34 protein-coding genes (1 of these 34 running past the window's edge) are annotated in these 56,857 nt (G+C 48.0%); 10 read left to right on the top strand and 24 right to left on the bottom strand.

What is annotated here, in order from left to right:
* The 14 genes from H6G21_RS17945 to H6G21_RS17880 all read right to left on the bottom strand — a co-directional run.
* Positions 1-2,253 (bottom strand): tetratricopeptide repeat protein (locus H6G21_RS17945; protein ID WP_199307294.1); only part of this gene is annotated, 2,253 nt, incomplete at its 3' end.
* 121 nt (positions 2,254-2,374) lie between these two features.
* Positions 2,375-4,981: a CHAT domain-containing tetratricopeptide repeat protein gene (locus tag H6G21_RS17940; protein WP_190574779.1), complete on the bottom strand. Its 2,607-nt coding sequence runs from the start codon at positions 4,979-4,981 to the stop codon at positions 2,375-2,377.
* Positions 4,982-5,001: 20 nt separating this feature from the next.
* Positions 5,002-6,003: a DUF928 domain-containing protein gene (locus tag H6G21_RS17935; protein ID WP_190574778.1), complete on the bottom strand. Its 1,002-nt coding sequence runs from the start codon at positions 6,001-6,003 to the stop codon at positions 5,002-5,004.
* Between the two features lie 21 nt (positions 6,004-6,024).
* Positions 6,025-8,430 (bottom strand): CHASE2 domain-containing protein, encoded by a 2,406-nt coding sequence (locus H6G21_RS17930; RefSeq protein WP_190574777.1) that lies wholly within the window; start codon positions 8,428-8,430, stop codon positions 6,025-6,027.
* A 25-nt stretch (positions 8,431-8,455) separates the two neighbouring features.
* A complete protein-coding gene (locus tag H6G21_RS17925) occupies positions 8,456-9,757 on the bottom strand; it encodes a DUF1822 family protein (protein WP_190574776.1) in 1,302 nt (433 codons plus the stop codon).
* Positions 9,754-11,157: a sigma-70 family RNA polymerase sigma factor gene (locus H6G21_RS17920; protein ID WP_190574775.1), complete on the bottom strand. Its 1,404-nt coding sequence runs from the start codon at positions 11,155-11,157 to the stop codon at positions 9,754-9,756. Before H6G21_RS17920 ends, H6G21_RS17925 begins: the two co-directional genes overlap by 4 nt.
* Positions 11,158-11,324: 167 nt before the next feature.
* Positions 11,325-14,018 (bottom strand): S-layer family protein, encoded by a 2,694-nt coding sequence (locus tag H6G21_RS17915; protein WP_190574774.1) that lies wholly within the window; start codon positions 14,016-14,018, stop codon positions 11,325-11,327.
* Positions 14,019-14,165: 147 nt separating this feature from the next.
* A complete protein-coding gene (locus H6G21_RS17910; RefSeq protein WP_190574773.1) occupies positions 14,166-14,597 on the bottom strand; it encodes a hypothetical protein in 432 nt (143 codons plus the stop codon).
* Between the two features lie 223 nt (positions 14,598-14,820).
* A complete protein-coding gene (locus tag H6G21_RS17905; RefSeq protein WP_190574772.1) occupies positions 14,821-17,154 on the bottom strand; it encodes a peptidase domain-containing ABC transporter in 2,334 nt (777 codons plus the stop codon).
* Between the two features lie 222 nt (positions 17,155-17,376).
* Positions 17,377-20,736 carry a type 2 lanthipeptide synthetase LanM family protein gene (locus H6G21_RS17900; protein WP_190574771.1) on the bottom strand — a complete coding sequence of 1,120 codons (3,360 nt, stop codon included), beginning with the start codon at positions 20,734-20,736 and terminating at the stop codon, positions 17,377-17,379.
* Between the two features lie 376 nt (positions 20,737-21,112).
* On the bottom strand, positions 21,113-21,316 hold the full coding sequence (locus tag H6G21_RS17895; RefSeq protein WP_190574770.1) for a mersacidin/lichenicidin family type 2 lantibiotic: 204 nt from the start codon (positions 21,314-21,316) through the stop codon (positions 21,113-21,115).
* A 116-nt stretch (positions 21,317-21,432) separates the two neighbouring features.
* Positions 21,433-21,648, bottom strand: coding sequence for a mersacidin/lichenicidin family type 2 lantibiotic (locus H6G21_RS17890; RefSeq protein ID WP_190574769.1), 216 nt, complete (start codon positions 21,646-21,648; stop codon positions 21,433-21,435).
* A gap of 121 nt (positions 21,649-21,769) precedes the next feature.
* A complete protein-coding gene (locus H6G21_RS17885) occupies positions 21,770-21,979 on the bottom strand; it encodes a mersacidin/lichenicidin family type 2 lantibiotic (RefSeq protein WP_190574768.1) in 210 nt (69 codons plus the stop codon).
* 176 nt (positions 21,980-22,155) lie between these two features.
* Entirely contained in the window at positions 22,156-22,734 is a 579-nt protein-coding gene (locus H6G21_RS17880) for a LuxR family transcriptional regulator (RefSeq protein WP_190574767.1), read from the bottom strand.
* Between the two features lie 225 nt (positions 22,735-22,959).
* On the opposite strand from H6G21_RS17880, the gene H6G21_RS17875 reads away from it, so the two are divergent.
* On the top strand, positions 22,960-25,647 hold the full coding sequence (locus tag H6G21_RS17875; protein ID WP_190574766.1) for a CHAT domain-containing protein: 2,688 nt from the start codon (positions 22,960-22,962) through the stop codon (positions 25,645-25,647).
* Between the two features lie 106 nt (positions 25,648-25,753).
* Here H6G21_RS17875 and H6G21_RS17870 read toward each other — a convergent pair whose 3' ends face one another.
* The 3 genes from H6G21_RS17870 to H6G21_RS17860 all read right to left on the bottom strand — a co-directional run bounded on the left by H6G21_RS17870 (position 25,754) and on the right by H6G21_RS17860 (position 30,745).
* Complete coding sequence (locus H6G21_RS17870) at positions 25,754-28,687, bottom strand: CHAT domain-containing protein (RefSeq protein WP_190574765.1); 2,934 nt, start codon at positions 28,685-28,687, stop codon at positions 25,754-25,756.
* A 292-nt stretch (positions 28,688-28,979) separates the two neighbouring features.
* The gene (locus tag H6G21_RS17865; protein WP_190574764.1) at positions 28,980-29,561 is read right to left on the bottom strand and encodes a hypothetical protein; all 582 of its coding nucleotides are present in this window, start codon (positions 29,559-29,561) and stop codon (positions 28,980-28,982) included.
* 212 nt (positions 29,562-29,773) lie between these two features.
* Positions 29,774-30,745 (bottom strand): NAD(P)-dependent alcohol dehydrogenase, encoded by a 972-nt coding sequence (locus H6G21_RS17860; protein WP_190574763.1) that lies wholly within the window; start codon positions 30,743-30,745, stop codon positions 29,774-29,776.
* Positions 30,746-30,874: 129 nt separating this feature from the next.
* On the opposite strand from H6G21_RS17860, the gene H6G21_RS17855 reads away from it, so the two are divergent.
* Entirely contained in the window at positions 30,875-31,552 is a 678-nt protein-coding gene (locus tag H6G21_RS17855; protein WP_190574762.1) for a TetR/AcrR family transcriptional regulator C-terminal domain-containing protein, read from the top strand.
* A gap of 22 nt (positions 31,553-31,574) precedes the next feature.
* Here the strand turns inward: H6G21_RS17855 and H6G21_RS17850 are convergent, their stop codons facing one another.
* The 4 genes from H6G21_RS17850 to H6G21_RS17835 all read right to left on the bottom strand — a co-directional run bounded on the left by H6G21_RS17850 (position 31,575) and on the right by H6G21_RS17835 (position 37,182).
* Positions 31,575-34,121, bottom strand: coding sequence for a carbamoyltransferase HypF (locus tag H6G21_RS17850; RefSeq protein WP_190574761.1), 2,547 nt, complete (start codon positions 34,119-34,121; stop codon positions 31,575-31,577).
* A 158-nt stretch (positions 34,122-34,279) separates the two neighbouring features.
* Positions 34,280-35,800: a cryptochrome/photolyase family protein gene (locus H6G21_RS17845; RefSeq protein WP_190574760.1), complete on the bottom strand. Its 1,521-nt coding sequence runs from the start codon at positions 35,798-35,800 to the stop codon at positions 34,280-34,282.
* Positions 35,801-35,884: 84 nt separating this feature from the next.
* Positions 35,885-36,532: a CatB-related O-acetyltransferase gene (locus tag H6G21_RS17840; RefSeq protein ID WP_190574759.1), complete on the bottom strand. Its 648-nt coding sequence runs from the start codon at positions 36,530-36,532 to the stop codon at positions 35,885-35,887.
* 497 nt (positions 36,533-37,029) lie between these two features.
* On the bottom strand, positions 37,030-37,182 hold the full coding sequence (locus H6G21_RS17835) for a hypothetical protein (RefSeq protein WP_190574758.1): 153 nt from the start codon (positions 37,180-37,182) through the stop codon (positions 37,030-37,032).
* Between the two features lie 75 nt (positions 37,183-37,257).
* On the opposite strand from H6G21_RS17835, the gene H6G21_RS17830 reads away from it, so the two are divergent.
* The 3 genes from H6G21_RS17830 (at position 37,258) to H6G21_RS17820 (ending at position 44,977) form a co-directional block, all read left to right on the top strand.
* Complete coding sequence (locus H6G21_RS17830; RefSeq protein WP_190574757.1) at positions 37,258-38,544, top strand: response regulator; 1,287 nt, start codon at positions 37,258-37,260, stop codon at positions 38,542-38,544.
* Between the two features lie 78 nt (positions 38,545-38,622).
* A complete protein-coding gene (locus H6G21_RS17825; RefSeq protein ID WP_190574756.1) occupies positions 38,623-39,573 on the top strand; it encodes a diguanylate cyclase in 951 nt (316 codons plus the stop codon).
* A gap of 67 nt (positions 39,574-39,640) precedes the next feature.
* Positions 39,641-44,977, top strand: coding sequence for a PAS domain S-box protein (locus H6G21_RS17820; RefSeq protein WP_190574755.1), 5,337 nt, complete (start codon positions 39,641-39,643; stop codon positions 44,975-44,977).
* 675 nt (positions 44,978-45,652) lie between these two features.
* Here H6G21_RS17820 and H6G21_RS17815 read toward each other — a convergent pair.
* From H6G21_RS17815 to H6G21_RS17805, 3 genes are all read right to left on the bottom strand, one after another.
* On the bottom strand, positions 45,653-45,826 hold the full coding sequence (locus H6G21_RS17815; RefSeq protein ID WP_347278039.1) for a DUF2949 domain-containing protein: 174 nt from the start codon (positions 45,824-45,826) through the stop codon (positions 45,653-45,655).
* Between the two features lie 306 nt (positions 45,827-46,132).
* Complete coding sequence (locus H6G21_RS17810) at positions 46,133-46,306, bottom strand: NblA/ycf18 family protein (RefSeq protein WP_190574754.1); 174 nt, start codon at positions 46,304-46,306, stop codon at positions 46,133-46,135.
* A gap of 186 nt (positions 46,307-46,492) precedes the next feature.
* Complete coding sequence (locus H6G21_RS17805; RefSeq protein WP_190574753.1) at positions 46,493-46,759, bottom strand: GlsB/YeaQ/YmgE family stress response membrane protein; 267 nt, start codon at positions 46,757-46,759, stop codon at positions 46,493-46,495.
* Between the two features lie 387 nt (positions 46,760-47,146).
* Here H6G21_RS17805 and H6G21_RS17800 point away from each other — a divergent pair, with 387 nt between their 5' ends.
* The 5 genes from H6G21_RS17800 to H6G21_RS25440 form a co-directional block, all read left to right on the top strand.
* Entirely contained in the window at positions 47,147-47,389 is a 243-nt protein-coding gene (locus tag H6G21_RS17800) for a hypothetical protein (RefSeq protein ID WP_190574752.1), read from the top strand.
* 526 nt (positions 47,390-47,915) lie between these two features.
* A complete protein-coding gene (locus H6G21_RS17795) occupies positions 47,916-48,101 on the top strand; it encodes a hypothetical protein (RefSeq protein ID WP_190574133.1) in 186 nt (61 codons plus the stop codon).
* 306 nt (positions 48,102-48,407) lie between these two features.
* Entirely contained in the window at positions 48,408-53,630 is a 5,223-nt protein-coding gene (locus tag H6G21_RS17790) for a tetratricopeptide repeat protein (RefSeq protein WP_190574751.1), read from the top strand.
* Between the two features lie 139 nt (positions 53,631-53,769).
* The gene (locus tag H6G21_RS17785) at positions 53,770-54,279 is read left to right on the top strand and encodes a hypothetical protein (protein WP_190574750.1); all 510 of its coding nucleotides are present in this window, start codon (positions 53,770-53,772) and stop codon (positions 54,277-54,279) included.
* A 112-nt stretch (positions 54,280-54,391) separates the two neighbouring features.
* On the top strand, positions 54,392-56,857 hold the 5' portion of the coding sequence (locus tag H6G21_RS25440) for a tetratricopeptide repeat protein (protein ID WP_199307293.1). It continues 1,401 nt past the right edge of the window; 2,466 of the gene's 3,867 nt are visible here — the first part of the coding sequence; its start codon is at positions 54,392-54,394; its stop codon lies beyond the right edge, outside the window.

Below are 56,857 nucleotides of genomic sequence, written 5' to 3'. Positions count from 1 at the left end.
CAGGGGTTCATCTTTGTAGATCGGCATGGTGGGGTCACCGACGATGACTGCGCCTCCCTTGTTTTTAGGCCGTTGGGCGAGGGTTTGTGTTAGGGCGAGGGTTTGGATAGAAGGCGCAGTAGAGATTATATGACGTTCGATTAAGGGGCGATTTTGGGCATCGGGTAAGGCGGCAAAGGGAACCAGGAAGAGTTCACCCTGGGGCAGGAAAATGACGCGCTGGTTGGGGCCGGTGGGTAAGTCTTGGGCGATCGGGGCAATCAGGAATTGGTAGAGTTGAGCCAGGGGATCTGTTTGGGACGATGGGGGCGATTGTTGAGAGATCTTGATGCCTGCCCGTCCACGTACCCCTAAATCACTGCGACTATTGCTGACTAATTGTGTCAAAGGTTGAGATGAATCAAGCTGGGTCGATCGGAATGTAATTTCACCCGTGGGTTTAATGACCCAGATATAGAGTTGGTTCCCATAGACGATCGAATATTGCACCAATGTTGCATTTTGTGTTTTAGCAATTTGGCGAATGGTGTTAATATTCGGGGCTTGAATCGTGTTTTGCAAATCAGTTAGTGACTGATTGCTAAAACGGGCAGCCAGTAATTCAACTAGTGCCCGTGCCCGTCCTCTTTCTGCAATTTCTAGGGCTGCTTCCGGTTGTTTCCGAGCAATGAGGACTTGTTGGAGAATCCGGTAGGCATTTTTCTGGGTATCCGCAATGGATATTTTATTACGATCGGTCAATCCCGTTCGAAGGGATTCTTGAATGGCAATGGCAGACCGTAGATTGGATTCTGCTTCGGGCAATCGATTCAGCTTGAGTAAGGTAAGTCCTAAATTATTGAAAGCGGTGCTTTCCCCTTGCCGATCTTTGAGTTCTCGTGCAATCGCTAAACGTTGTTCATGGTATTCAATAGCTTTGGAATAGTTTCCCAGTGAATAATAAGCATTCCCTAGATTGCCTAGACTAGCCCCTGTCCCGGATCTATCTTTTATTTCTTTTGCAATAGCTAAATGTTGAGTATGATATTCAATCGCTTTGGGATAGTTACCTAGTGCATCATAGGCATTTCCCAGATTGCCTAGACTAGCACTTTCCCCTCGTCGGTCTTTGATTTCCCGATCAATGGCTAAACTTTGTTGGTGATATTCAATTGCCTTAAGATTGTTGCCCAGTAAATAATGAGTACTCCCCAGATTTCCTAGCGATTGGCCTTCTCCCTGTCGGTCTTTGATTTCCTTTGAAATAGCTAAACTTTGTTCATAATATGTAATGGCATTAGAATAGTTGCCCAGCGATAAGTAAACATTTCCCAAATTTCTTAGTGCAGTACTTTCCCCCTGTCGATTTTTAATTTCTTTTGAAATGGCTAAATTTTGCTCAGTATATTTGATCGCCTTGGGATAGTTGCCTAATGCATCATAGGCATTTCCCAGATTTCCTAGCGCAGCACCTTCCCCCCGTCGGTCTTTGATTTCCTGCACAATGGCTAGACGTTGTTCCTGATATTCGATCGCTTTCGGATAGTTACCCAACGAAAAGTAAGCATTTCCCAAATTGCCGAATGCTTGTCCTTCTCCTCGTCGGTCTTTGATTTCCTTCGCAATAGCCAAACGTTGTTCCTGATATACAATGGCCTTGGGATAGTCACTCAGTGCACTGTAGACCACGCCTAGGTTACCGAGCGCTTGTCCTTCTCCTTGTCGGTCTTTAAGTTCCCGTGCAATGGCTAAATATTGCTCATGGTATTCAATCGCTTTCGGATAGTTGCCTAGTGCATTGTAAGCGTTTCCCAGATTTCCCAGCGCAGCACCTTCTCCTGATCGATCGTTGATTTCTTTTGCAATGGCTAAGCTTTGTTCCTGAAATTCGATTGCTTTTGAGTAATTACCTAGAGCTTTGTAACTATTCCCCAAATTGACCAGAGATTGACCTTCTCCTCGTCGGTCTTTGATTTCTCTTGTAATGGCTAAACGTTGTTCCTGAAATTCGATCGCTTTAGAGTAGTTGCCCAACACATCATAAATCAGTCCCAGATTGCCCAAAGAGTTGCCTTCTCCTTTTCGATCGTTGATCGATCGATAGAGTATTAATGCCTGTTGCCAGGATTGTAATGCGGCTTCAAATTGACTGATTCGATATTGCTGAATACCTTGCTGGAGTAATCGTTCAGCTTCTGCTTTTGGGGCAGCAGGATTCGTTTGCGCGATCGCGACAGGTATCGGTTCGATCGCAACACCAGGCACGATCGTCATTAATAGCACTCTCAAAACTATGTGATGAAGGTTTGTAGATTTTCTAAGGATTCTTTTTTCCGTAATTTCTTTCTTCATCTCTGTTATTTTAATCATTAACCTTGGAAATTATATTAAACACCTACTGCGCTTCACCCACCAGCGTAAAGGCGGCCCAATGACTGGGATCGGGATAACGCTGTTTGGTGATGAGCATAGCTTGTCTGAGGGCTTGGGCTTTATCAGGTTGCTGCTTGAGTTGTCGATAAAACTCTTGCATTAACTCGCTGGTGGATTGGTCATTCACGGCCCATAAAGAAACGATCACGCTGGGTGCCCCTGCCGCAATGAACGATCGCGATAATCCCACCACGCCATCACCAGTAATTTCACCTCGTCCCGTATCGCAGGCACTCAGAACAACTAAATCCGCATTGAGTTTTAAGTTAAAAATTTCAGCTGCACTTAAGAAGCCATTATCCTGCCCACTGGGCGTTAGGGCGATCGCGCCAGGAATATCGCCTTGCACCGGATCGAGTAAGCCATGGGTGGCAAAGTGGAGTAAACGGGCATTGGGCATTTGTTGCAAGACCGTAGCTTTGGTGGCTTGGGCACCGATGAGTGGTGGAGTGTTGAGTTGTTGGCTAATGGCGATCGCTTCTTGACGGGCCGCAGGTAAGGGTTGCAGGGGTTCATCTTTGTAGATCGGCATGGTGGGGTCACCGACGATGACTGCGCCTCCCTTGTTTTTAGGCCGTTGGGCGAGGGTTTGTGTTAGGGCGAGGGTTTGGATAGAAGGCGCAGTAGAGATTGTATGACGTTCGATTAAGGGGCGATTTTGGGCATCGGGTAAGGCGGCAAAGGGAACCAGGAACAGTTCACCCTGGGGCAGGAAAATGACGCGTTGTTTGGGGTCGGTGGGTAAGTCTTGGGCGATCGGAGCAATTAGGGACTGATAGAGTTTTGCTAAGGGATTGGGTTGGTCAGATGGCGTTGGTTGTCGGGCGATTTGAATGCCTGCCCGTCCGCGCACACCCATCTCACTGCGACTACTGCTGACTAGTTGCGCCAGCGGTTGCGAGGAATCCAGCTGGGTTGATCGGAATGTAATTTCACCGGTTGGCTTAATGACCCAAATGTAGAGTTGCTCACTAGAAACGATCGAATATTGTACCAGCGTTGCATTTTGTGTTTTAGCAATTTGGCGAATGGCATTAATATTGGGAGCCTGAATTGTTTTTTGCAGATCTACCTGAGATTCATAATTAAACCGAGAGGCGAGTAACTCGACTAATGCTCGTGCCCGACCTCTCTCCGCAATTTCCAGAGCTGCTTCCGACTTTTTCTGGGTAATTAAGACTTTCTGGAGATTGATGTAGGCATCTTTCTGGGTATCGGCAATCGAGATTTTATTACGATCAGTGAGTCCTGTGCGTAGAGACTCCTGAATGGCAATGGCAGACCGTAAATTGGATTCTGCTTCGGGTAATCGATTTAGCTTGAGTAAGGTAAGACCTAAATTACTGCGAGAAATGCTTTCCCCTTTTCTGTCTTTGATTTCTCGATTGATTGTTAAACTCTGTTCGTAATATGCAATCGCTTTGGAATAGTTGCCCTGTGTCAAGTAAGCATTGCCCAGACTTCCCAGAGAGACACCTTCCCCCCGTCGGTCTTTGAGTTGCTGTGCAATGGCTAGACTTTGCTCCTGATACTCAATTGCTTTGGAATAGTTGCCTAGTAAATAATAAGTATTGCCCAGATTTCCCAGAGAAATTCCTTCCCCCCGTCGGTCTTTGAGTGCTCGCTTGATGGCTAAACTTTTTTCATGATATTCGATTGCCTTGGGATAGTTGCCCAACGCATTATAAGCATTGCCTAAACTGCCCAGAGCTTGGCTTGCCCCTAGTGGGTCTTTGAGTTGCTGTGCAATGGCTAGACTTTGCTCCTGATATGCGATCGCTTTGGGATAGTTACCCAGCGCATTATACGCATTTCCCAGGCTGCCCAGTGCAGCACCTTCTCCTAGTGGGTCTTTGAGTTGTCGTGCAATGGCTAGACTTTGCTCCTGATATGCGATCGCTTTGGGATAGTTACCTAGCGCATCATAAGCATTACTCAGATTACCCAGTGCAGCACCTTCCCCCCGTCGGTCTTTAAGTTGTCGTGTAATGGCTAGACTTTGCTCCTGATATGCGATCGCTTTAGGATAGTTACCCAGCGCATTATACGCAATTCCCAGATTGCCGAGAAAATTACCTTCTCCCCGTTTGTCTTTAATTTCTCGTGCAATCGCTAAACTTTTTTCATAATATTCGATTGCTTCGGGATAGTCGCCTAGTGAAAGGTAAGCATTTCCCAGATTCCCTAGAATGTTGCCTTCACTGCGTCTACTTTGGTTTTGTTGTGCAATCGCTAAACTTTGTTGATGATATTCGATGGCTTTTGGGTAATTACCCATAACATTGTAAGCGGCTCCCAAATTCCCCAAAGCATCCCCTTCGCCTTGTTGGTCTTTAATTGCTCGGTAAATTGTTAATGCCTTTTGCCAAGATTGTAGTGCCGCTTCAAATTGGCCGGTTTGAAACTGCTGAATGCCTTGCTGGAGAAGTTGTTGAGCTTCTGCTTTTGGGGTAGCAGGATTCGTTTGAGCGATCGCGACAGGTACAGGCCCGATCGCAACACTAGGCCCGATCGTCATTAACAGCACCCCTAAGACCAGCCCTGGAGCCTTGATCCGCTTTCCAACCATCCGTAATTTCCCCTCAACCATCAATCATTGCTAGGTTTCTTCTCAATGGGCTTCTCAGCTAACGCTTCTAGCCCGATCGATCGCAACAAACGTTTCCAATCTTCCGTTAACTGTGGATTGTTAGGATCAGCCAGACGGAGTTCAGCTAATGCATTGAGTGCATCAAACCAGATGCCATTTTGCCGGTAAAGCGTAGCGCGTTGTGGGGGGGTGCCCTGTTGTAATTGCGTCGCCAAGGACGGGTTAGGATCAACTCGTTGAACCCATCCATTAATTTGCTCCTTCACCACTTGGGCAGGGCTTCCAGGCTGACTCGCCTGACATTGCAACCGCGCTTTCAAATACCACTGGTACAACTTGCCAGGGAGCAAACTGGGCACCTGATCCGGTAAAGCAACCCTGACAATCCCCGGAGTTGCAGGCGCAACCACCCGAGTGCGATAGATATCATTGGCAGGATTGGCCTGATCCTGCAACACAAACTCCAGCGACACCCCATCCGCAGCGGCATAGGGCACATAAAACCACAACGTAGGCCGTTCTGCGATCGTCGTGCCCCAGACCTTCGTAATTTCTCCCCCAGAGGACAACGTTTGATGATATTCCGGGACCAACGCCATCAACGTCTGACTCCCCACGCCACAGCCTCGGCCTGCACCTCCACCTCGATTTCCCGGCGCATCCCGATCGGGGGGTGGCGGTGGCGGTGTAAACAGATCGAAGGGGCTCGGCCCAGGACTGTCGGGAGGATGTTCCCGGCGGCCCGCGCCACCCCCCCGACGCCCAGGAGAATCCCGATCGGGTGGCGGGGGCGGCGGCGTAAAGGTGCTCGTTTGACCCAGCGGCCCAGCTTGGGGAGTAGACTGGAGCGTCCCCCCCAGGGATTGCGCCTGCACTGCCCCAGCCCACGATACAGACCAGAGTAAAGAACACAGCGGCAGCACCATCAGACCGATCGTGCAGGGGATGATCGCGTGCTGTGGGCTGCGTTGGGGAGGCGTTTCCGGGGGCTGTCTGGTCATTCTGATACCCTCATGCTTAATTCATGGCAGGATTGATGGAGATTCATGACTGCTTGTATCATGTCTTCTTTCCATCGATCGCACCACTGTTCCGCTTAATATCACTCCCAATACCTCCGGTACCAGGGGAACCCATGCACCCAGTTGAATAAACAGCCCCCAGCAAAGGCTCATCATCAGCGCGATCGTCCCCACCATCGCCAAACCCAGATAGGTCGGCTGACGAATCACCCTCGCCAAAGTTCCGCCCCACAGCACCCAAGTCGCAATCCACAGGCATTCTACCCACAGCGGCCAAGCCCAAATTAACGGTCGCCCATCCAAGACTGCACTCACCAGTTGGCTCGTCATTTGCGCCTGCAACACCACCCCCGGCAGGGCTTGTTGCTCGCCTCGTAGGTTGCGGTAGGGCGTTAACCAATAATCATGGGTGCCTTCCGCGATCGTCCCAATCAGGACAATGCGATCGCGAATTGCCGCTGGATTGACTTCCCCCCGCAACACTTGCCCCAGCGTGACCTGACGAATGCCGCCCTGGGGCGATCGGGCTGCTCGATAGTTCAACAGAATCTGATAACCCCGATCGTCCAGCGTTTGGTAGCCCCCGATCGGCGCTTTCAAGGGATGGAACTTCAGGGAGCCTAACTGCCAAGTCTCAGGATTTGGAAAGCTTAACGCAATGCCTTGGGCATCCAAATATCGCAAGGCTAGTTGAACACTCAACGCATAGGGAGCCACACAGCGGGACGACGGCGCAGGCGTCATACTCAACAAATGGCGACGCACCACCTGATCGGCATCTAACACCAAATCACTAAAGCCAATTTGGGCAGCGGGAAGTTCCGGTGGTGGGGCCACTCCGCTTTCCTGGCGTTCGATTTCTCCCACTTTGCACACCCCCACCCAGCGATCGGTCCGCCGTAGTTGCTTCACCAACGCAGGATACTGGGGATTGACGGCAAAATCTCGGTAGATGTCTAAGCCAATTACCCGAGGTTGATAGGTTGCCAAGCGTTGGAACAGTTGCGCCAGGGTTGCATCGGACAGGGAACCGCGCCGATCGCTGGGTGATTGGGCTTGAACGTCGTCATCGGTCACGAGAATGACGAGTAAGCGCGGATCGGGCGCTTCGTTGGCATGGAGCTGAATCAAGCGATCGAAGGCCGCGATTTCCAACGATTGCAGAAATCCCCAGTGACGCAGTGCTATTATTCCCGCAGCAATGGCTAAATGAATTAGAAAAAAACGCAGTCCAGCTAAAAATCGAGACTGAGTTCTAGGAGTATTAATTGTTACTGATTGAATTGCTGGAGCTAAATCTGGGGAATGTGACTGATATTGCTGTAGTAATGTCTGCCAGGTCAGCGGTATCACCGTTGGATTTTGATAAATCATCGGGAGCCAACTGGCACAGGGATATTGCCCTTCCAGCCCCTGGAGCCGTTCCCGTGCTTCCCGCACCGCCAGATATAACGATTTACCCTGGGAAAAGGCTGTCAGAAAATGTTTCACAAAGTCCTGGGCTACGGCATCGGGCACAGGTTCCCGTAGCAGAATGAGTTGCGGTAGATGCAACCCATCCAACTCATAGGCCAACCCCAAGCCATCACAGGAATTAAAAATTGCCAATTGCAGGCCATGGGCGATCGCGCTGCGTAAACCGTATTTGAGTTCTTCGATCGTCAGGCTTTCCTGGGGATTTAGATGAATGCGTCCTTGGTGGTCCTCCGTTTGGCTATGGCCCGCAAAAAATAAAATATCCCAGCACTGGTTCCACAGAGAATCGGTGATCTGTTGGCGCGATGGTTCGACCAAACACGTCACTTCTGTATCGGGCAAATCGTGCAGAAATTGCTGTTCTGCGCTGGTGTCCAGCCCCTGCCGATCGCCGAGGATCATCAGGAGTTTGATCGCATCGGAATCCAATGATTGCGGCGTGAGTTGTGGGGATTCCAGGCGTCCCGGCATTGCACTAATGGCCAGTTCCGCCTGGGCATACCGCTCAAAAAAATCCCATAAATGCCAGGGCAACCAATGTAACCGTCGATCGGACGATCGCAATAATAATTGCACCGGATCTTGAAGGTTTAAGGACTCGCGCAATTGCCGATCGATGCCATGGAATTCAGGAGCAGCTAACCATTGTTGTAGTTGGGTTTGCAGCAGCTTAGCCGCGCGGCGACAGTCTTCCAGATGGTTCAGACGCCCCATGCGCACGGTAATTTGCTGCAACGTAATCCGCGTTGGATACGCCCCCTGTCGATAGAGCGATCGCCAGCGCTCCAAACTGTCCAGCAAAGCTACTGCTGCCGGGAGAGAACCCGTTGCTTCCATTTCCGGGAGCCGACCGAGTTCTCCAACCTCAAGGGTGGCTTGGAAGCCTTGTTCCAGCGTTCCCTCTAACCGTAGGACAACTCGTTTGACCATGTCCGCCTCTTAGCCTCAATCTTTGCTACACTTCAAACCCCTCAACGAGTCGCTGGTCACCGGAAATCACCTCCACTTGAAAGCCTTCGCCCACCTCTGCTGTAAATTGCAGATGAATCGTTTCCGTCACCGTTGCCCGAGCCTGTCCAATTTCCTGACCAGCCCCATCTAGTAATCTAACCTGAACGGCCTGCGGTAGACACGGATCATCTCCCGTGGGGCAGATCTGAAGCCGAATTTCCGTCAGCGAGGCATCCACAGGCGTCAGGCTCAAAATCAGCGCGATCGATTCTTCACCGGGATAACTGCCGAATTCTAGGACTTTCATGCGACTGATTGTCCCAGAGGATTGTGCTGGATCGCTCCTCCAGGCCGTAGCCCACTGTTGAGGCAACAAATGAGGCAACAAAACCGCATCGATCGCCTGCCACAGATCCGAAAATTGACCTTGCCACCAATCTCGCAAGTGGGTGACTGGGTGGTTTTGTTGTAAAGATGTTGGCGATTCTTGCCGTGATTTTTGCGGTGGCTCTTGGATTGATTCTTGTATTATTTGCGTCCGTAATTGTTCTTGCAAATGATTTTGTAGATTACTTTGTGCATGTTGTTGTAACCGCTGTTGTAATAATTGCTGTCGTGCTGTTGGCGATTGCAATAACGCTCCCCAACTGGCAAAGGGAACTGCTAGTCGAGGAAAGGCGATTTCCGGATTGCTTAAATTTAAAATCAGGGCTTCTAGCTGCGTTGGAGAGAGTTCGGGTAAAGGTGCAACCAGGGTACGGGTCTGCGCCCTGGGACAAAGCTGCACCGTGAGCCACAGCACATTTAAGTCCTGGGTTAACTGTTCCGCTGCTAGGGAGTAAGTCCGATCGCGGGAATCATAGGTGGCGATCGACTTTAAGTCTTCATGGGTTGCATAGCCCCAAACCCGTAACCAACCCTGGTCTGGGCGCACCTGTACTGCTAGATAATAATCCCCCACCCAACTGGGAATATCCACCCATTCCTGGGGTACTTCTAACTCGCCATCATCGATCGCCTGACTCGGCAACAAAATCAACCGGGTCGCCCCGATCGTGACCGCAGATCCATTGACAAATTCCCAGAGCGCAGGCCACTCCGTATCCGGTAACCAAGGAGTTACCTCCGGCTGATCCTCCCGCAACCAAGTCAAGGATCGCTGTAAACAAAGGCGGTTTACATAGGCACGCTGCTGGCCCAGCAGCCTATCACTGGCAGGGATTTGCTGACTTTGGCGATCGGCCTCCGCCCGCAAACTGGGTGAAAGTTCCAGCCACCATTCCTTGGGATCGGCAAACTCAATCATGACACTCTCTCCTTACCCGCACTGGGACTGCTAGAGACAGGATTGGGTTGACCGTAGTAAACGCCCAGCCATTCTTCTAAAGCAGCACTCATATCTTTTATTAGGTTCGGCGTAGGAGAAATATTCAACTGTTCCTGGCTCCATTCCACGATTTTAAGCAATAACGTTTCTCTGGCTTTAGTCAACCGTCGAGACACTGTAGCCTGACTCATTTGTAAGTACTGCATCATCTGTTGTTGAGTCAACCCCTGCTGGTAGTAAAGACGTAGAATCTCTTGAGATTGCGGCTCTAGGGTGGCCAAACGAGTCGCGATCGCTTGGTGCAAATGTTCCCGTTGGCGTTGGCGTTCCTGAAGGTCTTCCTGGGCGATCAGCGCTGCCAGAAACGACTCCCCCTGGGGATCGGCTAAACTTTCCTGAAAGTCGGTGTCTGTTTCCTCCCCCAAAAGCGGACGATTTAAAGACTCCACGGATGGATAGAGATAACTGCGTACCCAGGCGGCGCATTGATTCAGCCAGCGTTCAAGGGTCTCCGGTTGGCATTCCGGTGCAGTTCGATCGATCTGGCTATGGCGTTCACGGTTGTAGAGTTGGCTGATGGCAAGGCTCAGTTCGGGATCTAGGTTAGAAAATTGCTGGATCCCTGACGGTGCTTGAGCCGATGGGAGCGAGACGGATTGCGACGGATTTTGCAACGATCGGTCGTAGAGCGCATTGAAACAGGTCCAAGCCAGCCGATATTGAGCGATTTCCCCGGATGATAAGCCCACTTGCTCTAAGGCTTCCAGAAATCGTTTTTTACTAGTTCTGCGTAGCAATCCCAGATTCGTACACAGTGCTACGTCCTGCCGTTGTCGTAAGTAATCCCGTAAGAGGCTGGAGAAGGCGAGGTGAGCGAAGTTTTTTAAGCGGGTTCCCCGATCGGGGTTAAATTGCTTCAGAACTGTCTCTACCTTGGCAATGGCAATTTGAAAATAGTCGGATAAACCGTATTGTGCTGCTAAGGGAACATTGGCTACTTTCCGCAGGGTTTGGCTGGCAGCCCAGTAGCAGGATTCCTGCAAGTAAGCGGTGAGATGGCCCAGCGGGAGCGAGTTCGATGAAGGAGAATCGCTCTGTACCCAGCGTTGATGCCAATATAACGTCCATTCCCCTTCAGAATGGGATAGGTCAGAATGGGATAGGTCGCGGTTTTGCCCCGGCGTACTAAAATTCTGAACACTAAGATTCTGAACACTAAGATTTTGAACACTAAGATGCTGCATACTAAGACGCTGCGTACTCAGATATTGCTGCATATGACGGCGCAATCGTGCATCCGTCGCCCAACTGGAAAAGCGATCGTCCTCAAATTGGACAAAGGTTGAAAATAACGCGATCAGTTCTTGGCGAAGATGCATAGCGATTGTTGAAGGAAATGCTTCACAGTCTTATTTACACTGGGGTATGAAAAAAGGTTGCATGAAAAATAAATTGACTAAACATGGCTAGAAAGCCTGATTCTAAACTGTCTCAGGCTCACTTTTCTAGGGAAATTAGAGGTTTCTTAACGAATCTCAGTGCAGTGCTAGTCTTGCCACAATTTTGCGAGACAATTTTCCACAGTCCCACCCAACCGCACCCCCCCCGTTGGCATCGCAGTCACCAGTTTGACCGTACCGTCGGGTTCCCGTTGCCAGCCCTGGGCCTGCACGATCGGGGTTGGATGGGGCAGAACGGGCCAGACCACCCGATCGAGGATGACTGCTGGGCCGGGGGCGGATGCATCGGGCAGAGGAACCCACGGGGCCATCCCCACGGCGCTTTCCAAGGGTTGCTCGGGGCTGAGGGGAATGCCTCCCCGCCCGCTGACGATAAAGGAACTTCTGGAGGCTTGCTGACCAGGCTGACAGTCCTGGGAAATTTTTTGGGCTGGATCAGTTAAGTTTGTGGGCAGGGTGATAAGTCCTCGGTTGGGGTCGATGTTGAGGGTATTGAGAGTCACCGTACCATTCAAACCAAATTGAGAACTGGCGGTAATGTCACTGAAAGGGGTAAGGTTGGGTTGAAATTGCAAACCGTAGATCGCGTTGGTGTTAATTGTGATGTTGCCGCCATTCCCCGTAAAGGCATTGGCACGAATGTCGCTATTCTCTCGCAATATTCCCAGAATAAAAGGTGCCTCGATCGTAATATTTCCCCCATTACCTCCCGTTTGAATGGTTCCCGCACTGGTTAAAACGTTGCTATTATTACGCATCAAAAGTAAATTTCGCACATTCAGCTTAATATTTGCACCATTGCCCGAAACAGATCCAGCTCTAATCTCACTGCCATTTAATAACCGAATCGTTTCCGCACTAATCTCCAGATTGCCAGCTTGGCCAGTACTGAGGTTGCTGGTACTTATTAACGCTCCATTGGTGATATCGATCGATCGCGCTTGCACTGCAATATTGCCACCCTCCCCTTTTCCAGTACGTCCTACCTCACTAGTGATAGCTGTCGCAAATTGGCCATCCGGAGTGACGCCATCTACGCTGATTCGATCGGCAATAATGCGAACATTCCCCGCCTTTCCCTCTCCAAACGTTTTAGCAGAAACGGCTGCTCCTCGGGCCATTTGCAAAACTCCAGTCTGGACAATAATTTCTCCCCCTTGGCCAATTCCTGTATTATTCACCGCACTAAAAATGCCACTGCTGGAGCTACCACTCGGAGTTGTGCCCTCTAGAACAATCGTTTTTGCATTAATTTTCACATTTCCCGCATTGCTAATGCCAAAGGTACTGGCGGAAATGTTCGCCCCATTGGTCGCAGTTAGGGAATCTGTATCAACCGTAATATTGCCCCCCTGCCCCTTGATATTAGACACCACTTGACTGGCAATGCCCGTAGGCGATTGGTTCTTTGGCGTACTGCCATCGAGGGTAATCATCTTCGCAGTCACCTGCACATCCCCCGAAATCCCATTGCCAAAGTTACTGGAAAGAATCGTTGATCCCTGAGTCATCGTCAGTAAATGGGTTTTGACAATGACATCGCCTCCCCGTGCATTCCCTGTTGAGTCTAGTGTAATACTACCAATTCCACTACCAATATCTCTAGGTGAAACACCAGCAAGCGTGATAGCATTTGCAGTGACCTGAACTTTGCCTGCATTGCCGCCCCCTGCAGTTCGAGTAGCGATGTTGGAACCATCGAAGGCTTGAATATTCCTTGCAGTGATGTAGATGTCTCCTCCTTGTCCGATCGTTCCTCTGGGAACTTCATTGGAAATCGCGGCTCCTTGGGTGAGTTGTAAGTTTTCTGTGGCATTCACTGTGATATTACCAGCTTGATAGCTGGGGGAATTATCGCTACCTCTGTCAATGCCCGCAATCAAGACGCTTTTATTTAAAAAGAGAGTACGCCCAGCCAGTTGAATGCCACCGCTTCCCCGGCTGGATGTTATTCTCAAAACTGATTCATTGGTTAACGTAATATCTTGCTGGGGAGTATTAATGGGTAGGGGTAGAGCAACATTCAGACGATCGCCGTTCAAATCTAGCGCGACTGCTCCGATCGGCCCAAGGCTGACTAATTGAATCTGGTGCCCTGGTGCAAAGATAAACGAATTATCTAAAACAATATTGCCGCCAATGAGTGCAAAATCCGTAAACTGACTATTTACACCTGCACCAATCCGCATAGCTGAACGAATCTCGCCCGGAGTCTGTCCCATTTGCACCCCGATCGGTACGCTGAGGGTCAGCAAGGGCGCTGGGTCAGCAGTCCGCAAAACAGTGCCATCGGCAAATTGCAGGCGATCGCCCGTCGTGGCTAAAAATGAACCCCCAATGTTCACAGCAGCCCGAGGGCCAAAGATAATGCCGTTGGGATTCAGTAGGAAAACATTGGCTGGATTGCTAGTGGCGATCGTGCCGTTAATGGTAGAAATAAACGGTTCTCCCACGCCCGTTACCCGCACAATCACATTCCGAATGGTCGGAGCCGTCACAAACCCCGCAACATCACGATTCGGTAAAGAAAATTGGCGAAAGCTATGGAATAAATTGTCTCCGCGAATTGTGCCATTAGTAATCGTGCAATTCCCCGTACAGGGTGCGATCGCCGAGCCATTGATCTGCGTTCCCAGGGTTCCATCCCCCACGATCTGCGCCTGACTGGGCCTGGGAAGCACCAGAACAGGCCAGACCAGCGATGGAGCCAGCAGCAGCATTCCGCCCAGCAGTCTAGCCCCGCCGGAAAACGGCTGCAGCCATTGCGGTAGATTCGCCATGGGATTCTCTGGAGGTAGAGTAAACAACAGGGAAAGTGCCCCGCGATCGACGTCAGCAGCAGTTTACTAGATCCTAGAGAGGAGAAGCGAGCGGCTGAGATAAGTCGTTACGGAGCGTGATGAGTTGCTTCTGTTCAATGCAATCGTCTACTCAACCGATCGTGGCCCCTCTTGTTTCAAACGATGATAGGCAAAGGTTCCCCGAACCGCATTGATAAAGGCACAAATCAGAAGCATGGTCACTATAATCCCGGCTCCCACCTTTGGCCCTAGGGCAATCTGCATATAAACTCGCTCTATGCAATAGATGATTAAACCGGCCAGGGCTGCTACCCGTGACATTTGATAAATCCCCCAAGCAATTCCTGCAAACAATGCTGCATCGATCAGTGCCCAAGCATTGACAGGAAACGTTGCTGGCAAGAGTCCAAACATCGATGCTATCGCCACGATCGTGGTCATACCCATCACAAAGCAAGCCGCCCAAGTCCCCTGTTGTGCAACCGCTTGGGCATCTCCCAGGGTTACGATTGGAGGGAAGAAATTATTCTTTTTGCTAGGCTTAGATTTAGAGTTCATGGTTACCTCTTGAAAGGAGATAGATTGGTTTTAACTGGACTGGTTTTAACTGGACTGGTTTCAAAGGTGCTGCCATCGCCTATTAGATCACTCTTTCTAGCGTTCTACAACTTATGCTCAAGCAGCGGAAAACCCTCTACGGAACCAAGATGAGCCGAATATTCAGTCACCTAATCTCTGATAGGGTCAGAAATTGAGGCTTATTCAGACCGGGTAAGTTCAATCAACAGGTTGATTCCTGGACAGGTTGATTCCTTGTGAGAGGCTCGATTTCGGAACTATGAACCAATGCTGCATAATGCCCCTGCTGCGCCAAAAGCTGCCCATGGGTTCCCTGTTCCACGATCGTCCCTTGATCGATCACCAAAATTAAATCAGCATTGCGAATTGTACTAAGCCGATGGGCAATGACAATGCGCGTACAGGTCAACTGGCTTAAATTTTGCTCGACCCAACTTTCCGTCAGGCCATCCAGATGACTCGTCGCTTCGTCTAGCAGTAAAATCGCGGGCTGGTGCGCAATGGCGCGGGCGATCGCGAGCCGTTGGCGCTGCCCCCCAGATAATCCTGTCCCCCCCTCCGCTACCCGGGTTTCATAGCCCATGGGCAATCGTAAAATTTCATCATGGAGCATGGCTAATTGAGCCGCTTGCTGTACCTGCGCCAAGGGGAGATTGGGATGATTCACCGCAATATTGTGGCGAATCGATCCACTGAATAAAAACGGTTCCTGGAGCACAACCCCAAACTGACGGCGCAAACTCCGCCAATTCAACTCTGCCAGGGGGATGCCATCATAGAGAATTTCACCGCTAGTAGGCCCGTATAGGCCCAAGAGTAATTTTGCTAGGGTGCTTTTGCCTGATCCCGATCGACCTACTAACGCAATTTTTTGCCCTGGTTGAATGGTGATGGAAATGCCTTGTAAGACCCATGGAGCCTGGGGATTATAGCGAAAACTGACCTGCTTCAACTCAATCTGTCCGGTTAGGGGGGGCGCAAGTTGTCCTTCCTGGCAATCCTGCTCCGGCTGAGCCATCCAAACATCCTGTAATCGATCGAGGTGGGCACCTACTAATTGCAACCGTTGGGTATTGGAGATTAGGGAAGATAATGGCATCAAAAAAGCTGCTGCGATCGCATTGAGCGCGAGCATCATCCCTAAACTCATCAGATGACTCAACACTAATTGAGCACCCAACCACAATAGGATGAGAGGGGATAACGTCCGTAGACACAACATCGCAGTATCCACGATCGTAGCTAAATGATTACGTTGCAGGGATACATTGAGTTGTTTGTAAAATAACGTAGACCAGTGATCAAAGGCTCGATCCTCTGCACCGCAGGCTTTCAGAGTTTGGATGCCACTCAACACTTCCACCAGATAGCCCTGGGACTCTGCCTGTGCCCAGAGATCCCGTTGGGTTAGGTCATGCATCGATCGTGTCGTTCCCCAGATGACCCCCACCTGCAACAGCCCCAAGAACAAAACGAGTCCTCCAAACCATGGCGACTGTACCAGCAACACCAGCAAATAGCCCAGGACAAATAGCCCATCGAGAACGATCGATAAAGTTTGGCTGGTCAAGGTCTCACGGATAATTGCATTACTACTGAGGCGCATTAGTAAGTCGCCGGTGGTGCGCTGTTCAAAAAAGCGAAAGGGTAAGGTTAGGAGATGCTCAAAAAATCCCAGCATCATTTTGATGTCAATGCGCGCCTGTAAGTAGATCAGCAGTGCTCCCCGTAAATAGCTCGTAATCAACTGCGTTAACAGCAAAATTACCATCCCGATCGCCAAAATTGGCATTATGCTGGTTAGCTGAAGCGGTAATACTCGATCGATTAATAGTTGGGTCAAAATCGGCAGTGCTAGCCCTAAGCCTTGTAATAACAGTGAAGTCGCTACAATTTGTAGCCACAGCCCTGGTGTATGGAGCAAATACTGTCCTAAGTAGTCCTGCCATCGCATCAATGGCTGCTGGGACTGCGCAGTAAACTGGCTGCCCGGTTCTAAGGTCATGACCACCCCAGTAAAAGCCGCCGCAAATTCTGTAGCGGTTAACCGACAGCGCCCGCTACCCGGATCGATAATGTCAATCCGTTGAGGTGTCCAGCGTTCAACCACAACAAAGTGTTGAAAATTCCAATGGGCGATCGCCGGTAGGGGCACATAGCGAAAATCAAGTAGGCTCTGTACCGAATAGGCTTTGACGCGCAGTCCATAATGCCGAGCCGCTTGGACGATCGTTTCTGCGGTCACTCCATCCCGATCGACTCCGATGAACTCTCTACATTCACTGACCTGGGTTTGTCTGCCATAGTAACTGAGAATCATCGCTAGACAGGCTGCACCACATTCAACGGCGTTTAACTGAAGCCGCACAGGGACGCGTGGTGGCTGTCGGCGCAATCTATCGCGGAGTTGGCGAAATCCCCCTGGGAGCCACGCCAGCCGTACAGTCTGGCTTTGAGGTGTGTGGTTTTGACGGGTGTGGGTTTGATGGGGCCGACTGTGAAGGGGACGGTTTTGAAGGGGCTTGAAAGTGCTCATGATTTAGATAGACCGGAAGTTTAGTTAGCCAAGCGATCGTGCTACTGATACCCAACACACCTAGTAACGCCCAGAGATAGGTAAAGGTACATGGTGAAACTATGCGAGGCAATACGGTTGTCTCTTGTCCAGCAACATAATTACGAACGGCGTCCTCACGAAAAATAGAACGTGTAACCTTTGGAATTGGAGCCGTGGATTGAGTGGCTTTAGGCGATAGCATCATCGGCTCCTTTGTAACGGCACGATCGATGGAACGGACAATGGGTCTATAGCGGCGGGTTTTGGGGGGGCCAGCACCAAGATGGAGGGAACTTGACTGGGGGCCGCTAGACGCAGCAACCCGTAGCCAATGCCCGCTAACCCTGTCATTAATCCTGGGGATTCCACGCCTAAGGGGATGCCACACTGCCAACCCTGGCATTGAATGCTGTCGAGAATCTGCTCCGCTAGACGATCGATCTGAGGCTGTAACTGCGCTTTTTGCAAAGTATCCCGTGCCTGCAACAGCAAATCCAGATTGCCCAAACTGCCATGACAGAGAGAGTGATTGCCCCCAAAGCCCTGGGCCAACGTCGTGGCGATCGCGGCTTCAATTTCTGCCTGAATCTGTCCATCATCCACCTGCGCTGCCTGAAGATGGGGCAAACACTGGAGCCGCCCTAGGCCAATTCCAGGTGCACCGTGGCACCAAGCTGTCATAAAGTTCATGCGGTCTTGTCGTCCTGTCTTTACCGAGTGGGCAAACTCTCGTAGATCCGGCCAATTCCTCCGCTCCGGTGAAAATAAATGGCGCTCATAGGCGATCGCACCTAGGGCCGCTGTCCGAAATCGGGACTCTCCGCTCAGTGCTGCCAGTTCTAGCAAAGCCCAAGCTATGCCTGCGTTGCCGTGGGAAAAGCCTGTTAACGGTTTGGAGGATTGACGGCTACTGGGCCAGCCAATTCCATGGGTTTGCGGTTGGGCCATGCGAAGGAGATGATCGCCACATTGAATTGCAACATTCAACGTTAGCTCGGAAGGATTGCAAGAGTAGAGCGATCGTAAACCACCAATGCAACCTGCAGCACCACCAATTACATCAAACACTTCATCTTGATGAATCCAATCTGGAATGTGCTGAACAATTGCCTCAGCTTCCGTCATCAACGCAGATTGTTGCCATAATTGACCTAAATGCGTCAACACATAAATAATGCCACCCCATCCAGTTAATCCACCAATTTGATACATTTGCGAAGAGTACCGCTCAATTTTTCGTTGCACTGTCACTAATGTGGCTTGAGCTAACTCTGTATAGCGGTTTTCCTGGGTGATAGCTCCCAGATAGGCCAGAAACAGCAGGACTCCCGGCAGGCCATCATACACATCTAACCCCAAGGGAGCCACCGACCAATGGCGCTCATTGACGCAGCTTAAGCCAATCCAAGCCACATCCTCTGTTCCCCGTAAGGCCAGTGTTTCTAAGCGATCGCCAATGGCACAGGCCGCAGTGAGTACACGATCGCGATTAAGCCCTTGCTCTGATGGTGTAAAAGGGGAGTGGACAGGGGCTTGGGGCAATTCTGGACTGGGTGACTCCAACTCCATTCCTAGGGACAGCGAAGTCAAGGAAGCCTGAATAATCCAGCGTTGTCGCACCAAATCTGATTCACTCAACTGCCGTAGCCGATCCTGCACAGATGCCAAACTGGTTTGCTCTAAAAAATCTGGAATGCGCACCCCAGAACTTGTCCAGAGATCGCGAGAATTGGGGCGTGTGGTGAACAGGGGAATGTCCCCATTGCGTAGATCTTCCTGCTCAAAGGAAATTAACTGCGCTAAATAAGGACTCTGTTCAACGGCCAGCCAGAGACGATCCAGCAAACGATCGCGATCTAGGGCATTACGCAAAACATCGGGATGGAAACTTTCCAGTAGTAACAGACCATAGGTACGGGTTGCACGTACAATGACTCGGATTGTGTCGTTCGCAAATGGTGTGAGTGGACTGGGTTCTGCTAGGAGTTCCTCGCGATATTGACACAGCAATTGATAAATTTGTGTAAATCCAGTGGTAATGGCCTCTGCATAATCCGCTGCGTTCACGGCTTCTCCATTCAGGGTGGGGCGGTTCTGCTCCTCCGACAATTCAATGCGCTTGCGAATCAGCCGCATTTCATCGGTACCCACTCCTTCCCAATGAATGACCTCGTGGGGTGTCAATTGGCCAGCGGCAGACCCTAGACCGCTAATATCAATGCCTTCTGCTTGACGATTAGACCAAATCCGGTGGGGAAGTAGGCCAATGCCATAGACAGAGTGATACAACGTACGATCGGCTAGCTGATCGGCTTGTTGGGCATCTGGTTCATCAATATGAGGATGAAACAACGCTTCTAAATCGAGCAAGATGGGATATTCACCTGCTGCAATTAGGTTTTCATGGTGGAAATCAACGGCTTCTAAGGCGTACAGAATCGCTAAATAGCCGCCTTGACGCTGGTAAAATCGCTGAATTTCGGCTTCTGTGCTACAGGGTTGGGCGGTGATGAATTCGACCCACCCATAGTGACCCCGATCGCAGAGATTCAATAATTTAAAGGGAGCATGATCGCCCCGTTGATTAATCCATTGCAGAAGTTCCTGAAAATGGCGATCGAGGGACAGCGATCGAGGTTTATAAACAATGGAAAAGCCAGAACTAAATTTGGCAATCATCACATTGCGTCCCCCACGATGGCTATCTCCCGCACCACCTATGAGTTCCGTGAGCAATTCTGGCTCGCGATGGGGGGTGAATTGCGATCGTATTATTGACCAATCTGTGCAAAGGCGTTGGAGAAATTCTAAATTCACCGTTGCCCAATTCTCAATGCAAAGGGTTAATTGTCTTGCTAAGACAGGATATTCCTGTAAAAGACTGAGGGCGACATCCCGTTGCCGTAACCGTTGCGTAAAGCTTTGGAAGCGTTCTTCGGAGGTTTCTCCTTGCAAAAGTCCCTGTAAACGCGCTACGTTGAGTTCCAGTACTAATGTGCGATTGACTAACTTCAGCAATAGGCCAGGAAGGTGGCCCCAGAATAGGTTTTCGATCGTCGCTGGATCAAACGGTAACTCAGAATGGGTTTGAATGAGTGTTTGAATACCATCGTTTAAGCGATCGCGACCCTGGCGAATCAGTGGTTCAATCAGTTCCAGAAATCCTAGAGTTTTCGTCTCTTTCAATGCATCTGGAAAGGTCATTGGTTCCGTAGCCAGTGGCTGAGTAAAGGCTTGGGTCAGTTTGGTTAACCAAGCGGGCGGTTCAGTCTGGCGATCGCGTAGGGCTGCGGTAGATTCACCCAAAATATGCAAAAATTCTGCTTCGTTAATGCCTTCTATGGCTAATCGTTGGGCAAAGTAGGACTCTCGATCGAAGGGGGATTGAGCTTTCCAGCGATCGTAATAACGCTGTGCTCGATCGCGATCGATATATCGCTTAGCATTGGTTTTCCGATCTATATTTAGAATTTTATGCTGTGGTGCTTTTAATAATGTAACTCGTTCGGATAAACTGATGGCTTGATACCAGTCAGAAGAGGTAAAGTCAGGATAATTCATAGGTTTTACAGGGGCCTTTTGAGTAAACTCGATCGATGATGGATGACAGAATTGCGGGATATCATATTAGTAAAGAGGGTACGGATTTTCTAGGTGCCGGGATATTCTTCAGATAATCCGTACCATCATTTTCTATGTACCCAATTTTCTAGGCATTCAACTTTCTAAGCACCCAATCATCTGGAAAATGAGATAACGAATACCAAATTGATTTATCACTGCTACAGATCCGATCCCCCCTAGCCCCCCTTATTAAGGGGGGAATTCAGCCAATTCCTTTCAAAGTCCTTATTAAGGGGGATTTAGGGGGATCGTTATGTGTTGCAATCACAAGTTGATTTGGTATAAGGTGCCAGATAGCTTGGATGCAGATAAATTAGATGCCGCACCGATCCTGACAAACGGGTTGATGGGAGCCTGCAAGACAGCTATTAAAGCCACCTGCGACAGATCCTAAATCGGCATCGTTTAACTGAATCAATCCTGCGGGATGCGCGGGCAACTCCGTCTGATCACGATCCTTCAAACGGTTCCGAAAACTCTCGTCTTTCCAAAAACGAATGACATTTTCTTGAGACATAATTATCCTTCAGGTGAATGTTGAAAGCAGGAACAAAGAGTGTATGCGTTGAGGTGATGAATTCACCGTTACCAGTTTAATCATCACCTTATGCATCAAAGAACTAACTCAAAGAACTACTTCAATTGACACGTGCATTTAGACATGATGCGCCATTCAATTGGGCACCAAGGCACATCAGGCATTTGACCACCACTAATCGCACCCAATTCTGTATCATTTAGCTGAATCAGTCCTGCCGGATTATCTGGCAATACAGTCTTTGCATCACGACTCAAACTGTTGCGAAAATCTGCATCTTTCCAAGCACGAATGATGTTTTCCTGAGACATAAATTCTCTCCAATTTAATCTTGACGTGATTTGTTGTTCGAAATGATAAACGTTGTAGCACTACATTTTCAGTGAGAAGCATAGGAAATTAAAGTTTATTTATTCTCCTCACTGGGATGTTTTACTCTGGCTTGCAGGTACTTCCATTTCCACAAACAGGTCCCCAAGTCGGTTCACAAAGTTTGGCTCCTCCTCCGACATGCTTGAGATCAGTATCAGAAAGTTCAATCATACCTGCGGGATCTTGCGGTAAAAGCGCGCGCTCCTTTGTGCTCAAACTGTTGCGAAAATCTGCATCTTTCCAAGCACGAATGATGTTTTCCTGAGACATAAATAATCCTCCAAGGTTGGTTAGTATTAAGGAAGTAATTCGTAATTGATTATTTCCTTAATTCTGTTTTAGCTGATCGATTATTCATGGTGTCCCACACATCTGAGTAGTATTTATTATTTGGAAGTAGCTCGTTGTAGCGTAGTAATTTGAATGGGGTATTTTACCTGCCAACTCTAAGCTCCAATCTCTAAACAGCCACGTTTTTTAGAGTGAATATTTTTCACATGAAACTTCACTGTGTTTAAGCTGATATGCAAAGTTTCAGCAATATTTTGGTAGGAATAGGAACAACGTAATAGACGTAACACTTCAGTTTCCCGTTCAGTCAGATCATACTGCTGTTGCTCAATTCTTAAATCTTCTGCCAAGCGATCGTTGCGATCTTCCAGAAACACCAAAATATAGGGACAGCGATCGGACTCATTGGTATCCGGAGTCAAACGATCGGTAAATAAGCAGGCTCGAATTCGCACGATCTGTACTTCACTCACTTGATAATCAAGGACAAACGGCTCATTCGTAGGTGGCAACTGCTTAAAGAGTTGACGGGAAATATTCAACAAAATGGGAGGCAGAGAGGTAAATGGAGCGCAACCATTCCATAATTGATGATTCAGTTCCTTCGCTTTTAAATTGAGATAGGTTGGTTCTAAGGTATCAGAAATCAACAAGATTCCCTCACGCATAGACTCAACCAACTGGCTTTGGAAGGTGTCAAGCTTCAGAAGCAAACGATTCTGGGTTTCGTTCATGGTGATTCTTTGTCTACACAGATTATTAAGGTTCCGAAATAAACCTATCTAAGAATTGATAGGGCCAGAAATTTCAGCCTATTCACCCCTGTCTATTCACCTCCGTTTTGCAACCCAGATTGGGTCAACGCTTCAGCCAACTAAGGATTGATAGGGTTGAAAATTAGAGGCGATTCAGCTAGGCTGAGCATCGAGTGCATCCTTGATATTCGGGAGTCTCCGCTGATGTTGCGCTTTTCCCTCCGATCGATCCATCGATCGCTGACCCGATCGCTCACGACCGCTTCCCTTACAACCGTATTGCTGCTCTTTAGCCTGACTGCCAGCGTCTGCCTCACGATCGCGCCCAGCTCTGCCACTCCTCCCGCCCAGACGGCTGCTGCGGCAGCTTGGGTAGAACAGGGTAAAGCGCTGTATGACGCTGGACAATTTGCGGACGCGATCGCGGTTTTACAGCAAGCGATTCAGGCGTACAAAAAGCAAGGCGATTCCCTGAAAACTGCCGTCAGCCTCAGTAATCTCGCACTGGTTTATCAACAATTGGGGCAGTGGGAAACTGCAAACCAGGCCATGGCTGAAAGCTTGTTGTTATTAGGAATGACAACCGAGAATAAGAGTCCCGACAAGTTTCAAATACGCAATTTTAAAACCCAAAATTTACCCATCCTAGCTCAGGTACTCGATATTGCTGGCAGACTTCAGCTAGAGGCAGGACAGGCGGAAACCGCGATCGGAATCTGGGAACAGGTCGCATCGCTTTATCAACAACTCAAAAATCCCCATGGACTGATTCAAAGTCGCATTCACCAAGCCTATGCCCTCCGCACCCTAGGCTATTATCGACGAGCCTTGACCCTCCTGACCGAATCCCGATCTCTGCTCCAAAATCAGCCTTCTTCCCTCCTTCAGGTCACCGCATTACGATCGCTGGGAAATACCCTACGTCCCATGGGGGATCTTGAGCAATCCCGCGAAGTCCTACAACGGGGGCTCACGATTGTGCAGGAATTAACATCGACCCCGGAGATTCGGCAAGAAATCAGTGCGCTATATTTCGGGTTAGGAAATACGGCAAGGGCACAACAAGACTGGAAAACGGCGAGTCAGTTCTATCAACAGGCCGTAAATCTGGCAACTACGTCGATCGCGAAAATTCAGGCCCAAGTCAATTTATTTAGCCTACTGGTTGAACAGCAGCAATCTACCCCTGCACAAAATCTGCTACCGGACATTCAAACCCAATTCACTCAACTTCCTCCCAGCCAGTCCAGTCTCTATGCCCAAATTCATTTCGCTCGATCGTTGATGAAATTGGCCGACCAAACCTCTACTCCTCAGCCCTTCCAGCAAGCTGCGATCGACCTCCTCACCACTGTTACCCAGCAGGCCCACCACCTCGGCAATCGTCGTGCAGAGTCTTACGGCTTAGGCGATCTGGGGGATTTCTATGAACAAGCTGGACAGTGGAAAATGGCCCAGACTGTTACACAACAAGCCTTAAATGTAGCACAGGCCTTAAATGCCCCAGAGATTACCTATCGTTGGCATTGGCAACTCGGACGATTATTGAAACAGCAAGGAAATATTCCAAAAGCTATTGCTGCCTATGATGCGTCGGTAAACGAATTACAATCACTTCGGAAAGATTTAGTAGCCGTCGATCGAGACGTACAATTCTCCTTTCGAGACAGTGTAGAACCTATCTATCGAGAATCGGTAGAGTTATTAGTGCAATCACCTCCAGGAAATTCTACGGAACATTATTTAGATCAAGCTAGACAACGAATTGAAGCATTACAACTCGCTGAACTCGATAACTTTTTTAGGGAAGCTTGTTTAGATCATCAGACTGTTCTATTGGATCAGCTGGTCGATCGTAGTCGTTCTAAGGTTGCGATGATTTACCCCATCATCCTACCCAACCAGTTAGAGGTCATTATTAAACTTCCTAATCAACCACTCCATCATCACACGATCAAAATCACTAAATCAGAAGTTGAACAAACGCTCCAACAGCTCCAACAAAATCTCACAGAATTAGACGCAACTGCCACGATTCAGAAACTTTCCCATCAAGTCTACCGTTGGCTGATTCAACCGATCGCATCAGATCTAGAGCAGCAGGGGGTTAAGACCTTAGTTTTTGTTCTGGATGGTGCGCTACGCAAGATTCCCATGGCGGGACTTTATGACGGGAAACATTATTTGGTTGAAAATTATGCTGTTGCGTTAAGCCTTGGGCTGCAATTGTTTCCACCGACAATGCTACATCCCGATCGATTCCATGTTTTGGCAGCAGGGTTAGTGGAACCGCCGTTACCCTTCCAAAAACAATTTCCGCCCTTGCCTGAAATCAAATCAGAATTTGCGCAGATTGCGAAAGCGGGCATTCCGACACAACAGCTTCTGGATCAAGCCTTTACCAGTCAAGCGTTGGAAACCCAAGTTCGTTCCGCCAAGTTTAATATCGTTCATCTAGCGACCCATGGACAGTTCAGTTCCCAAGCTAAAAATACCTTTATCCTGGCTGCGGATGGCCCTATTAATGTGACACGCTTGGATTCTCTTTTGCGCAATCGGACTCAATCCCGGACAGAAGCGATCGAACTTTTGGTGTTAAGCGCCTGCCAAACGGCAGAGGGAGACGATCGGGCGACCCTAGGGCTAGCAGGGGTTGCTGTCAAAGCAGGCGCACGGAGCACCCTCGCCTCCCTTTGGCACATTGATGACGCATCCACCGCACTGTTGATGGGAGCCTTTTATCGCGAACTAGCTAATGCCCAAGTTACTAATGCCCAAGTTACGAAAGCAGAGGCGTTACGGCGTGCCCAAGTAACCCTGCTTAAAAATTATCCTAACTACAGTCATGTTGGCTTTTGGGCGGCCTATGTGCTTGTGGGGAATTGGCTATAGAGAACGGTGAGATGAATCTAAGAAAATAATAAATTATTGTATTTTCCATTGTATTTTCCATTTGTTCTAATAATAGAAATCTGACAGCGATAGATTGTACTTTCCATTACTGTGCTTCTCCCACCAGCGTAAATGCAGCCCAGTGACTGGGATCGGGGTAGCGTTGTTTTGTGATCAGCATGGCTTGGCGGAGGGCTTGGGCTTTGTCAGGTTGCTGCTTCAGTTGTCGGTAAAACTCCTGCATCAAGTCGCTGGTGGATTGGTCATTTACCGCCCATAGGGAGACAATAACGCTGGGTGCCCCTGCCGCAATGAACGATCGAGATAAACCAATCACCCCGTCGCCTGTAATGTCTCCCTGCCCGGTATCGCAGGCGCTTAGCACTACTAAATCTGCATTCAGTTGCAAGTTGAAAATTTCGGCTGCACTCAAGAAGCCATTATCCTGTCCATCCGGTGCAAGGGCGATCGCGCCGGGAATATTCCCTTTAATCGGATCGAGTAAGCCATGGGTGGCGAAGTGTAGGAGTTTTGCGGTGGGTATTTGTTGCAGTACAGTGGCTTTGGTGGCTTGGGCACCGATCAGTGGCGTGGTGTTGAGTTGCTGACCGATGGCGATCGCTTCTTGACGGGCAGCGGGCAGTGGCTGAAGCAGTTCGCCTTGGTAGGTTGGCATGGTGGGGTCACCGACGATGACTGCGTTGCCCGATGCTTTGGGACGGTTGGCGAGGGTTTGGGTAAGCGCTAGGGTTTGGATAGAGGGCGCGGTAGATAGGGTATGACGTTCGATTAGAGGGCGATTTTGGGCATCAGGGAGAGCGGCGAAGGGGACGAGGAAGAGTTCACCCTGGGGTAGGAAAATCACCCGTTGCTTGGGGTCAGTGGGTAAGTCTTGGGCGATCGGGGCGATGAGGTATTGATAGAGTTGGGCGAGGGAATCGGTCTTCGTGGGGGAGACGGGTTGTTGAGAGATTTTAATGCCTGCCCGTCCGCGTATGCCGAGATCGAACCGACTTTCACGGACTAACTCCGTTAGAGGGAAAGATGGGTTACGCTGGGTCGATCGAAAAATTACTTCACCTGTGGGCTTAATCACCCAAATGTAGAGTTGTTCACCTCCGACGATCGAATACTGCACCAACGTTGCATTTTGTGTTTTAGCAATCTTGCGAATTTCATCTAGCTTGAGGGCTGCCGAGAGTTGGGGAAATTCAGGTTGTAAGATTGAGCCTGCTGTCTGTTGATTACGACGCTGCGATCGAAATGCTAGCAATTGTACTAACACTCTTGCCTTTGCTTCTTCTGAAATTTCTAGTGCTTCATTCGTGCGGTTTTGCCGTACTAAAACCTCTTGTAATCGTTGTAAATTCTGGTGTTTCCAGTCACTGACCCAAATGAGTCCTATATCGGATTCACCATTCTCTTCCATGTCATTCAGTTCTTCATATATCTGATCACTATCTTGCATCTTAATTGCTAACCGCAGCGCTGCTTCAGCTTCCGATAACTTATTCCATTGTGCAAATGTATGGCCAATTTGACTGAAGACCCTTGCGTCTAGATAAATATTACCCGTTTGAGCCGCTTGATAGGACTTCACTGCATTGGCGTAGTCTCCTTGAGCTTGATAGGCATCTCCCAAATGAGCTAAGGATTCTTTGTACAAGAAGTTGATGTAAGCTGCGGGGGGATGGGCGGAAGGGAGAGCGTTGGGGTGACTACTGGGGGCAGCAGTTTCGACTTGCTTTTGGTAAGCTCGATAGATGTTGCTAGCCGCTTGGGATTGTCGGATCGCTTCCCCATAGTTGCCACTGGCACGATAGAAAATCCCTAAATTTTTCAAGGCATTTGCCTCTGCCATTTTGTCCTGAGATTCGCGGGCCAGGGTAAGGCCTTGTTGTTGTGCCTCGATCGCGTTAGAGTGTTGCCCTAAGGCTGCATAACTCCGTGCGATAGTTTCCAGGATTAAGGCTTCTCCTGGCCGATCGCTCAATGCTCGGGCTAGTGTTAACCCTTGGTTGCCGTATTCGATCGCCTTAGTGGAATGTTTGACCGATCGTGAAGGTTTATCAAAATCATGGGAAAGTGTACCACCTATCCAACGATTGTTTTCCAAATCATCAAGGGTTTGATAGGATTTCGTTAAAATGATCAGTTGTTGCTTTTCCGATGCTTGATTTTGAACTTCACGGGCGATCGCTAAACTTTTTTCTAAATAGTTAATTGCGATTTCTTCATCCTTCTCTTCTTCGTGATAAAAGCGTCCCATCTCTCCAAAAATAATGCCTTCTTTTGCACGCGACTGGATTTGAGGAGAAATCACTAAACCCTTTTGCACAGCGCTATGCTCAAAATCTTGTAGTGCCTTAGCGATATTATCTCGAATTAAATTAAGCTGTTCTAGTTGATGGTTAGCTTGCCACACTAAAAATTCATTTTTAATTTCCTTAGCTATTTTCATCGCTGCTTGCCAGAATTGAGCGGCTGTATCAAACTGAAGTTGCTTAAATTGCTCGTCGCCTTGTTGTAATAGCTGATTGGCTGACACTTTGTGATTAGCTTTCTGTTTGACTAGTGCTAATGCGTGCAACTGTTTAGCTTCAGAGGCTTGATTATTGACCTCTTTGGCAATGGCTAAACTCCTTTCAAAATAGCTAGGGGCTTTGTCATACCGATCTTCTTGAGCGTAGAAATGACCAATTTCACCCAATTGTATCCCTTCTAATGCCCGTTTTTTGATTTCAGGGGACAGGGCTATATTCTGTTGGAGTAAACTTTGTTGATATTGTTTGAAGGCTCTGGCCGATTCCGTTTGAATCAGCTCAATCTGCCGTAGGTGAAAAAGAATATAGGGTTCGATGAATTTGTCATCTAATTCACGATAAATCTTTAAAGATTGTTGTAAGGATACGATCGCGGCCTCAAACTGAGCTGTATCCAGTTGCCCTAGCCCCCGTTGATAAAGCTGACTCGCCACTTTTAACTGCTTGTCTCGGTTAGCAGTCTGAGCTAGGTGATCCTGGGTTTGAGCAAGACTCATTGGCGCTAAAGCGATGGCAATGCCTAGGCTCAAGATGATCAAAGACCATCTACCCAAAAATTTTTGGTGCCATTTCATTGGTTGCATAAATTAATTGACTTAATATCAAATTGATTGGTCAAGGTTCGATCTTCCTAGTCCCCTGACCCTACGGGACGCAAATCTAAAAAAGGGGGGAATTCAGTAAATTTTTCCAAAGTTCCCCTTATTTCTAGAATAGTGGTGCGTAGTGCGGGATTTAGGGAGCGCGAGATTTAGGTTGATCGATCGGTATTTTGAGTGCTTAAGAATTTTATCGAATTTGACTGGAATGGATTAGACCCAACTTGCCACAGGCATCGGTATAAAACCATTCGCCATACGTCCCATAAGTTGTAATTGTAGTTTGACGACGAACGGTGCAGATAACTTTGCCATTGGGTTCCAACCGCACATTGGAAGGGGGCGAAAAGACTTGATAGCTGCGGCGATAGTAACCACAAACCCGATCGATCATCTTTTGGGTGGCCTTAGATTGTGGCTCCATCAAATCGCCATATCTTCCATTATTATCCGCCACCTGAAATTGGCCATTACAAGGCGTCATTGCCTTTACCCGATCGCGCCCAATTTGATAGGTAAAAAAATAGCCCGGATGGCCTTCCATCCCCAGACTCCGCTGGACAATCTCAATGGAATCTAAATTTAAACTAACTTTCTCCCCCGTAGAGGCCGTTCCTTGATATTCCCATCTGACTGCCCCCGCTACTGCCGCAGGCACCACCACTACCGCAGGCACCACCATTGCCCCTAAGCTGCTTCCCAGCAGACCGATCGTCAGAATTTTCTTCACAATTTCCTTCAACATTGCATCTTGCTCCTTCACAGTAGTCATTACAGTAGTCATTAATCAACGTCATTTGTCATTAACAAACGTCATTAGCAGTCATCATTTCACTAATCAATTTTCACTAGTCGATTTTCACTAGTCGATTTCTACTACAGCATTTTTCGCCTAAATTCCTGCTTTTACTCCTTAACTTGCAGATTTCTCAGCTTATGCAAGATTCAGGGAGACTCCTGCAAACTTCTGATGCATTCCAGCCCTCAAATCACGATTACCACCTTGCCCTGGACCTGCCGCTGTTCTAGATGACGAATTGCGTCAGGTAGCTCACTGAGGGGATAGCGACGATCGAGCACAGGTCGCACCTGTCCCGCTTCAATCATCGCTTTCAATGTGGCTAAATCCGCTTGATTCGGCGCAGACATCAAACATTTCACTTGGCGTTGACTGCGTTTCGACAGCCACCCCCCAAATAGCAACGCCCGGAAAATTTGCCACGTATCCCCGCCCACCATGACGTAGATTCCCTGGGGCTTCAGCATTGGAAGTAAACGATCGAAAGGCGCATAGGCCGCTGCATCAAAAATTAAGTCATACTGGTTCTGCCAATCCGCCTCTGGAATTTGCTGAGAATCCACCACTTCATCCGCCCCCAGCGATCGTACCATTGCCATCTTCTGGGGACGACAGACTGCCGTCACCGTTGCGCCCCCCGCTTTCGCCATTTGCACCGCATAGGAACCGACGCCCCCCGATGCCCCTGTGATTAAGACCTTCTGTCCCGGCTGTACCTGTCCCACATCCCGCAAGCCATGCAGCGCTGCCAAGGCAGACACAGGCACCGTAGCCGCCTGCTCCAAGGTCAAATTGTCCGGCTTCAGTCCCAATGCCGTCTCTGGAACTGCCACATATTCCGCAAACGCCCCAAACCCACAGGCTGACAAATCCCCAAACACCTCATCGCCAGGTTGGAACTGCGTCACTGCTGCCCCCACGGCTTCCACCCGTCCCGCCATATCCGTCCCGATCGTGGGGATTTTGGGTGTGAACCAGCCTCCATAGATCAACCGCACCAAAAACGGCTGTCCCCGCATCAAATGCCAGTCGCCTGCATGAACCGAAGCTGCATGGACTCTGACGAGAACTTCGTTGGCTTTCGGGATCGGTTGCGCCACCTCAGCCACGGAGAGAACCGCTGGAGAGCCATATTTCGATTGCACGATCGCTTTCATTTGAACTCCTCCAATACTTACGGCGTAAGTTGATTTCCCTCACTCTAACATACGGTGTAAGTTCGTGAAATAATCAATCTAGTAGCAAACTCATCCTCTCCTCTACCCTCCTACCCTTTCCGCCGTCCCATGCCCCGAAAAAAACAGGCTCCAACCAAAACAAGCAGTCCCGCGCTTCCCCTTAGCCGCGATCGGGTGTTGCAAGCTGCTTTGCAGTTGGCGGATCGGGAGGGATTGGATGCACTGTCAATGCGGAATTTAGCACAGAAATTAAGCGTCCAGGCCATGTCCCTGTACAACCATGTGGCGAATAAAGATGACCTGATCGACGGAATGGTTGATTTAGTTGTAGGGGAAATTGTATTACCGCAAATTACCGCAGATTGGCAGTCAGAAATGCGTAAACGAGCGATTTCAGCCCATCAGGTCTTGCTCGATCATCCCTGGGCCACGTTGCCCCTCGTTTCTCGTATTAACGTTGGCCCGTCTATGCTGCGCTATATCGATGCGACCCTCGGCTGTTTGCGGGAAGCTGGGTTTTCCTGGGAAATGGCCGATCATGCTTGGAATGCGATCGACAGCCATGTGTATGGATTCACCTTGCAGGAGTTAAATTTTCCGATCGCGGCAGAGGATTATGCAACAACCGCCCAAGCATTTCTACCCCTGATTCCAGCTGATCAGTATCCCTACATGCATGCAATCTCCCAGGAAGTGATCACAAAACGCTATGACGGATTACATCCCTTCGAACTTGGACTTGATTTACTGTTGGCCGGTTTAGATCAATTGCGCGATCGGATATAAATCTGTTGAATCCATAATCGATTTAATCCATCGATTTCCCATCCTGAGCCAAATGGGACAGTCCGACTACCGCTTGTCCCAAAGCGATACCGCCATCATTCGGTGGGATTTTCTGGGGCCAGTAGAGTGGGTATCCTAAATGATGTAGGCGTTGAATAGACTGTTCTAGTAACCATTGATTTTGGAAGCACCCACCGGATAACACAATGGTTGATAACTCACTTCGCTGTGCGATTGCTACAATGATTTCCACTAGGGTCTGGTGCAACTTAAGGGCAATGGTGGATTGAGACACCGATCGCTGTAAATCTTGCAAAATCCCCTGCACGATCGGCTGCCAATCGATCACTACAGGGACGTCCTGCGGATTTAGTGTTTGAGCGAGATGAAAGGGGTAACTAGACGGATGGCGTGAAGCTTCGATCGCCCCTGCAACACAGGCAAACTCCACCGCCATTGCCGCTTGGCCTTCAAACGTGCTGATCTGTACCAAATCGAGTAGAGAAGCCACGCCATCAAATAACCGTCCTACACTCGAGGTCATAGGACAATTGATCGATCGCTGTAACATTTGGCTGAAGACCGATCGCTCCTGTTCTGTGAACGCTTTCACAATCGGTAAATCCAGCGTATCCCCCTGTTCCCAAACGGTAGTCCCAAAGAGTTCATAGAGCAAGGCGATCGCGACTCGACGGGGTTCCCGCACGGCTTTCTCTCCACCCAGTAATCGAAAGGGCTTGAACGTTGCCAACCGTTGAAAGTCCGTCAGGGTCGTGATCATAAATTCGCCTCCCCAGAGCGTCCCATCGGCCCCGTATCCTGTCCCATCCCAGGCAACGCCCAGAACCGGTTGACTCAGTTGATGTTCCGCCATACAGGCGGCAATATGGGCATGGTGATGTTGTACACCCAGCGGCGCGATCGTTTTATCCTGGGCATACCGGGTGGAAAAATAATCAGGATGCAAATCACAGGCAATCTTAGGCGTATGAACTTCATAGATCTGCTGTAGCGACTCTGTCATGGCATGAAAGGTTGTGGCTGTTGCAGTATTATCTAAATCCCCTAAATGTTGACTAAGTAGAATATTTACTGGATTAGAATCATGATTGTAAGAACTTTCAGGCGAGGGATCGCTTTCTAGCTTGCTTCCTAAATCACTGACACGATCGGGAATTGTTAGCGCGATCGTGGATTTCAAATGCCCACCGACGGCAAGGACTGGCGATTCAAGCCTGAGGGCAGGGATATTGATTGTAATCGGTAAAGGCGCATAGCCCCGCGCCCGTCTTAATAGCATGGCCTGTTCTGAGGACTGACCCGTTTCCCGAACAGTTATGATCTGAACCACGGAATCATCGACCGGACGGACAATGGGGCGATCGTGGACTAGAAAATAATCGGCGATTGAACTTAATTGGCGAACGGCCTCCCATTCATCAATACAAATAGGTTCCCCTGAAAGATTGCCACTAGTTGCCACAACTGGGCTGCGTAACTCCGCCATTAACAAATGATGGAGTGGCGTGTAGGGTAACATAACGCCCAAATAGGGATTATGGGGGGCAATTAAAGCCTTTTGTAGGTGCGAACATGTCCAATCGCGGTGATGGGGAAGCAGAACGATCGGGGCTGCTGGAGCGGTTAAGATTTGGGCAGATCGATCGCTGACTTGGCAATCCGCTTGGATGGCAGCTAATGAAGGATACAGGAGGGCAAAGGGTTTGTCAGGGCGATGTTTCCGCTGCCGTAACTGGGCGATCGCGGTGGCATTATAGGCATCAACCCAGAATTGAAATCCCCCCAATCCTTTGATCGCCACAATCTTCCCTTGGCGAATAGCAGCCACCGTTGCCATAAGGGCTGCATCTCCAGTGGCCAGTGGATTTCCTTGCTGATCCCACAGGGCAAGCTGCGGCCCACAGTTGGGACAAGCGATCGGCTGGGCATGAAATCGTCGATCCTGGGGATGGTCGTACTCTGCTCGGCAGGCATCACACAGAATGAAATCCCGCATCGTTGTATTGGGTCGATCGTAGGGTAAGCGTTGCAGAATGCTATAGCGTGGCCCGCAGTGGGTACAGTTGATAAAGGGATAGCGATACCGTCGATCGTGCGGGTCAAAGAGTTCCCGCAAACAGGCAGAACAGGTTGCTAAGTCTGGGAGAATCAGGGTTGTTGCGGACTGTACCTGACTCGCTCGAATTTCGAAGGGTTGGTTGCTGACTTGATTTCCAACCTGATTTCCAACCTGATTTCCAACGTTACCGCTTCCAGAATTACTTATATAATCATCAACGCAATCAGTCCTACGATCGTCAACATATTCGACTATTGTACGAGTTATCCGTTGAATCTGGCCATGGGAGGGTAAATCTTGTTGTAATCGATCGGAAAACTGCTGCAATCGATCGATCGTACCTTCAACCTCAATGACAACGCCCTGCGCATCATTTTGTACCCAGCCTGCTAAACCCAATTCTGTCGCCAATTGATAGACAAACGGACGAAAACCAATGCCTTGAACAATTCCTGAAACCTGGAGTCGTTGTCGTAGAATAGAATGCATACCATTCACTTCATGACTTTAATGACAAGGTGACCCATAGTACCCTCCTCTGGAAGCAGGACATCATATACTTTCAATCTTAAGGTCCACCAGAGTTTCCAGTCTCGATCGCCAATAAACCTTAAAATTTATAGTCAGGGTAATGCTCAGGGTAATACTCAGCGGGATTGCCAGGTGTTGTGCCAAGCTTGGGCAAGCTGACGGATTTCCTGAAGTTCCGGCGCAGGCATTTTATCTAAGTTCGCTAAAATAAAGCTCATCCGGCCTTGTTGGGTTAACTTTTCCCGGTGACGATCGAGGAAATCCCAGTAAAAAAAATTAAAGGGACAGGCTTTGTCGCCCACTCGTAGCTTGGGATTAAACTGACAGCCTTTGCAGTAATCACTCATTTTATTAATATAGTTCGCTGAGGCTGCATAGGGCTTGGAGGCCAGCAGTCCTCCATCCGCATACTGACCCATGCCAATTACATTCGTTTGCATCACCCAGTCATAGGCATCAATGTAGGCTGCATGGAACCATTGTTCAATTGCCTGGGGTGAAATGCCAGCAATCAGGGCAAAATTATTCAATACCATTAAGCGTTGGATGTGGTGTGCATAGCCCAATCGTTCTGTCTGATCGAGGCATTGCTGCAAACAATTCATCGGGGCTTGACTCGCATCCCAAAAGAATGCAGGGAGAGGGTTTTGATGCCCGAACCAGTTATTGTCAGAATAGTCCTCTGGACTGAAAACATAGACTCCCCGCATATATTCCCGCCAACCGATGACCTGACGAATAAACCCTTCCACACTGTTCAGGGGGAGATCATCACGCTGATGGAAGGCTGATTCGACTTGCTGTACCACTTCGATCGGATGCAATAGGCCCAAATTCAAATAGGGTGACAGCAGGGAATGCCATAACGTATCCTGCCCAGTCACCATGGCATCTTCGTAGGGGCCAAAGGTGGTTAATCGGGTGCTGATAAAATGCGTGACAACCTGTTGAGCCTGCGATCGCGTTACAGCCCAACCAAACCGATCGAGTCGTCCGTAGGTCGGACAATCCAAATTTTGCACTTTTTGGATGACAGTTTGGGTGATGGCATCGGGTTCAAACCACAGGGGCGCGGGGGGCTGGAAAGTTGGGTCATTCTTTTTTGGGGGTTTCCGATTGTCTTTGTCAAAATTCCAACTGCCACCGATCGGTTGTCCAGCCTCATCCATCAGCAAATTGAACCGTTTACGACTGGCCCGATAAAAATCCTCCATCAACAGCCGTTTGCGAGATTGCGCCCATTGCGTAAATTCCTCGGCACTCCAGAGAAATTGATGATTGGGAACGATCGTGAGACGACAGGGTAAATCTAAGGTCTCCAACAATCGGGCAAACGGTTTATCGATCGGGGCCATGACCTGCAATTCCGTGATCTGCTGCGCCTCAATCCAAGCGACGAGCGGCGATCGGAAATCCTCCGCTTCAGCATAGGTGACCTGCCAGCCTTGCTGTTGGAGCGCCTGGGCAAAGTGACGCATGGCCGACCACACCAATACGAGCTTTTGTTGGTGGTAGGGCCGAACCCGGATATGGGCTAGGGACTCAATCAAGATAATGGGGCTAGAGGGGCTGAGTGCAGTCAGGGCTGCATGGTGAGGCGAAAGCTGATCACCCAAAATCCAAAGTCCGATCGTCATATCAACCGTGCTGACAATACTGTTCTGACAATACCGTGCTTACAATACCGTGCTTACAAAACCATTGTGATAATACACGGATTATCAGGGAGTCTGACGTGCCTGGGCGATCGTATAAAGTGCGTCAATTTGCTGGGACAGTAAGAGGGGTAGGGCTTGGGTGATCGTCTCAATGTCCCAATCCCACCAACGAATTTCCAGCAGTTTTGCCACCTCTGCCTCACTAAATCGCTGGCGAATGGGACGCGCTGGATTTCCGCCCACGATCGTATAGGGGGGAACCTCTTTGACGACCACCGATTTCGCTGCAATCACCGCTCCATCTCCAATCTGCACTCCCGGCATAATCACCGACTCATACCCAATCCAAACATCATTACCAATTACCGTGTCGCCCCGACTCGGCAGATTTAACATCTGGTCAAGGTAGAGTTCCCAGCCCTGTCCAAAAATCGGAAATGGATAGGTAGAAATGCTGTCCAATTTATGGTTGGCTCCATTCATAATAAATTTCACGCCCGTCGCGATCGCGCAAAATTTACCAATGATGAGTCGATCTACACCATAGTTATAGAGAACATTGCGTTCAAATCCTTCGGGATCGCTGGGGTCATCGTAGTATGAATAATCACCTACAATGATGTTGGGCGCGGTCAGACAATTTTTAATGAAACAGACCCTAGGATGAGCCGCGATGGGGTGACTTTGATTGGGATCGGGGCCGGAATGCATGCCACAACCTTCCTGTATAATGTTGAACGATCTACTCAAGTATTGGCTGTCAAGCGTTGACTGTCAGTGTTCGGATCATCCTTGATCAAAACTCATTAACGCATAATACAGCGTCAGGGACTGTTGACTTAGCCTCGCCTTAAGCAGACAGTGAATATAATGAATTGACAATTACGAGTGATAATACGAAAAGAATTGATTGAGCACATATTATCGAACACATATTGTAGATTATATTATTGATCTAGATTACAGGATTAATCTAGATTGCATTATTGGTATAGATTGCATCTATTGATCGCATTTCCTCTAAAGTTCAATTATTTTTGGGAAAATCAAAAAAGAGAACTTCGATAGTTAATTTAGCGCGTTATTGAGCGTATAAACAGGGAATAGAGCGTGAAACCTCGGATCCTGCTGTTGGATTGAATGCTCACAAGGGTGCATCCTCAAAGCTAATTAGCACTAAATATAGTATTGAAAAAATCTAGTAATCACTAAATGTGGTAACGACGCTCTGAAATGCCTCCGTTGAACAGTGACATCTTGCCATTCTCCAGCAACCGGCTGATACACTGGAAGGAGGGTAGCATTGCAGATCGATCGCGATCCACCAAGATTTCTTGCCGTCCACCCGATAGCACATCCATCTTGTCTTAACGCTTGTTCACCCTTACGTTAAATTGTGGATTAATCTAATCGGAATAAATTATGATCAGAGACAAATGATGGTTGATCGAGCCGATATTCTAATTGTTGATGACAAAGCAGACAATGTGCGGCTATTGTCGGAAATTTTAGGGAGTGAGGGGTATAAATCCCGCAAAGTTTTGAGTGGATCCCATGCCCTAGACTCAGCCCAGTTGGATCCTCCTGACCTGATCCTGTTGGATATCATGATGCCAGGAATGGATGGATATGAGACTTGCCAACAATTAAAAGCCAATCCCCGAACTCAGGAGATTCCCATCATTTTCTTGAGCGCCTTGAGTGATACCGAGGATAAGGTGAAGGCCTTGGAGTTGGGAGGTGTTGACTATATTACCAAACCTTTTCAGAAAGAAGAAGTGATTGCCCGGGTCAAAACCCATCTGCGCATTCAAAACCTGACCCAAACCCTCAGAGCACAAAATATTCAGCTTGCAGAGGAAATCGAACACCGAAAAACGGTTGAAGTCGCTTTAAAACAAGCCTTGGAGGATTTGAAAACCACTCAACAACAAATGATTGCCCACGAGAAGTTGGCGGCTCTGGGGACGCTCACCGCTGGCATTGCCCACGAACTGCGCAATCCTCTGAATTTTGTGAATAACTATGCTGAGGGTTCGATCGAATTGTTAGATGAGCTGCGGGACTTAATAGAACCCTACACCTCCAAACTGGAACCAGAGATTCAGGCAGCAATCCGAGAATTGATGCTCGATCTCAAAACCAATTCAGGCACCATTCACCTCCACGGGCAGCGGGCGGAACAGATTATTAGTAGCATGATGCAGCATGCTCGGATGGAAAATAGTCTACCTCAGTTGACCGATTTGAACGGTTTATTAGATGAAGCAGTGGACTTAACTTACCATAGCAAACGTGCTCAGAATGTAGGATTTAACATTACCATCCACCGTAATTATGGCTCGAACATTGGACAACTCAAACTGTTACCCAGTGAGTTGTGCCGTGCATTTATCAACCTGATTGATAATGCGTTCTATGCAATACAAAGCAAACAAAAACTTGTAGGAAAAGATTTTGTTCCAATGCTGCTGTTAACAACTCAGCAATTGGAAAATAGTGTCCAGATTTGCATTCAAGACAACGGTATCGGAATTCAGCCGGACTACCAGGGTAAGATTTTTGAGCCGTTTTTTACCACGAAGCCGACGGGAGAAGGGACGGGCTTAGGGCTCTCCATGGCCTATGAAATTATCGTCAGGCAACATAATGGCATGCTCAAGCTAGATACAGAGCCAGGAATGCATACCACGTTTGTGGTGACGTTACCGATTTCTGGGTAATTCCGTTGACTACCCTAAATGGCGTACTGAACCGATCGCGAGTACTGATTTGATCTATTTAACTGAACACAGAGAAAAATGACACCTGTGAGAATCCTAGTCGTAGATGACGAACTAGAGCTAGAACGCTTGATTAAGCAGCGTTTCAGGAAGCAGATCACAGCAAAGACGATGGATTTTATCTTTGCTGCGAATGGGATTGAGGCGCTCCATCGGTTACAGCACGATCGGCAAATTGATATGGTGTTAACGGATCTCAATATGCCGGAAATGGATGGCTTCACCTTGATGCAGCATTTGCCGAAGGTTAATGATACCCTCAAGGTTGTGGTTATCTCTGCCTATAATGATATGGCTCGGATTCGGCAAGCCATGAACGCAGGGGCCTTTGACTTTTTAACGAAACCGATCGACTTTCACGATCTCAAACAAACGATCGAAAAAACGATCGAGTCTGTGCAAAGACTCAGACATCAAAAAATTCAAGCCCAACAATTCCAGGAAGCCTTACTAGAAGCAGCCTTTCATGACACTTTGACGGGGCTGCCCAATCGCCGAGGGCTGTGCCATCATCTCAATCACCTCTTTGATCAGCCTAAGCTGCCCATGGAGCACACGACAGCCGTCCTATTTATTGACCTCGATGGATTTAAGCAGGTCAACGATGAGTTAGGTCATTTGATAGGCGACGAACTGTTGAAGCAGGTTGCCCAGCGATTAGTCCCCTGTTTGAGGGAGGGCGATCTGGTTGCACGCCTCGGCGGTGATGAATTTGTTATTGTGCTCTCCAGTATTGTGGATGGCACAGTGGCGATCGCGGTAGTGGAGCGCATCCAAGCCCAATTGAAAAAGCCGTTTGAGCTGGGAGGCGTGCAAATTGTGATTGGGGCCAGTATCGGCATTACGATCGGCAAGTTAACTGACCAGCCCCCAGAAGATTTGCTCAGAGAAGCCGATCTTGCGATGTATTCAGCGAAAGCCCAGGGAAAGGGCTGCTATGTCTTGTTTAATGCGATACAACAGCCTTAGACGATAGGTGACGTCTCCAGATATAGTTGAGTGGAATATCGCTTCGCTCAATCTAGTTGAGTCATCTATGAGTCGTCCCACCATCCTCTGTGTTCATGATGAGCAAAGTATTCTCCTCACCTTAAATGCTCAGTTATCAACGCAGTTTCCTAATTATGCGATCGAACTGGCGACAAGTTCCCGCCAAGCCCTGACCGTGGTGGAGGATCTGTTGGCTCAAGGGATTGAGGTGCCCTTGGTGATTGCTGATTGTGGGCTATTAGGAGGTGCAGGGGAGGATCTGTTGGCTCAACTTCATGCCGAGCATCCGCAGATCGTCAAGGTGTTGCTGGTTGGGGTAGTCCAGACCCAGGATTTGGTCAATGTGATTAATCGAGGAAATTTCTATCGCTTGATTGCCCAACCTTGGAGTGCGGCTGATCTCCAAACGATCGTGACGGATGCGTTGCAACGCTATAGGCAAGAACAGCATGGGCAAGAACGGCATGGGCAAGAACAGCAATATAAGCAAGAACAGCAATATGAGCAAGAACAGCAATATAAGCAAGAACAGCCATGGGGACAACAGCAAGCCACTCTCCAGGCAACAATTCGAGATCTGGAGGCCCAGAATGAAGCGCTGATCAGCGATCGTCAACAAGCAGAAGCCTTGTACCGAGAAAGTGAACAGCGTTATACCACCCTTGCTGAAGCTTCGCCCGTTGGAATTTTCCGGAATAATGCGCAGGGTGAAATGGTCTATGGCAACGATCGCTGGTTTGAAATGACTGGCCTGTCGCGCGAACAAGGTACGGGGATGAATTGGCTACAGGCTATCCACCCAGATTGGCGCGATCGCCTTGTCCAATCCTGGGATTACGTCATCCAAGAACAGGCTCATCACGACATTGAAAGTTGTCTACAATTGCCCGATGGTCAAATTAAGTGGGTCTATTGTCAAGTCCAACCCGAAAGAGACGCTCAAGGCAATGTCAGTGGCTATATGGGAACCTTGACAGATATTACGGAACTGAAGCAAGTTGAAGAAGCGCTACGGGTTAGCGAGGAACGTTTACAACTGGCGTTAGAAGGATCAGGGGATGGGTTATGGGATTGGAACCTGATCACTGATGAAATGTATTTGAGTCCACGTTGGTGGGAAATGTTGGGTTATGGGGTGGATGAACTACCGAGCAATGTCCAAACTTGGCACCAGTTAATGCATCCTGGCGATCGACCTTGGGTCATCGAAATTTTGCAAGCCCATTTACAAGATGGTTCACAACCCTATGCCTTTGACTACCGGATGCTGTGTAAGTCCGGTGCATGGAAATGGATTACCAACTACGGCAAGGTTGTGGTTCGCGACGATACGGGTAAACCTTTGCGGATGACGGGAACCCACCGTGATATTAGCGATCGCAAGCGAGCAGAAGAAGCGGCTAAATTCCGTCAGCAACAGGTCATTTCTTTGCTTAATAATATTCCCCATATGGCATGGCTCAAGGATCGAGAAGGCCATTTTCTATCTGTGAATGAGCCCTTTGGACAAGCCTGTGGCTATCATCCTTCGCAATTAGTGGGTCTCACGGATGGGGATATTTGGCCCCAGGATTTGGCGAAATCCTATCAGCAGGACGATCGTGAAGTCATGGAGTCCGGCCACCAAAAGCGGGTTGAGGAATTTTGGGTCAACCCTAATGGCACCACAAGATGGATTGAAACGATTAAAACCCCTGTGTTTGATGACTATGGGGAGTCGATCGGAACCGTAGGAATTGCGATGGATATTACTGAACGCAAACGCTCAGAACAAATCCTACAACAGATCAATCAAGAGTTAGAACAACGGGTACAACAGCGAACTCAAGAATTACAACAACAAACTCAACTATTACAAATTATCTTGAATAGTATTGGAGATGGGGTATTAGTTGCCAATACGAGTGGAGAAATTATTTTACATAACCCTGCTGCCGAAAATATTCCAGGGTTAGGGGTTTCAATTACTTCCGATGCATTACAAAATTTTTGGGGCATTTATTTACCAGGGGGTATTCCCTGTGCTGCGGATCAACTCCCTTTGATGCGTGCAATGCAAGGAGAATCCATCGATCAAGCGGAAATGGTTCTCCGTAATATTTTCCATCCAGAAGGGATCTATATTGAAGTGACTGCTCGTCCTTTATACGATAGCCATCATGTGCTCATTGGTGGTGTTGCGGTTTTACGCAATGTGACCGATCGTAAGCAAGCGGAACAAGCCCTTCGCGCAGAAAGATTACGGTTACAACTAGCGTTGGAAGCGGCTGAAATGGGGACTTGGGAAGCCAATTTTGAAACTGGGATTTGGTCAGAAAAAACAGAAGCTATTTTTGGCTATGAACCAGGAACCTTTCCCGGCGATCGTGAAGCTTTCCTCCAGCTTGTGTATCAGGAAGATCAGGAACGGGTGTTTCAAGCGCTCAGCCACAGCTTCACCACAGGTACACCCTACAATGTTGAATATCGGATTAATCGTAAGGATGGAGAACTGCGATGGGTGGCAGTTCGAGGGAAAGTCCTTCCGCCCGAAGATAACGAAAGTGCAAGAATGATTGGTGTGGCGGTTGATATTACCGATCGCAAACAGATAGAAGAATCCATGCGCTTTAGCCAAGAACAGTTGCAGTTGGCGCTGGAGGGATCGGGGGATGGCTTGTGGGATTGGGATGTCGCAACGGGGCAGGCTTATTTCAGTCCTCGCTGGCTGGGGATGTTGGGCTATGAGGCTGATGAATTACCAGGTCACGTAGAAACTTGGGCAAAAATGCTGCATCCGGATGATAAAGATCGCGTGATGATGCAACTCCATGCCCATTTGCAAGATCAAATTCCCTATCGAGTGGAACATCGTGCGCGTTCGAAAACGGGGGAATGGCGGTGGATTGCAACCTATGGCAAAGTGGTTCGTTGGAATTCCATGGGTCAGCCGATCCGGATGGTGGGATTGCAACGGGATATTACCGATCGCAAGCAGGCAGAAATTGCCCTCCAAGAATCTCAGCGTTTTCTACAAACTGTAATTGATACATTTCCTCTAGTGGTCTTTTGGAAAGATTGTAATTCTGTCTATTTAGGGTGTAATCAAAAATCAGCAGAGGCTGCTGGTTTGGCCTCTCCGGCAGAGATTGTTGGAAAAACAGATGCTGATTTACCTTGGGGGCAGACCCATGCTGAGCTATATCGGGTGGACGATCGGGAGGTCTTAAATTCGGGCGTTGCAAAACTAGGGATTATTGAAACACAATTGCGTGCAGATGGGTCTTTTATTTGGATTGAAACCAATAAATTGCCGTTGTATAACTTGCAGGGGGAAATCGTTGGTTTGTTGGGAACCTATCAAGATATTACCGATCGTAAGCAAGCGGAGGAAGCGTTACGAGATAGTGAAGAACGGCTACGTTTGGCTTTAATGGCTGCAAAGCAAGGGCTCTATGATCTTAATCTTCGAACAGGCAAGGTCATTGTCAGCCCTGAATATGCCACGATGTTGGAGTATGCCCCTGATGAGTTCCAGGAAACTAGTACGCAATGGCTAGAAAGACTCCATCCAGAAGATTTTGATAAAGGGCTGGCCCTTTATCAAGCCTATATCCAAGGGCTTGTATCAGAGCATGTTTTAGAATTTCGGCAGCGTACAAAAACCGGGAAATGGAAATGGATTTTGTCATTAGGGAAATTGGTTGCTTGGGATGCGGAGGGCAATCCTGTACGCATGATGGGAACCCATACCGATATTGATGAGCGTAAGGCCAATGAAGCAGCTTTACTGCAAGCTAAATTAGAGCTGGAGGATCGGGTTGAGCAACGGACGACTGAACTCCGTTTGTCCAAGGAAGCTGCGGAAGCGGCTAATCGTGCTAAAAGTGTCTTTTTAGCAAATATGAGCCATGAGCTCCGTACCCCACTGAATGCTATTCTTGGGTTTAGTCAATTGTTAAGCCGTAGTCAAATATTAACCTTAGAACAACGGAAACAAATTGGCATTATTAATCGTAGTGGGGAACATTTACTAAACCTGATCAATGACATTTTAGAGATGTCTAAAATTGAAGCTGGACGAGTTACTTTAACGCCGCAAAATTTTGATCTTTACCAGCTTCTGAAAAATTTAGAGGAGATGTTTTATCTGAGATCTCAATCTAAAGGTTTGCAGATCATCGTGAGTTATGCTGAAAACCTGCCGCAATATATTTGTACCGATGAGAACAAGTTACGCCAAGTGTTAATCAATCTAATGAGTAATGCCATTAAATTTACTCAGCAAGGCTACGTTCGTTTGCAAGTCCAATTAGTGGCTGCGGCCCCAGTGCCTGGTGCTCAACGGCTGTTCTCCGCTTCTTCTGGCCCGTCTATGGGGTCGCCGATGCTGCCGGAGGTTATTCTGCGCTTTGCCGTGGAAGATACTGGGCCTGGCATTGCTCCCTTGGAACAGGAATCCTTATTTGAGCCTTTTGTTCAAGCACAGGCGGGCCAAAAATCTCTCGAAGGAACTGGTTTAGGGCTACCGATCAGTCGTCAATTTGTGCGCTTGTTAGGGGGAGAATTAACCTGCCATAGCACGCTAGGTCAGGGATCAGTTTTTCAATTTGAAATTCCAGGAATCCCGGTTCAGGCAACCCACTTTGTTTCTCAACGATCGCGCTGTCGTGTAACGGGATTACAAGGAGGCCAGAGGACTTACCGATTGTTGGTTGTGGAAGATAATTGTGAAAACCGTCAGTTTTTAGTGCAGTTACTAGAATGCGTTGGATTTGAGGTGCAAGAAGCTGAAAATGGACAAGAGGCGATCGGGATTTGGCAACAATGGCAGCCCCACTTAGTGTGGATGGATATACGCATGCCAACTATGGATGGCTATGAAGCCACTCGAAGAATTCGCACATTAGAAATTGAGCAGGGCAATGATTCCTCCCTGGTTAGAACTAAAATTCTTGCATTGACTGCGAGTGCGTTTGAAGATGAACGGGTTGCAATTTTGGCTTCAGGCTGTGATGATTTAGTTTGTAAACCAATCACAGAAGAAATTCTGTTTAACAAGCTGGCTGAGCATTTAGATGTTTGCTATATCTATGAAGAGGAACCGATCGCTGCAATGCCCTCTGAAATAATTGTAGGTGAAAAAGTTGCCTTTACCAATTGGCAAGACCTCTCTCCTGATTGGGTTAATCGATTACAACGAGCGGCTAGAATTGCGGATGAAGAGCTGATTCTCCATTTGCTAGATGAAATTTCTTCCACTCAATTGCCTTTGGCTAATCAGCTTCGAAGTTGGGTTGAGATCTTAGAACTTGATAAACTCATCGAATTCACGATCGAAGCAAGTCAGTTTCTCCAAAACTCCAACTCACAAAATTCCGACCAACAAAACTCCGATCTATAATCCCAAGAGCTATTGGTTGAGAATGGGTTGAGGTCTGTCCGGCTGGGCATAACGGCCTACCTGATAGTGCTGGATTAGGCGATTGTGTGGGGTTTTGGGCTGGGACTCTTGATGAAAGTGGGTAATACGGACATGTAAAAGATTGGGCATTTCTTGGCGGCAACGACGGCATAGCCAATACAGTTCATTTCCGCGAGCATGTCGTAATAGGGTATCAGAGCAGCAAGGACAGTGGCTGGAGGAAGGGTCAAGTAGATTTTCTTGTAAAGAATCTTTCATGTTTCTGAGAAGGCAAAAAATGTTAGGGAAATCTAGGGGGATATAGATTGGAGAGAAAATAGGACGCGGGGGCTATATTGGGAAAAATTTTGAAGAAAATCTCAGACTACTTTACTTGATTGGATAGCTTTACTGGATTAGATAGTTTTACTGGACTAGATTACTGCGTTAGACTGCCTGATTTGATGAGGAATATGGTAAGGGAAATATTGCAATTAAACTTCAGCTATCACGTTGAAATCAGCTAGCCATATTTGCTAAGAACTGATTTCCTATGCTTAAGCAGATAGATGATTAATTAAGGTTCTAGAGTATTTACAGTGGTGGAAAAGCTATAAAATTGTGACAGGATTCAAGAAAGACTTAATTTAATAAATCTAATTTAATAAATCTAATTTAATAAATGTATACTTCAAACCAATCGTAGATCTTATCAAGCTGTTCTGAGGTGACTAGGCCATACTGCCAAAGAACGATCGGTAGAATACCTGAATCTGAGCCAGATTGTTTCAGACCTAATTGAATGGCTTCAGAGGATAACCTCATCTCGTTTCGTAAAAAATAAAGCATTTTAGGAAAGTATGGTGGAAGCATCATCCTGTACCTTTTCGAGAGACAACTATGATATTCTGAGACCAGATATTGGTGGGCTAGATATTGATGAACTAGATATTAGTAAATTAAATACTAGTGAATTAGATACTAGTGAGCGAACTAGTTTTTAGATAGATTATTTTTGGATATATGATTGACTAGTAGATGTAATGAAGCTTGCAACTGAACTAGAGGAGAGCACGATCGAGATAACCCTACGATCGTTGAATTGAGTCAAAATAGATAGCGTCCATGGCCGCTTATGCTAGAATTTTGTGGGCATTAAATGCCATTTTTAATCAGGTGACGAATAACATTATCCTTAATTAGAAGCTGGCGAGAGATTTCTAACAGGAGTTCTCGCATCTGTTCTTCAGATAAATTGTAGCTATTGACTTCAAAGGAACGAATGCTGAATTGCTGTTCTACCGATAAATCAAAGCACTCGGGCAACATATTTTACCTCCATTAAGCAATAGATATAGAAACCTAGGGGCATAGCAGGAACACTTTAGGAGAACGGTGGAACTTAAACGCATCTCAACTGAGCCGAGTCCCAAGGAGATTAAAGGCAGTTTTTCCTGGGTTTTGCGTATCAGGTCAACCGCCTTTAACAGGGTGTGGACAACTGGATGATTTAAACTAGGCGTGACGGGCCATAAGTCCCCATAGGAAGATAGCCAGCATAGAACCTAATACTGCTACAACCAACCCTGGAATACTGAGGGAAGCCGCAGTTAACTGTAGTGTTCCAGTTGCGAGTAAGCTGTAGAGACTTCCTCCCAAAAAGGCACCCACAATCCCTAGAATCATCGTTGCTAGGATACCGCCACCTTGAGTACCGGGATAAATTGCTTTTGCGATCGCGCCAGCCAACAGACCAAGAATAACCCATGCGATAAGATTCATGATTTTGTCTCCTTCGTTGAACTAAAATTTTTAACGTTTGTAAGGATGTTCTGAATTGCGAACTCTGGTGGATTTAAGTGAGTTACTTAATGCCGTTTCGCTTTCGATACATTCAGAATAAGGCTCCTACTCCTGGAATTAGTCTCCCAGATTAGAGAATCCGGCGGAATCAAAAGGAGTAGCCTCTGATTGGTGGGTGATGTCTTGGATTCCCAAGCCCGCAAGGGGAATTTTGGAAAGCTTCTACTTTAGGGAGACAGAATTCGTGGAGCAGGGGACTATAGTGAAATCACAGACGAGAACCGCTTGTTAACGAGAACCGTTGATTAATGTGAACTGCTTGTTAACGAGAACCGTTTGTTAATGAACTCAAGGAGCTAACGAATTATGGATAAGCTTGGTGTAGAACGAGATACCTACGATCGTGGCATTATTCCTGCTGAAACCGCTGCCCGTAAGGAGCGCGAAGAAGAAAATTATAAGCAGGTGCCTGATGAAAATCCAGAAGGAGGCTATACAGTAGACAACGAAGGGCTTCTTAACAACTATGCCATTGAGCCAGAAATGTATTATGAAGTCCCTGGTGACATTCAAGAAGCTGAAGAAGCTGAAGAAGAAGAACAAAAATAAGGGATGAAATCGACCTAGTCCAACGTCTTTGACTCTCCTCTAGCGTTATCAGCAAAGTTATGATCAATTCGTTGATTTGTAACTTTGCTTTTTTGTTGTTTTGGGTCAGACGCTATTCAGCTACCCCTGGAGTCACTGGTAGAGTTTGCTTCCTGCGTCGTACACGATCGAGCCTGTACTCACCGATCGAGAAATCAGTCTTTACAATCTGAAACCAAAGCCGATCTCGCTACAAAATTTAATCCCCCTGTACGGTTGACGGAAAAAGCGATCGCCGCTACATTGCTATAGTTAAGCAGCAATAGGACGTTCAAACCCTGCTGCTGCTACGCCCAAAAAACTAGCGCGATCGCAATGAGATTCCCGCCTCAGAACGATCGCTAAGCCCCCAAGCTGTTCGAGCCAGCATGGTTGCCTGGATTGCATTTTAGCACCCCAAGCCGCCCTGTTTCGCCATGTCAGAAAACGGGGCGGCTAGCTTTTTGGGTTTTCCTCGTCCATTGACTTCACGTTTGGAGGAAACCCAATGACCCGCTATACCAAGAAAATCAAGCTACAACTGAGCGGTGACGCTGATGCTGTTGATGCTGCAATTGGCATTTTGCACGTTATCAATTTCATCAGCGCCCACGAATGGAGTCAAACCGTCCGCAAACGGGGCGAACCTACCGTCGTGCGCGTTGCGGCTCGGGAGATTATGCTAGAAGGCTAATTGTTCAACGTTTTCCTCGTATCGATACAGGGCGATCGATACGAGGAGAAGTGTGGCGACCCAAGCTTTTATGGTTTTGAGAAACCTAAGGGGGAGCGGTCTACCACTACGCTTAAGATACAAGGGGAGAATTCAGTCCTTGGGATGACGGCAGTGGTGGTGGACGAACTGCCGGGATGGGTGAGCTGCCGGGAGTGGCACAGACTGCTACACCAACCATTATGAACAGATTGTCATAGGGTCTTAGAGTTGAGAAATAGGTGTTGTAGAGTGTAAATTATCGATTCTCTTAGGATGGCTTGACTGATGCTGCCTTCTACGAAGTGTGCCTCCCTTGCTGCGCTGATGTTTTTGGCTACTGTTCCTGGTGCCTGGGGGTTGGATTGGAGATCTTCAGCTTCTGCCCAAGCTGAAACAGGTTTTCTGGCTGCTCAGCAACCCATTGCACAGCCATCCCTAGAGTCAATACAACAGACCCTGGAAACTGCAAAACAGCATTATCGCAAAGCAGAATTCAAACAAGCGATCGCGCTGTATCAAGGGGTTTTAGTGAGATCTGGGATTGATAGCGCGACCCAAGCAGAAGTTCTCACTCGATTAGGTGAGATTGATTTGTGGATCAATCAAGGGCAACAGGCTGAAGGTAAGTTACAACAAGCACTTCAATTAACTCGTGAGATCAAAGATCGTAGGAGAGAAGGTGAGGTGTTAGCGTTGCTGGGTTGGGCTGCTCGGAATCGTCAAGATTATGCGAAATCATTGGAATTAGCTCGCCAAGCACTCACGATCGCTCAACAAATAGGCGATCGCAAGGGAGAATCGCTAGCCCAGATAATTATGGGAAGTGTGTTTTGTGTTCAAACTCAATTTCCCAAAGCGTTAGACACCTTGCAGGATGTCTTGAAAGATGCTGAGGCTGTCGATGATAAAGAGTATATGCCGTTTACCTACTATTGGCTGGCACTTACTTACTATGGGTTAAAGGACTTTAACCAGGCGAATGCGATGATTCAGCGGCAGCAAGCGCTGAGTCAGGAGATTGGTTATCGAGCTGCGGAGTATAGTGGATTGCAGATAGTTGCAGCATTTCAGCAACCGAAGACCGAGCAGGTGTTGCAGGTTTATCAAAAGCAATTAGCGATCGCTCAGGCTGCGGAAAATCCTTGGTTTGAACGATCGGTGTTGCTAGAAATGGGTGGGTTATATGCGAATCAAAAACAACTCTCTCAGGCATTGGAGGCTTATGAGAAGGCACTAGCCATTGCTAGGACGATCGATGATGAATCTGTGGGTGAGGTTGAGAACCGGATTGGCAATACGTTTTATCGGATGGAGCAATATCCAAAAGCGTTGGAGGCGTACCAGCGATCGCTCACAGCTTATCAAAAAACGACCAATCAATCTGCCCTCGCACGAGTTTGGATGAACTTTGGAGAGACTTATCGACAGCTTAAGCAAGATCCTAAATCCCTAGAAGCATTTCAGCAAGCGTTAGTAATTTATCAAAAAGTTAATAATGAATCAGCTATTGGTGATGTGAAAGAACGAATTGGTGATGCGTTTTATCGGATGAAGCAATATGATCAATCGATCGAGTTTTATCAACAAGCCTTGACAATCTACGAAAAACTGAACCAACCGCCCCAAATTGCCCAGGTTTGGTCGGATCTGGGGTGGGCTTATTACAGGAATAAACAATATCCCCAAGCCTTAGCTGCCTACCAAAAAGAGCTAGAGATTGCTCGTACAATCCAGAATCGTGCCTTGGAATTGAGTGCATTAAAAGGACAAGGTTTTGTCTACAGCGGACAGGGAGAGAGTTTGTCTGAGGCAACTGAGTATCAAGCTGCGATCGCAGCCTATGAAAAATCATTAGTGATCTGGCAGCAAGTCCAAACTCTGGCTAGAGAACTCAAAGATGATTCGTCAGAACAGGATGCAATTTTCTTTATCCAGAATTATTATTTTGATCTAGGTTATATATTTGATCATCAAAATCAGTATGCAGAGGCTGTGACTTCCTATCAGCAAGGATTGAAATTTTGGAGACAGCATCGCGATCGCTTGCTAAAAGATCGATTTATCGAGACAGAGCAACAATTGCTGAGCCAATTGGGAATTGCTTACTCTAATAATGGACAGTATTCCCAAGCTTTAGCTATATACCAAGAGCTTTTGAGGATTGCAGAACAGCAAAATAATTTTCAAAAGCAACAAAAAACTCTACGTTTTATATCATCTATCTATAGCCAACTAGGGGAGCATAAAAAATCATTGGAAACTAGTCAGCAGACGTTGGCGATCGTGCGGGAAAAATTAAAAAAGGATCCTTATAATGAAATGCACGCATTAATTCGAGTTGCGCAGTCTTTAGGGGATTTAGGCCAGCTTGAGGCAGCGTTAAAGTTTTACCAAGAAGCGTTAGTCATTGCCCGTAGTCAAAAAAATATTTCAAGTGAAGTCGCTTTACTCAATAACATCAGTAATAATTACTCTAACAGAGGGGACTATTTGCAAGCACTGAACCTACAACAGAAAGCACTAAACCAATTACAAACAGCAATTCAGCAACTGCAATCTGGAAATACTAAGGCGGAGGATCAACTGTGCGGGATAAAAGAAATTAATGATCCACAGTTGTGTCTGAAAATTTTTCAGCTTAGTCTTAGTTCATTGTTGAATAACCTGGCATTTGTCTATGATGGCTTGGGGCGTTATCCTGAAGCACTGAAAACTCACGAGCAAGGGTTAGCGATCGCCCAGCAATATAAGGATTTAGATCGCCAAACCACCTTCCTCAATAATATTGGTAATGTTTACCTTGCCATAGGTGACTACCCCAAAGCATTAGATGTTTTACAGCAAGCGATGAAAATTGCTCTTGCATCTGGTGCTCGTTCCATGCAAGGCAGAATTCTCAATAATATCGGACGAGTCTATGATGAGCAGGGACAAACGACTAAAGCTCTCAGTTACCTTCAGCAAAGCCTAGAAGTAGCACAAGCTATACAGTCTCCTGCGGCGGAAGCAACCGCGTTGAATAACCTCGCAGGCATCTACAGCACGCAAGGAGATTTCGAGCGGGCCTTGGAATTTCATCAGCGATCGATCTCCATCAAACGTCAATATGGCTTTGAGATTGTGACTGCTTTAAATAATATTGCAGTGCTTTATATAGATCAGGGTAAATATGATCTGGCTGTGGAGCAGTTGCAGCAGTCACTAGAAATGGCCCGCAAGACAGGTGATCTCCCTAATGAGGTAATTATACTGCGGAACATCGGAGAAGTTTATCATGCCCAATCGAGCTACGCGAAAGCACTGGAGTTTTATCAGCAAGCACAGGCATTGTCCCAAAAGATGGGAAGCCGTTCTAGTGAATTTGTAGGCTTACTAGCGCAGGGGCGTGTTTATGTCAATTTAGGTCAGTACTCTCAAGGCTTGGAACGATTGCAGCGATCTTTGTTACTCAGTCGTGAACTAGGGGAAAAAAATAGTGAAGCGTCTACCCTTATCCACATTGCCAACGTATATCGCAAGCAAAAAAACTACCCGCAGGCGCTTCAGGTATACCAGCAATCGCTAACGCTGTTTCGGGAAACTGGTAATCTCTCCATGCAGAGCGTGATCTTTCAGAGAATAGCCGAGACTTACGAAAAACAGGGAAATTGGGCTCAAGCTGAAAGATTTTTACAGGACGCTTTGGCCCTGCAACGCAAAATTGGATTGCGCCCACGGGAAGCATCGACGCTGAATACCTTGGGACAAGTTTATCTGGCGCAAGGTCAGGTGCAAGCAGCGCAGGAGGCGTTACAGCAAGCATTGAACATCGCTCAGACTGTGAACGATCGTACGACCCAAGCAGAAGCCTTAGCAACGCTAGGCAAACTCTTTCAAACCCAACCCGAACTGGCGATCGCGTTTTATAAACAATCTGTGAATACCTACGAAGGTATTCGAACTAGCAATCGTAGCCTATCCAAAGAACAGCAGGAATCCTACACCCAAACCATTGCCGATACCTATCGACAACTTGCCGATTTACTCCTTTCCCAAGGCCGTATCGGTGAAGCTCAGAAAGTCCTAGAACTCCTAAAAATTCAAGAAATCAACGCAGTTACTGAAGGCACCCGTTCCGCTACCCCCCTCACCCAAGTTCCCCTCACCCAAATCGAACAGGAAATCATCAAAAAATACAACTCCCTAATCGCCTTCGGCCAACAACGCGATACCTGTAAACAAACCAACTGCCCCAAACTGGAAGAATACAACCAAACCTACCGCAACCTCACCGCCGCCTACGACCAATTTATTGAAGGCGTTAAAACCCAACTTATAAAAGAACGGGACACAGCGATCGCCGCGAGCACCGACGACTTCAGCGGCGGAGCCCGAAAAATCGTCGATACCCAACCCAACACCGTCCTGATTTATCCCCTCGTCCTCAAAGATAAAACCCGTATCCTCTGGGCCTCTAAAGGCGGCGTCCTCAGTCAAACCGAATGTCCCCTCGGTGAAGCCCAACTCTCCAAACTGGTCGAACAATTCCGCACCGACCTCCAAAATAGTACCGACCTGACCCCCGTTCAAACCACAGGCCAGCAACTCTACCAATGCCTCCTGCCCCAAAAACTCCGTAACGAACTCACCCAAAACAAGATCACCAACCTCATCTTCGTACCCGATCGCGTCACCAACTACATCCCCATGGCCGCCCTCTACGACGGCAAACAATATTTGATCGAACAATACAGCGTTTCCAATATTCTCTCCGTCAGCCTCACCGACACCCAAGCCACACTCCCCGATCGCCCCTCCGTCTTGGGTTTTGGCCTTTCCCAACCCGTCACCCTAACCAATCCCACCCGTGAATTTAGTAGCCTTCCCTACGTCACCTACGAACTCGATAACATTGTCAAAAGTGATGCTAAAACCGATTCCCGTGGCGTTCTTAATGGTATCACTTGGCTCGATCGTGACTTCTCTCGCAAAACGCTGGAAGCCCAACTTGCCCAGTACAAGCCCAACATTCTCCATATTGCAACCCATGGTGAATTTGTTCCCACAGCCCCTCGTACCTCCTACCTGGTTCTCGGTGATAGTACCCCCTACGAAATCTCCCAAATTCAATATCTAGAAGATCTGCAAAATGTCCATCTCGTCGTCCTCTCTGCCTGCGAAACTGCCCTGGGAGGCAGCGATCGTAATGGCTCAGAAGTTGCGGGAATTGCCGCCTATTTCCTCAGCAGCAACGCCAAAGCCAAAGCTGTTCTCGCCTCCCTCTGGAAAGTGAATGACCCCGCCACCAGTCTGCTGATGTCAGAGTTTTACCAGAATCTCACCCCCGGCAAGAGCAAAACCCAAGCCCTGCGCCAAGTCCAACTCAAGTTCATCAACAGCCAACTTACGCTCCAAGATGCCGCCGATCGAGCCGGAGCCCGCCGCTACATCCCCAACCAAAAACGCCCCAACCATCTTTCCCATCCCTACTATTGGGCACCGTTTATTCTGATGGGGAATAACTTGTAGGCAGGGTTATTTGTACTGGATGCCTCTTGCAAAGTCTTGCTACATTGATGCTTCAGCAATTTTTCCATAACCTCTGTATGGCTGGAATGATGAATGCATACAAGCAAAAAATTCCTCGATCGTGGAAGGAGCCATCATAATGAAACGCTGGATTGGTACTACTGTTTTAACGGCTGCAACATTTGTGGCAATTCTGAGTCAATTGATTCCTGCCAACCCTACCCAGGCATCAGCCAATGGCGATCAGCGGGTCAAAGCGGCGCTGGATAAGATGGGCTGGAAATATGAGATTGATCAAGATGGTGATTTTAAAGTTGTCCTCAAAATGAAGGATGAACGAACACAACGGGCTTTTATCCGTTCTAAAACAGACAGTCTGAAAGGTTTAGAAGTTCGTCAGATTGTATCGCCAGGATATGTGGCCCAAGGGGAACTCAGTGCTGATGTGGCGAATCAGTTATTGAAGGCGTCTAATAAAACTAAAGTTGGGGCGTGGCAGGTGGTGCAGGGTGAGAAGCGCAGTGTAGCCCTTTTTGCAGCCAAGGTCGATGCGAATCTGAAGCCGGAGGATTTGGAAGTGGCATTGATGGTGACGTTGTATAGTGCAGATGCGATGGAGAAGCAGCTCACTGGAAAGGATGATTTTTAGGGATTGTGGGATCGTTACATTTAGCAATCCATATAACAATGTACATGGTTAGATCTGGTAATTTAAGTTGAGGGTTTAGCCATGTGCTGGTTTTACAAACTGTGGGGGCAAGATGCGGAATCAGGTGGCGGGTTGGGTGACGGGGTTGGTGATTGGGATGACGGCAGTGGTGGCGGTGGGTGAGCTGCCGGGAGTGGCGCAGACCGCTGCACCGACGGTTGCACAAAAGAAGGCAACCGCCGACCAACTGCTGCTGCAAGGCATTCAGCAAGCCCAAATCAGCCAGTTTGAAGCAGCTCTCCAGTCTTGGCAACAAGCCCTTAAGTTGTATCGTGAAATTAAAGACCGAAGGGGGGAAGGAAATGCCCTGGGAAATCTGGGAATTGCATACGATGCTCTGGGCAACTATGCCAAAGCGATCGAGTATCAGGAACAAAGTTTAGCGATTGCGCGAGAACTCAAAGACCGACCGGGGGAAGGACAATCGCTGGGGAATCTGGGAATTGCATACGATGCTCTGGGCAACTATGCCAAAGCGATCGAGTATCACGAACAAAGTTTAGTGATTGCGCGAGACATCAAAAACCGATGGGGGGAAGGAGCTGCGCTGGGGAATCTGGGAAATGCCTACGATGCTCTGGGCAACTATGCCAAAGCGATCGAGTATCACGAACAAAGTTTGGTGGTTTTGCGGGAAATTAAAGATCGTCAGGGGGAAGGATCTGCACTGGGGAATGTGGGAAATGTATACCAGGCTCTGGGTAACTATGTTAAAGCGATCGAGTATCACGAACAACATTTAGCGATTGCGCGAGACATCAAAGACCGACGGGGAGAAGGCAATGCGCTGGAGAATCTGGGACTTGCATACGATGCTCTGGGCAACTATGCCAAGGCGATCGAGTATCAGGAACAACGGTTAGCGATTGCGCGAGACATCAAAGACCGACGGGGAGAAGGACAATCGCTGGGGAAACTGGGAAGTGCATACAATAATCTCGGCAACTATGCTAAAGCGATTGAGTATCACGAACAAAGTTTAGTGATTGCGCGAGACATCAAAGACCGACAGGGGGAGGGAGCTACGCTGGGAAATTTGGGAAATGTATACAATGCTCTCGGCAACTATCCCAAAGCGATCAAGTATCACGAACAAAGTTTAGCGATCATTCGTGAACTGAAAAATCGGTGGCAAGAGGGAGGTGTGTTGAGAAATCTAGGAAATTCATATTATTCTCTCAGCAACTATACCAAAGCGATCAAGTATTATGAACAAAGTTTAGCGATTGCACGAGCAATCAAAAACCGACAGGGGGAAGGCGGAGCACTCGGCAACCTAGGACTTGCATACGATGCTCTAGGCAACTATCCCAAAGCGATCGAGTATCACGAACAAAGTTTGGTAGTTGCGCGGGAAATCAAAGACCGACGGGGAGAAGGACATGCGCTGGGGAATCTGGGACTTGCATACGATGCTCTGGGCAACTATGCCAAGGCGATCGAGTATCATGAACAAAGTTTGGTAGTTGCGCGGGAAATTAAAGATCGCCGGGGAGAAGGTGCATCACTTGGGAATCTGGGAAATGTATACAATGACCTCGGCAACTATGCCAAAGCAATCGAGTATCATAAACAACGCTTAGCTATTGCTCATGAAATTAAAGATCGCCAAGGAGAAGGTGCATCACTCAGAAATTTGGGAAATACACACTTACATCTCGGGCATTATCCTCAAGCAATCAAGTATCAGGAACAAAGTTTAGCGATTGCGCGGGAAATTAAAGATCGCCAGGGAGAAGGTGCATCACTCGGGAATCTGGGAATTGCATATAATATTCTCGGGAATTATACCAAAGCGATCGAGTATCAGGAACAAAGTTTGGCCATTACCCAGGAAATTAAAGATCGCCAGGGAGAAGGCAGTGCGCTTAGCAATTTGGGAATTGCATACCAATCGCTCGGTAACTCTCCCAAAGCGATTGAGTATCACGAACAATATTTAGCGATCGCCCGTGAAATCAAGAACCGACCAGGGGAAGGCGTAGCACTCGGCAATCTGGGAAATGCATACCAATCGCTCGGTAACTATCCAAAAGCGATCGAATATCTTGAACAAACTTTAGCGATCGCTCGTGAAATCAAAAACCGATGGGGGGAAAGCGGAGCACTCGGCAACCTAGGACTTGCATACCATTCTCTGGGCAACTATGCGAAAGCGATTGAGTATCAGGAACAACATCTAGCAATTGCTCGGGAAATTAAAGATCGATTGGGAGAAGGACAATCTATTGGTAATCTAGGAAATATATACAATTCTCTCGGCAATTATCCTAAAGCAACTGAATATCATCAACAAAGTTTAGTTATTGCCCGTGGAATCAAAAACCGAGATGGTGAATATAAAGCACTCAATAACTTAGGTGTTGCTCTTGCCAAACAAGATCCAGAACTGGCTATCGTCTTCTACAAGCAATCGGTCAATGTTGCTGAATCCATTCGGAAAGACTTGCGTAAACTGCCCCGTGAAACCCAGGAAATCTATACCAGCACCGTCTCTAGCACCTATCGTCGCCTTGCC

It is taken from the genome of Alkalinema sp. FACHB-956, from assembly GCF_014697025.1.
GTDB lineage: Bacteria > Cyanobacteriota > Cyanobacteriia > Leptolyngbyales > Leptolyngbyaceae > Alkalinema.
The sequence above is the reverse complement of the archived record's forward strand: the minus strand, read 5'-3'. Positions and strand labels throughout refer to the sequence as shown.

Coding starts and splice junctions, on each gene's coding strand:
- H6G21_RS17940 (WP_190574779.1), bottom strand. CDS start 4,981: ATGGTTGGAAAGCGGATCAAGGCTCCAGGGCTGGTCTTAGGGGTGCTG.
- H6G21_RS17935 (WP_190574778.1), bottom strand. CDS start 6,003: ATGACCAGACAGCCCCCGGAAACGCCTCCCCAACGCAGCCCACAGCAC.
- H6G21_RS17930 (WP_190574777.1), bottom strand. CDS start 8,430: ATGGTCAAACGAGTTGTCCTACGGTTAGAGGGAACGCTGGAACAAGGC.
- H6G21_RS17925 (WP_190574776.1), bottom strand. CDS start 9,757: ATGATTGAGTTTGCCGATCCCAAGGAATGGTGGCTGGAACTTTCACCC.
- H6G21_RS17920 (WP_190574775.1), bottom strand. CDS start 11,157: ATGCATCTTCGCCAAGAACTGATCGCGTTATTTTCAACCTTTGTCCAA.
- H6G21_RS17915 (WP_190574774.1), bottom strand. CDS start 14,018: ATGGCGAATCTACCGCAATGGCTGCAGCCGTTTTCCGGCGGGGCTAGA.
- H6G21_RS17910 (WP_190574773.1), bottom strand. CDS start 14,597: ATGAACTCTAAATCTAAGCCTAGCAAAAAGAATAATTTCTTCCCTCCA.
- H6G21_RS17905 (WP_190574772.1), bottom strand. CDS start 17,154: ATGAGCACTTTCAAGCCCCTTCAAAACCGTCCCCTTCACAGTCGGCCC.
- H6G21_RS17900 (WP_190574771.1), bottom strand. CDS start 20,736: ATGAATTATCCTGACTTTACCTCTTCTGACTGGTATCAAGCCATCAGT.
- H6G21_RS17895 (WP_190574770.1), bottom strand. CDS start 21,316: ATGTCTCAAGAAAATGTCATTCGTTTTTGGAAAGACGAGAGTTTTCGG.
- H6G21_RS17890 (WP_190574769.1), bottom strand. CDS start 21,648: ATGTCTCAGGAAAACATCATTCGTGCTTGGAAAGATGCAGATTTTCGC.
- H6G21_RS17885 (WP_190574768.1), bottom strand. CDS start 21,979: ATGTCTCAGGAAAACATCATTCGTGCTTGGAAAGATGCAGATTTTCGC.
- H6G21_RS17880 (WP_190574767.1), bottom strand. CDS start 22,734: ATGAACGAAACCCAGAATCGTTTGCTTCTGAAGCTTGACACCTTCCAA.
- H6G21_RS17875 (WP_190574766.1), top strand. CDS start 22,960: ATGTTGCGCTTTTCCCTCCGATCGATCCATCGATCGCTGACCCGATCG.
- H6G21_RS17870 (WP_190574765.1), bottom strand. CDS start 28,687: ATGAGTCTTGCTCAAACCCAGGATCACCTAGCTCAGACTGCTAACCGA.
- H6G21_RS17865 (WP_190574764.1), bottom strand. CDS start 29,561: ATGACTACTGTGAAGGAGCAAGATGCAATGTTGAAGGAAATTGTGAAG.
- H6G21_RS17860 (WP_190574763.1), bottom strand. CDS start 30,745: ATGAAAGCGATCGTGCAATCGAAATATGGCTCTCCAGCGGTTCTCTCC.
- H6G21_RS17855 (WP_190574762.1), top strand. CDS start 30,875: ATGCCCCGAAAAAAACAGGCTCCAACCAAAACAAGCAGTCCCGCGCTT.
- H6G21_RS17850 (WP_190574761.1), bottom strand. CDS start 34,121: ATGCATTCTATTCTACGACAACGACTCCAGGTTTCAGGAATTGTTCAA.
- H6G21_RS17845 (WP_190574760.1), bottom strand. CDS start 35,800: ATGACGATCGGACTTTGGATTTTGGGTGATCAGCTTTCGCCTCACCAT.
- H6G21_RS17840 (WP_190574759.1), bottom strand. CDS start 36,532: ATGCATTCCGGCCCCGATCCCAATCAAAGTCACCCCATCGCGGCTCAT.
- H6G21_RS17835 (WP_190574758.1), bottom strand. CDS start 37,182: ATGGATGTGCTATCGGGTGGACGGCAAGAAATCTTGGTGGATCGCGAT.
- H6G21_RS17830 (WP_190574757.1), top strand. CDS start 37,258: ATGATGGTTGATCGAGCCGATATTCTAATTGTTGATGACAAAGCAGAC.
- H6G21_RS17825 (WP_190574756.1), top strand. CDS start 38,623: ATGACACCTGTGAGAATCCTAGTCGTAGATGACGAACTAGAGCTAGAA.
- H6G21_RS17820 (WP_190574755.1), top strand. CDS start 39,641: ATGAGTCGTCCCACCATCCTCTGTGTTCATGATGAGCAAAGTATTCTC.
- H6G21_RS17815 (WP_347278039.1), bottom strand. CDS start 45,826: ATGCTTTATTTTTTACGAAACGAGATGAGGTTATCCTCTGAAGCCATT.
- H6G21_RS17810 (WP_190574754.1), bottom strand. CDS start 46,306: ATGTTGCCCGAGTGCTTTGATTTATCGGTAGAACAGCAATTCAGCATT.
- H6G21_RS17805 (WP_190574753.1), bottom strand. CDS start 46,759: ATGAATCTTATCGCATGGGTTATTCTTGGTCTGTTGGCTGGCGCGATC.
- H6G21_RS17800 (WP_190574752.1), top strand. CDS start 47,147: ATGGATAAGCTTGGTGTAGAACGAGATACCTACGATCGTGGCATTATT.
- H6G21_RS17795 (WP_190574133.1), top strand. CDS start 47,916: ATGACCCGCTATACCAAGAAAATCAAGCTACAACTGAGCGGTGACGCT.
- H6G21_RS17790 (WP_190574751.1), top strand. CDS start 48,408: ATGCTGCCTTCTACGAAGTGTGCCTCCCTTGCTGCGCTGATGTTTTTG.
- H6G21_RS17785 (WP_190574750.1), top strand. CDS start 53,770: ATGAAACGCTGGATTGGTACTACTGTTTTAACGGCTGCAACATTTGTG.